The sequence below is a fragment of the Massilia sp. UYP34 genome (assembly GCF_056279385.1).
In genome coordinates this window covers 1-52,869 of the sequence record NZ_JBWBRF010000024.1, presented here as the reverse complement: position 1 = coordinate 52,869, position 52,869 = coordinate 1, and the positions used below count along the sequence as shown (strand labels likewise).

Annotated in this window: 53 protein-coding genes and 2 tRNA genes; 27 read left to right on the top strand and 28 right to left on the bottom strand. The window is 65.1% G+C overall.

The genetic code is table 11. From position 1 onward, the window contains the following. Nucleotides 1-628, top strand: a 628-nt coding sequence (locus ACZ9AQ_RS22165) for a hypothetical protein (RefSeq protein WP_429206787.1), incomplete at its 5' end; no start/stop codon positions are given. Then, on the top strand, nt 625-1,353 hold the full coding sequence (locus ACZ9AQ_RS22160) for an AcrVA2 family anti-CRISPR protein (RefSeq protein WP_476108396.1): 729 nt from the start codon (nt 625-627) through the stop codon (nt 1,351-1,353). The genes ACZ9AQ_RS22165 and ACZ9AQ_RS22160, both read left to right, overlap by 4 nt. Here ACZ9AQ_RS22160 and tssG read toward each other — a convergent pair. Genes tssG through tssE form a run of 3 tightly spaced genes read right to left on the bottom strand, consistent with a single transcriptional unit; the run spans nt 1,317 to nt 4,762 of the window. Then, nucleotides 1,317-2,453 carry a type VI secretion system baseplate subunit TssG gene (gene tssG / locus ACZ9AQ_RS22155; RefSeq protein ID WP_429206789.1) on the bottom strand — a complete coding sequence of 379 codons (1,137 nt, stop codon included), beginning with the start codon at nt 2,451-2,453 and terminating at the stop codon, nt 1,317-1,319. The two genes, ACZ9AQ_RS22160 and tssG, sit on opposite strands and share 37 nt — an antisense overlap. Further along, nucleotides 2,417-4,267, bottom strand: coding sequence for a type VI secretion system baseplate subunit TssF (gene tssF, locus ACZ9AQ_RS22150; RefSeq protein WP_429206790.1), 1,851 nt, complete (start codon nt 4,265-4,267; stop codon nt 2,417-2,419). The genes tssG and tssF overlap by 37 nt, the downstream gene beginning before the upstream one ends. Before the next feature lie 21 nt (nt 4,268-4,288). Further along, nucleotides 4,289-4,762, bottom strand: coding sequence for a type VI secretion system baseplate subunit TssE (tssE, locus tag ACZ9AQ_RS22145; RefSeq protein ID WP_429206791.1), 474 nt, complete (start codon nt 4,760-4,762; stop codon nt 4,289-4,291). Between the two features lie 115 nt (nt 4,763-4,877). Here tssE and tssK point away from each other — a divergent pair, with 115 nt between their 5' ends. Beyond that, nucleotides 4,878-6,293 carry a type VI secretion system baseplate subunit TssK gene (tssK, locus tag ACZ9AQ_RS22140; RefSeq protein WP_429206792.1) on the top strand — a complete coding sequence of 472 codons (1,416 nt, stop codon included), beginning with the start codon at nt 4,878-4,880 and terminating at the stop codon, nt 6,291-6,293. A gap of 393 nt (nt 6,294-6,686) precedes the next feature. Here tssK and ACZ9AQ_RS22135 read toward each other — a convergent pair. The 4 genes from ACZ9AQ_RS22135 to ACZ9AQ_RS22120 all read right to left on the bottom strand — a co-directional run bounded on the left by ACZ9AQ_RS22135 (nt 6,687) and on the right by ACZ9AQ_RS22120 (nt 10,104). After that, a tRNA-Lys gene (locus ACZ9AQ_RS22135) sits at nt 6,687-6,762 on the bottom strand. Nucleotides 6,763-6,835: 73 nt separating this feature from the next. Beyond that, a complete protein-coding gene (gene tfpB, locus ACZ9AQ_RS22130) occupies nt 6,836-8,632 on the bottom strand; it encodes a type IV pilus assembly ATPase TfpB (RefSeq protein ID WP_429206793.1) in 1,797 nt (598 codons plus the stop codon). Between the two features lie 19 nt (nt 8,633-8,651). Then, nucleotides 8,652-9,434, bottom strand: a complete 783-nt coding sequence (locus ACZ9AQ_RS22125; protein WP_429206794.1) for a spermine/spermidine synthase domain-containing protein — start codon at nt 9,432-9,434, stop codon at nt 8,652-8,654. A gap of 127 nt (nt 9,435-9,561) precedes the next feature. Then, entirely contained in the window at nt 9,562-10,104 is a 543-nt protein-coding gene (locus ACZ9AQ_RS22120) for a glycine zipper 2TM domain-containing protein (RefSeq protein WP_429206795.1), read from the bottom strand. A gap of 263 nt (nt 10,105-10,367) precedes the next feature. On the opposite strand from ACZ9AQ_RS22120, the gene ACZ9AQ_RS22115 reads away from it, so the two are divergent. The 5 genes from ACZ9AQ_RS22115 to ACZ9AQ_RS22095 all read left to right on the top strand — a co-directional run bounded on the left by ACZ9AQ_RS22115 (nt 10,368) and on the right by ACZ9AQ_RS22095 (nt 15,622). Continuing rightward, nucleotides 10,368-10,895, top strand: coding sequence for a barstar family protein (locus tag ACZ9AQ_RS22115; protein WP_429206835.1), 528 nt, complete (start codon nt 10,368-10,370; stop codon nt 10,893-10,895). Nucleotides 10,896-10,968: 73 nt separating this feature from the next. Next, nucleotides 10,969-11,610, top strand: coding sequence for a phosphoribosylglycinamide formyltransferase (purN, locus tag ACZ9AQ_RS22110; RefSeq protein ID WP_429206796.1), 642 nt, complete (start codon nt 10,969-10,971; stop codon nt 11,608-11,610). 12 nt (nt 11,611-11,622) lie between these two features. Continuing rightward, the gene (locus ACZ9AQ_RS22105; protein WP_429206797.1) at nt 11,623-12,954 is read left to right on the top strand and encodes an RsmB/NOP family class I SAM-dependent RNA methyltransferase; all 1,332 of its coding nucleotides are present in this window, start codon (nt 11,623-11,625) and stop codon (nt 12,952-12,954) included. A 9-nt stretch (nt 12,955-12,963) separates the two neighbouring features. Further along, nucleotides 12,964-14,277, top strand: coding sequence for a mechanosensitive ion channel family protein (locus ACZ9AQ_RS22100; protein WP_429206798.1), 1,314 nt, complete (start codon nt 12,964-12,966; stop codon nt 14,275-14,277). A 133-nt stretch (nt 14,278-14,410) separates the two neighbouring features. Continuing rightward, nucleotides 14,411-15,622: a DesA family fatty acid desaturase gene (locus ACZ9AQ_RS22095; RefSeq protein ID WP_429206799.1), complete on the top strand. Its 1,212-nt coding sequence runs from the start codon at nt 14,411-14,413 to the stop codon at nt 15,620-15,622. Between the two features lie 61 nt (nt 15,623-15,683). Here ACZ9AQ_RS22095 and ACZ9AQ_RS22090 read toward each other — a convergent pair whose 3' ends face one another. From ACZ9AQ_RS22090 to radC, 4 genes are all read right to left on the bottom strand, one after another. Continuing rightward, nucleotides 15,684-17,261 (bottom strand): DUF418 domain-containing protein, encoded by a 1,578-nt coding sequence (locus ACZ9AQ_RS22090; RefSeq protein WP_429206800.1) that lies wholly within the window; start codon nt 17,259-17,261, stop codon nt 15,684-15,686. 84 nt (nt 17,262-17,345) lie between these two features. Continuing rightward, on the bottom strand, nt 17,346-17,513 hold the full coding sequence (rpmG, locus tag ACZ9AQ_RS22085; RefSeq protein WP_005665735.1) for a 50S ribosomal protein L33: 168 nt from the start codon (nt 17,511-17,513) through the stop codon (nt 17,346-17,348). A 13-nt stretch (nt 17,514-17,526) separates the two neighbouring features. Continuing rightward, nucleotides 17,527-17,763, bottom strand: coding sequence for a 50S ribosomal protein L28 (rpmB, locus tag ACZ9AQ_RS22080; RefSeq protein WP_123069134.1), 237 nt, complete (start codon nt 17,761-17,763; stop codon nt 17,527-17,529). Nucleotides 17,764-17,982: 219 nt separating this feature from the next. Beyond that, nucleotides 17,983-18,654 carry a RadC family protein gene (radC, locus tag ACZ9AQ_RS22075; RefSeq protein ID WP_429206801.1) on the bottom strand — a complete coding sequence of 224 codons (672 nt, stop codon included), beginning with the start codon at nt 18,652-18,654 and terminating at the stop codon, nt 17,983-17,985. Between the two features lie 102 nt (nt 18,655-18,756). On the opposite strand from radC, the gene ACZ9AQ_RS22070 reads away from it, so the two are divergent. From ACZ9AQ_RS22070 to ACZ9AQ_RS22045, 6 genes are all read left to right on the top strand, one after another. Continuing rightward, nucleotides 18,757-19,209, top strand: coding sequence for an FKBP-type peptidyl-prolyl cis-trans isomerase (locus tag ACZ9AQ_RS22070; protein WP_429206836.1), 453 nt, complete (start codon nt 18,757-18,759; stop codon nt 19,207-19,209). 17 nt (nt 19,210-19,226) lie between these two features. Then, the gene (gene ispH, locus ACZ9AQ_RS22065) at nt 19,227-20,186 is read left to right on the top strand and encodes a 4-hydroxy-3-methylbut-2-enyl diphosphate reductase (protein ID WP_429206802.1); all 960 of its coding nucleotides are present in this window, start codon (nt 19,227-19,229) and stop codon (nt 20,184-20,186) included. Between the two features lie 204 nt (nt 20,187-20,390). Then, nucleotides 20,391-21,320 carry a branched-chain amino acid ABC transporter permease gene (locus ACZ9AQ_RS22060; RefSeq protein ID WP_429206803.1) on the top strand — a complete coding sequence of 310 codons (930 nt, stop codon included), beginning with the start codon at nt 20,391-20,393 and terminating at the stop codon, nt 21,318-21,320. A gap of 16 nt (nt 21,321-21,336) precedes the next feature. Beyond that, nucleotides 21,337-22,551 carry an ABC transporter permease subunit gene (locus tag ACZ9AQ_RS22055; protein WP_429206804.1) on the top strand — a complete coding sequence of 405 codons (1,215 nt, stop codon included), beginning with the start codon at nt 21,337-21,339 and terminating at the stop codon, nt 22,549-22,551. Between the two features lie 11 nt (nt 22,552-22,562). Beyond that, complete coding sequence (locus ACZ9AQ_RS22050; protein WP_429206805.1) at nt 22,563-23,333, top strand: ABC transporter ATP-binding protein; 771 nt, start codon at nt 22,563-22,565, stop codon at nt 23,331-23,333. Then, nucleotides 23,333-24,055 carry an ABC transporter ATP-binding protein gene (locus ACZ9AQ_RS22045; protein ID WP_429206806.1) on the top strand — a complete coding sequence of 241 codons (723 nt, stop codon included), beginning with the start codon at nt 23,333-23,335 and terminating at the stop codon, nt 24,053-24,055. Before ACZ9AQ_RS22050 ends, ACZ9AQ_RS22045 begins: the two co-directional genes overlap by 1 nt. A gap of 190 nt (nt 24,056-24,245) precedes the next feature. On the opposite strand, the gene ACZ9AQ_RS22040 is transcribed toward ACZ9AQ_RS22045, so the two are convergent. Further along, complete coding sequence (locus tag ACZ9AQ_RS22040) at nt 24,246-24,830, bottom strand: phasin family protein (RefSeq protein WP_429206807.1); 585 nt, start codon at nt 24,828-24,830, stop codon at nt 24,246-24,248. Between the two features lie 312 nt (nt 24,831-25,142). Between ACZ9AQ_RS22040 and ACZ9AQ_RS22035 the strand changes: the two genes are divergently transcribed. The 3 genes from ACZ9AQ_RS22035 (at nt 25,143) to pbpG (ending at nt 28,089) form a co-directional block, all read left to right on the top strand. Next, nucleotides 25,143-26,051, top strand: a complete 909-nt coding sequence (locus ACZ9AQ_RS22035; RefSeq protein WP_429206808.1) for a DMT family transporter — start codon at nt 25,143-25,145, stop codon at nt 26,049-26,051. Continuing rightward, on the top strand, nt 26,048-26,746 hold the full coding sequence (locus tag ACZ9AQ_RS22030; RefSeq protein ID WP_429206809.1) for a nitroreductase: 699 nt from the start codon (nt 26,048-26,050) through the stop codon (nt 26,744-26,746). Before ACZ9AQ_RS22035 ends, ACZ9AQ_RS22030 begins: the two co-directional genes overlap by 4 nt. Nucleotides 26,747-26,937: 191 nt before the next feature. Next, nucleotides 26,938-28,089, top strand: coding sequence for a D-alanyl-D-alanine endopeptidase (gene pbpG / locus ACZ9AQ_RS22025; protein WP_429206810.1), 1,152 nt, complete (start codon nt 26,938-26,940; stop codon nt 28,087-28,089). A gap of 153 nt (nt 28,090-28,242) precedes the next feature. Here the strand turns inward: pbpG and ACZ9AQ_RS22020 are convergent, their stop codons facing one another. Beyond that, entirely contained in the window at nt 28,243-29,025 is a 783-nt protein-coding gene (locus ACZ9AQ_RS22020) for an IclR family transcriptional regulator (protein WP_429206811.1), read from the bottom strand. A 149-nt stretch (nt 29,026-29,174) separates the two neighbouring features. On the opposite strand from ACZ9AQ_RS22020, the gene ACZ9AQ_RS22015 reads away from it, so the two are divergent. The 7 genes from ACZ9AQ_RS22015 (at nt 29,175) to ACZ9AQ_RS21985 (ending at nt 35,196) form a co-directional block, all read left to right on the top strand. Next, nucleotides 29,175-29,561: a diacylglycerol kinase gene (locus tag ACZ9AQ_RS22015; RefSeq protein ID WP_429206812.1), complete on the top strand. Its 387-nt coding sequence runs from the start codon at nt 29,175-29,177 to the stop codon at nt 29,559-29,561. Between the two features lie 104 nt (nt 29,562-29,665). Further along, entirely contained in the window at nt 29,666-30,304 is a 639-nt protein-coding gene (locus ACZ9AQ_RS22010; RefSeq protein WP_429206813.1) for a peroxiredoxin, read from the top strand. Between the two features lie 210 nt (nt 30,305-30,514). Continuing rightward, nucleotides 30,515-31,288: a sulfite exporter TauE/SafE family protein gene (locus ACZ9AQ_RS22005; RefSeq protein WP_429206814.1), complete on the top strand. Its 774-nt coding sequence runs from the start codon at nt 30,515-30,517 to the stop codon at nt 31,286-31,288. A gap of 117 nt (nt 31,289-31,405) precedes the next feature. Next, nucleotides 31,406-32,275: a sulfate ABC transporter permease subunit CysT gene (gene cysT / locus ACZ9AQ_RS22000; protein WP_429206815.1), complete on the top strand. Its 870-nt coding sequence runs from the start codon at nt 31,406-31,408 to the stop codon at nt 32,273-32,275. Beyond that, complete coding sequence (gene cysW / locus ACZ9AQ_RS21995; RefSeq protein ID WP_429206816.1) at nt 32,272-33,177, top strand: sulfate ABC transporter permease subunit CysW; 906 nt, start codon at nt 32,272-32,274, stop codon at nt 33,175-33,177. The genes cysT and cysW overlap by 4 nt, the downstream gene beginning before the upstream one ends. Nucleotides 33,178-33,196: 19 nt before the next feature. Further along, nucleotides 33,197-34,270: a sulfate/molybdate ABC transporter ATP-binding protein gene (locus ACZ9AQ_RS21990; protein WP_429206817.1), complete on the top strand. Its 1,074-nt coding sequence runs from the start codon at nt 33,197-33,199 to the stop codon at nt 34,268-34,270. Continuing rightward, complete coding sequence (locus tag ACZ9AQ_RS21985) at nt 34,267-35,196, top strand: CysB family HTH-type transcriptional regulator (protein WP_429206818.1); 930 nt, start codon at nt 34,267-34,269, stop codon at nt 35,194-35,196. The genes ACZ9AQ_RS21990 and ACZ9AQ_RS21985 overlap by 4 nt, the downstream gene beginning before the upstream one ends. A 183-nt stretch (nt 35,197-35,379) precedes the next feature. On the opposite strand, the gene ACZ9AQ_RS21980 is transcribed toward ACZ9AQ_RS21985, so the two are convergent. From ACZ9AQ_RS21980 to ACZ9AQ_RS21960, 5 genes are all read right to left on the bottom strand, one after another. Beyond that, nucleotides 35,380-36,426 carry an aldo/keto reductase gene (locus tag ACZ9AQ_RS21980; protein ID WP_429206819.1) on the bottom strand — a complete coding sequence of 349 codons (1,047 nt, stop codon included), beginning with the start codon at nt 36,424-36,426 and terminating at the stop codon, nt 35,380-35,382. Nucleotides 36,427-36,428: 2 nt separating this feature from the next. Continuing rightward, nucleotides 36,429-37,487 (bottom strand): quinone-dependent dihydroorotate dehydrogenase, encoded by a 1,059-nt coding sequence (locus tag ACZ9AQ_RS21975; protein ID WP_429206820.1) that lies wholly within the window; start codon nt 37,485-37,487, stop codon nt 36,429-36,431. Between the two features lie 121 nt (nt 37,488-37,608). Further along, complete coding sequence (locus ACZ9AQ_RS21970; protein ID WP_429206821.1) at nt 37,609-38,337, bottom strand: arginyltransferase; 729 nt, start codon at nt 38,335-38,337, stop codon at nt 37,609-37,611. A gap of 63 nt (nt 38,338-38,400) precedes the next feature. Beyond that, entirely contained in the window at nt 38,401-39,228 is an 828-nt protein-coding gene (gene aat / locus ACZ9AQ_RS21965; RefSeq protein ID WP_429206822.1) for a leucyl/phenylalanyl-tRNA--protein transferase, read from the bottom strand. 1 nt (nt 39,229) lies between these two features. Further along, on the bottom strand, nt 39,230-39,811 hold the full coding sequence (locus ACZ9AQ_RS21960) for an NUDIX hydrolase (RefSeq protein ID WP_429206823.1): 582 nt from the start codon (nt 39,809-39,811) through the stop codon (nt 39,230-39,232). A 184-nt stretch (nt 39,812-39,995) separates the two neighbouring features. Between ACZ9AQ_RS21960 and ACZ9AQ_RS21955 the strand changes: the two genes are divergently transcribed. Together ACZ9AQ_RS21955 and ACZ9AQ_RS21950 are read left to right on the top strand one after the other, a co-directional pair. After that, a tRNA-Met gene (locus ACZ9AQ_RS21955) sits at nt 39,996-40,072 on the top strand. Nucleotides 40,073-40,278: 206 nt separating this feature from the next. Further along, nucleotides 40,279-40,692 carry a T6SS immunity protein Tdi1 domain-containing protein gene (locus tag ACZ9AQ_RS21950; protein WP_005665771.1) on the top strand — a complete coding sequence of 138 codons (414 nt, stop codon included), beginning with the start codon at nt 40,279-40,281 and terminating at the stop codon, nt 40,690-40,692. A gap of 77 nt (nt 40,693-40,769) precedes the next feature. Here ACZ9AQ_RS21950 and ACZ9AQ_RS21945 read toward each other — a convergent pair whose 3' ends face one another. From ACZ9AQ_RS21945 to ACZ9AQ_RS21900, 10 genes are all read right to left on the bottom strand, one after another. Continuing rightward, the gene (locus tag ACZ9AQ_RS21945; protein ID WP_429206824.1) at nt 40,770-41,822 is read right to left on the bottom strand and encodes a glycosyltransferase family 2 protein; all 1,053 of its coding nucleotides are present in this window, start codon (nt 41,820-41,822) and stop codon (nt 40,770-40,772) included. A gap of 82 nt (nt 41,823-41,904) precedes the next feature. Next, nucleotides 41,905-42,825, bottom strand: a complete 921-nt coding sequence (locus ACZ9AQ_RS21940; RefSeq protein ID WP_429206825.1) for a DNA-3-methyladenine glycosylase 2 — start codon at nt 42,823-42,825, stop codon at nt 41,905-41,907. Continuing rightward, entirely contained in the window at nt 42,822-43,730 is a 909-nt protein-coding gene (locus ACZ9AQ_RS21935; RefSeq protein ID WP_429206826.1) for a DMT family transporter, read from the bottom strand. The genes ACZ9AQ_RS21940 and ACZ9AQ_RS21935 overlap by 4 nt, the downstream gene beginning before the upstream one ends. A gap of 98 nt (nt 43,731-43,828) precedes the next feature. Continuing rightward, nucleotides 43,829-44,824, bottom strand: coding sequence for an XdhC family protein (locus ACZ9AQ_RS21930; RefSeq protein WP_429206827.1), 996 nt, complete (start codon nt 44,822-44,824; stop codon nt 43,829-43,831). A gap of 115 nt (nt 44,825-44,939) precedes the next feature. After that, the gene (locus ACZ9AQ_RS21925; RefSeq protein ID WP_429206828.1) at nt 44,940-46,034 is read right to left on the bottom strand and encodes a M48 family metalloprotease; all 1,095 of its coding nucleotides are present in this window, start codon (nt 46,032-46,034) and stop codon (nt 44,940-44,942) included. Nucleotides 46,035-46,046: 12 nt separating this feature from the next. After that, the gene (gene dut, locus ACZ9AQ_RS21920) at nt 46,047-46,496 is read right to left on the bottom strand and encodes a dUTP diphosphatase (RefSeq protein ID WP_429206829.1); all 450 of its coding nucleotides are present in this window, start codon (nt 46,494-46,496) and stop codon (nt 46,047-46,049) included. A gap of 21 nt (nt 46,497-46,517) precedes the next feature. Then, entirely contained in the window at nt 46,518-47,738 is a 1,221-nt protein-coding gene (gene coaBC, locus ACZ9AQ_RS21915; RefSeq protein ID WP_429206830.1) for a bifunctional phosphopantothenoylcysteine decarboxylase/phosphopantothenate--cysteine ligase CoaBC, read from the bottom strand. A 17-nt stretch (nt 47,739-47,755) separates the two neighbouring features. After that, entirely contained in the window at nt 47,756-48,298 is a 543-nt protein-coding gene (gene lspA / locus ACZ9AQ_RS21910) for a signal peptidase II (RefSeq protein WP_429206831.1), read from the bottom strand. 81 nt (nt 48,299-48,379) lie between these two features. After that, nucleotides 48,380-51,277, bottom strand: coding sequence for an isoleucine--tRNA ligase (gene ileS, locus ACZ9AQ_RS21905; protein WP_429206832.1), 2,898 nt, complete (start codon nt 51,275-51,277; stop codon nt 48,380-48,382). Between the two features lie 99 nt (nt 51,278-51,376). Further along, entirely contained in the window at nt 51,377-52,348 is a 972-nt protein-coding gene (locus ACZ9AQ_RS21900; protein ID WP_429206833.1) for a bifunctional riboflavin kinase/FAD synthetase, read from the bottom strand. A gap of 204 nt (nt 52,349-52,552) precedes the next feature. On the opposite strand from ACZ9AQ_RS21900, the gene ACZ9AQ_RS21895 reads away from it, so the two are divergent. Beyond that, on the top strand, nt 52,553-52,869 hold a 317-nt coding region (locus tag ACZ9AQ_RS21895; protein WP_429206834.1), incomplete at its 3' end, for a transposase.

Below are 52,869 nucleotides of genomic sequence, written 5' to 3'. Positions count from 1 at the left end.
GGGGTTTCATCATGACGGCACTCGCTGGCTTGGTTCGATGTCAGGATTTTACCCAGCCGCAGGCGTCTCGGCCGAGGTTTTTAGAGGTGGCCTTAGGCCATGTCTACAGTTTCCAGAGAATCTTTTTCGAATCGATCCCCCAATCGGACCCGATATGCGGAAGAACTTGAGACAACCTGGGCCGGGACTGGCCCAAAACGATGCTGTCCTCGCGGCTGGAAACCAACGGCTGCGGGAGCACAAGCTGATCGACATCGGTCCGGCGGTGGAGTGCAGTCGGGTGACGACTCTTCTCGGGCGGCCTTACCCGGTCCAGTTTCGACATCAAGGCGCAATCGATGCCTGGACGCGGGCGCTCGGGACGACCGAGGTCTGGCGTCGCTGGCAAGATCCAGGCACGCTGTGTTGGCAGATCAGGAAGGAGATCCTGCGGCAGTTCGAACTCGCACGTCCCGAGCGCCCGCTATCGGGGGTGATGGCCGAGATGCTCGCCGAGGATATGCAAAGGCTCGCGGTCGAGATCAGCGTGAACCTGAAATACCATTTGCAAAAAGGGACGGTGATCGAGGCTACGCCGGCACTGGAAACGCTGTTGACGCACTCGGACGTGGCCTCAGTCTGCCGATGAGCATGGTGGCGCCCCCTTATCGCGCCCAGTACCTGCGCTTCGGAGAAACGGCGATGCGTTACCTGAAGGTGCCGGTTGCACAGGCTGCCGACCATTTCTTCGACGGGGTGTTCTGTTTCCTGACGCCGCCCGCCGAGCCTTGCGCCGCCGGGGAGGCGCGCTGGACTCTGGAACTCGTCTTCGCCAGCAAGCGCCGGGATCTCTACAGGGGCCATGTCTCGCTGCTCGGCGAGACCGACAGGGGAAGCACCACGGTAGGCGAATGGTTGACCAGGGTGCTTGGCGCCGTCAAGGAGCAGCGGGACGGGGAGTTCCATCGGCCGATGTACGCTGCGGTCAGCTACGTGGTGAGGGTGTTCCTGTACATGGCGTTGAAACAGGCGCGCGTGACCGAGCACCGGGACCACGGCGAGGCACTGCGCCGCGCCGCCGGCCTGGGTGAGCGCAAGCGCGCCAAACTCTTGCAGAGATCGGCTTCCCTGTACGACGGCATTACCGTCGGTCCCGAGTCTCTGCCGTCAAGCGCTTCGGCTTGCGCGTCTGGAGGTGGCGTGACCCCGCACTGGCGCCGTGGGCACTTCCGGATGCAGCCCTGCGGTGCCGGCAACCAGCAGCGTAAGCTCATCTTTGTCGCGCCGGTGCTGGTGCATGCGGAGCATCTGCAGGGCGAGGTGCCCACGCCAAAATCCTACCGGGCCGGCGCGGGCGCAGTCACTGCGGCTTGATCCATGCCTAGCCCCTGTGATTGGCAGGACGCGGGTACCGGCAGGTGCAGCATGGCCTTGATTTCGGGGCGGCGGGCGACGCCATTCGTCCCGGTCAGGAACGTGCTCCAGCCAAGCCGGCGTGGCGTCGCCCTCGTGCTCAGCGTGAAGCGTTCGATGCAGGGAGGCGCCAGCAGCAGCCGTAGTTCGTAACGCACCGTTGGCGTCGCAAACAGGCTGGCCATCTCCGCCAGGGCCGCCAGCGTACTTCCCCCAGGAAGAAAACCCTGGACCTGAGCCTCATCCAGAGGGCCAATGTGCAGTCGGGCGCGCAGGTCGTGGCGCCACTGGCGCACGCCGAGCGCCGCACTGCTGCCCAGCGTCGGCGCCGTGACGCCGAGCGTACTGCGCCGGTTCAAGGGGACCGGCGCCCAACAGCCCACGAACTGCTCCAGTTGGACCGGAAGCCCGAAGTAGGCGCTCAACACCTGTTCGACCGTGCCTGCCGAAACCGGCCGGGTCCTGAGCAGGCCCGAGAAGTAGGCTGCCGTCTCCTGCCTTACCTGAGTGGCCGGATACGTGCGTCCGATGGCGGAGGTGGATTTCACGCCCGCCATGGCGGTCAGCATGGGAAGCAGGCGGTCCTGGCCCTGGACGTCGAGGCTATGCTCGACCCGGTACTTGGCCCAGGCTTCGTAGAACAGCCCAATCAGGCGGTTCGACAGCACGTCGAGCAGTTCGCGCTGGTTCGCGTCGCCGTCATGCGCCTTGCGGGCGGCGATCCGCTCGGTATCGTGGAGGGGAAGGGTGCCGCCGGCACCCAGCAGTCCAATGAATGCCGGCGTGATCCGGATGCGTTTCAGTCCGCCCTTGCGCAGGGAGGCAAGAGAATCCGGCACGTCCGGCTCGACCTCGAGCGAATGCACTTCGCTGGCCGGGAACGAGAGGGACAGGTTGTTCTGGAACCTGAGCACCTCGCGCATGGCACGCTCGTAGGGAATGCCCTGGCGCCGCAGTTCGCGCAGCAGGAGGTTGAGTAGCTGCGTGAATTCGAACTGGTGCGGTTCGGCCAGCAGCACGCCGATCACACTAGATTCATGCGTCCGCTTCGTGGCTTGCATCGGAACAGTTCCTTTCCGCTTTGCTGAGACAGGATGACGAGTTCGACAAAGCTGTTGATATGCACGTATAGCGCGAAGAACTGGTCGAGGACCTGCACGAACAAATGCAGGCCGGCGCCGGCGTAGGCTTCTTCGTCGAGCGTGAGGCGGATCTCGGTGCCATGCACCAGGGAGGAGCCGCGTTTGTGCCGCATCCAGGCCGTGGTCTCGCTCTGATCGAGGGCGACAATGCCGCCGATCTGCCGGCGCGAGACCGGCGACGGTGCGAAGTCGTACAGTGCCAGCATCTCCCGCAGGCCGTGCGCCCCTTCCAGCACCAGCGAATGATGGTTGAGCGCGAGGTGCGAGATCAGGCGCCAGTGCATGCCGGGTGTGTGCGCCAGCCGAACCGGACGCGTCGGCCTGCGCAACAGGCGGATCACGTTGCCACCCGTTGCACCGGGAACGGCCAAGTCTCCGTCCGGCGCGCCGATCTTGAGCGAGCATGGCAGGTCGCGGTTGGTGCAATTCAGATCGATGGACAGGACGTTGCGTTCTATTTCGAGCGGCTCGCAGTCGGCGTTGACGAGTGTGATCGATTTCTCATGGCCGGGACTGCAAATGGCAAGGGTTTCGTCATGGCGCATCAGCCAGTAGCGTCCACGTCCGGTGAGGCTTTCGTCGCCGTGCTGAAGCGAATAAAAGGGGCGAAATTCGGTGACGGTCGTGCCCGAGCCTTGCTGGCGCACCAAGTGCACCTGGTCGACCGAGTACACCTCGTACGCTTGCGGATGATTGCCGTGGGCCAGCAGGGTGTAGTCGGCCGACAGCTGGTCATAGGTGATCGGCACGCCCGGTTGCCTGAACAGGTTCACGACCGGCGTGCAGCCGGGCAGAAGATGCTGTTTGGACAGGCTCGCCAGCATTCGCGCCTTGTCGCCCTCGGGACGAATGTCGGCGATCGCCAGGCGCAGCGTGAAATGCGTGCGGCCGGCGGGTACACGTGCAAGCAACGCCCGGATGTCAACGTCGAGGAAATTGAATTTCTCGGGAAAAGCAAAGTACTCGGCGAGAATGCGGTAGGCCGTGTGGGAACGTGCATCAAACGGAACGAGCGCATCATCGTCAGCGAATCCTGCGGGCGTGACGGGAATGACCGGCAACCGTTCCCAGGGCCCGTCGTCTTCCAGTTGAAGATACGCGCACCGGGTGTACATGAATAAGGCATCGCGTAGTGCCGCGCAGAACGACGCATCGCCATCGGCGTACAGGCGTATGGCGGCAGCCGTGGAAGCGCAGAGCGGCTCACCTGGCCGCGCCGATGCGAACTTCATCGTCAGCGTGGCGCCGACGCCCGCGGGCAGGCGGGTAGCGACAGGTGCGCAGACGGCGGTGTCGAAGCTCGCGTCAAGCAGCACGACGGCCGAAGGCTTGACGTCGTAGACGGTCTTGAAGGTGCAAGCGACGCCGGCTACTGGCGTGGATGCGAGCAGGGCGCCACGAGGCATGTCGGGAATCGTTCCTGATTCTTCTTTTCCGCCTGGCTCTCCCAGCACGCGCGCGATCGCGCACGAGGGAAAAGGTCGCAGGTAATGAGGAAACAGCAGATTGAGCAGCGCCTCGGTGAACTGCGGATACGAATCGTCCACGCGCTTCGCGACGCGTGCGCTGAGCAAGGCGACGCCCTGGATCAAGCGTTCCACGTGCGGGTCGTCGCACGTGTCTCCGCCCAGCTGCAGTTTCGCCGCGACCTTGGGGTAGCGCTGCGCATACTCCCGGCACAGCGACCTGAGGGTGACGAGCTCGCGCTCGTACTTCGTGAACAGTTCATCCATGGGATCGGTGCTTTTCGCGTTCTAGTCCGTGCCTTCGATCGAATACTGCTGGAGGGAAGGCCGGAACACGGCGTTGAAGGACATCGGTTCGCCCAAGTGCGCGCCTTTGAGGCGGGCGGTGATGACGAAGTCGACGCGGTTGATCGCCCCCTGTCTCGGTCGCAGTGTCACCGCCACCTGATGCAGTCGCGGCTCGTGGCGGACGATTGCCATCTGGACGGCTTTGCAGATTTCCTGCTGATCGTCGTCGCTGCCCATACACATGCTGGCGAAGTCGATGAGGCCATAGTTCACGATCGATCCGGATACTGCCGAATAGGATTCCAGCGACGCCAGCGACAGCGCCGACCGGGTATTGAGGAGCGCCTGCAGGTCGCGCGTGACGCTGCGCATGGCTTCTTCCATTGCCCGCGCGCGCGTTTCGCGCTTGTTGCCCGATGGCGGGGCGTCATCCTCGTCGAGGCGATCGAACAAGCCGCGGGTAAAACCTTGCATGGTGTTCTCCTCCAAGGGGCCGGAAGCGACCACGGCAGCCATTATCGAGCCTTGCATGTGAAAAACGTTGCGCATCCACAATGGAGTGACGTGCGCAGGCCATTGGCACAACAGGATGAGCAAGATCAACGACTTCGACGAGTTGCGAAGTCATGCTTCCAAGAATCTGTCTGGTAAAAAACACTTCGAGGAGGAGCTCATGAGCGCGGCATCCAAGATCATGTGGTTGGAAGGCCTGACGTTAGGTCCGCAACATTTCCAGCGCCAGGATCTGTACCACGAAGCGCGGCTCAAGCGGATAGCCTCGGCCCTGAACCCGTACTTCTGGGGCGTGTGCGCGGTGCAATGGAATCTGGCCGGGCTGGGCAATAGCCGTCTTGGTGCGAGCGCGATGTCGATCATTTTCCCGGATGGGGAAATCTACGAGGCGCCCGAAGCCGACCTGTTGCCTGAGGCGGTCGACCTCTCGCGCCTGCCGGCTGACATCAGTACGTTCACGTTTTACGCCGCGCTTGCCCTCGTCAAGCCGCACGGCGGCAATGCGGACGAGAATGGGCGCTACGTGTGCCGCGAAATCGAAACAGTCGATCTGTTCAGCGAGGCCCTGGCGATCGAAGTGCCGTTCCTCAAAAAGCAGCCGAGGTTAATTACACACGCCGAGACGAGTGGCCTGCATGACAGCGTTCCCGTGGTTCGGATCCGGCGCGCGCCGGAAGGCGGTTTCGAGATAGACCCTTCATTCATTCCACCGAGCGTGACGATCGGCGCCGCCCCGGCCCTTCGCGGCTTGCTGGATGAACTGGTCAGCGTGATGACAGCGAAGATCGAATCGCTTCAGCGTACGCACCGCAAGGCGAGCAGCGAAGTGTACGAAGTCGGCGCGGGCGACATTTCGTCGTGGTGGATGCTCAATATCCTGAGCACGGCCAACGCCCAGCTGATGCACTGCGCCCGGTCCCCGGGATTGCATCCGGAAGCCATGTTTCGGCAAATGCTATCTGCCGTGGGCGGCCTGATGACGTTTTCCGACCGCTTCAAGACAGCCGATCTGCCGGCCTACCGTCACGAAGCGCTGGGTGAGGCGTTTACGGAGCTCGATGGATTGTTGCGCGATCTGGTCGATACGGTGATCGGGACAAAATATTTCATCATTCCGCTGGTCGCCGAGCAGGGCCGGCGTGCGTATTCGCATGCGGTGCTGGACCCGGCAAAAGTCACGCAACAGACACAGCTATGCCTGGCAGTCACCGCCGATATGCCGGGACTCGAACTGGTGGCGACGGTCCCCATCCGGCTCAAGGTTGCCGCACCCGATGCCATCGAAAGTATTGTCAAGTCGGCGTTGCCGGGTGTGCCGCTGGCGCATATGCCTCAGGTACCGCCGGCGATCCCGGTGCGGCCCAATACCTATTACTTTTCGTTGTCGACGAAGAGCGTGCTGTATGAAAAGACCTTGGAAGCCGGGGCGCTGGCGGTGTACGTCCCGGATGGCATCCCGGGACTGAAGATCGAGCTGATCGCCATTGCCTGATCCGGGCCAAGGCTGACGTCGGCCGGCGTATTACGCATCAATGCTCTCGGATTGCGAATATTTATGATCGTGCTTGCGTCGCATCGGCTGCGACCGGGAAGAATTCCGCAATGTTACCCAGGGTTCCATGGGTTCCCTGCGGCGTTGATGACCCGGTAGGGAATCTCGACGACGTCAGGGTACGACCTGCAGGAGATGGGCGGCTGGAAGTCAGCCGCGATAGTGCGGCGGTATGCGCACCTGGCGCCGGCGCAGATGGCGCGTCACGCAGCGGTAGTAGATGGGCTGCTGCGCGTCACAAGCACGGCACAGTAGGTAGAAGAGGGGACTGCCGCAGATACAAAAAAAGCGTCACGATCACTCGTAACGCCTTGATTTGATACTGCAAATTCGTGGTAGGCCGTGCGTGGCTCGAACACGCGACCAACGGATTAAAAGTCCGCTGCTCTACCAACTGAGCTAACGACCCGAAAGAGGCAGCATTATAGCCGACGCTTCCGGTTCGCGCCAGGGCTATCTGATATTTTCGACATGAACACAGGTCACGACAGCGCGGACGTCACCTTCAGCACCTCATCCGCCGTCGTCACACCCTCGACCACTTTCATCGCCCCCGCAATGCGCAGCGGCTTCATCCCATCCTTCACGCTCTGCTCGCGCAAGGTCCGCATCTCGCCAGATTCGCGGATCAGGCGTCCGAACCCTTCGCTCACCGTCAGCAGCTCATAAATGCCGGTCCGCCCACGATACCCGGTCTGCCGGCATTCCGGACATCCCACCGGCCGGTACACGGTCGACGGCTTCGCGATCTTCCACGCCCCGCCGATGCCGTCCCACACCTCGTCGCTCAATTCCCCGCCCGGCGCCTTGCAGACCGGGCAGAGCGTGCGCACCAGCCGCTGCGCCATCACGCCGATCAAGGTGGCTTCCAGCAGATAATCCGGCACCCCCAGTTCCAGCAGGCGCACCACCGCCGACGGCGCATCGTTGGTATGCAGGGTCGACAACACCAGGTGTCCCGTCAGCGCCGCCTGGATTGCCATCTCGGCCGTTTCCAGGTCGCGGATCTCGCCCACCATGATGATGTCGGGGTCCTGCCGCATCAGCGAGCGCACGCCATCGGCAAACGACAGGTCGATCCCCGGCTGCACCTGCATCTGGTTGAACGCGGGTTCCACCATCTCGATCGGATCCTCGACCGTGCACACGTTCACTTCGCTCGTGGCCAGCGCTTTCAGGGTGGTGTACAAGGTCGTGGTCTTGCCCGATCCCGTCGGCCCCGTCACCAGAATGATCCCGTGCGGGCGCTGCGTCAGCGCATCCCAGCGCTCTGCATCATCAGGCGGGAAACCCAGTTCCGGCAGGGTCTTGACCACAACTTCCGGATCGAAGATGCGCATCACCAGTTTTTCGCCAAAGGCGGTCGGCATCGTCGACAGCCGCAATTCCACTTCCTGGCCGCCGGCGGTGCGCGTCTTGATGCGGCCATCCTGGGGCCGGCGTTTTTCGATCACGTCCATCCGCCCCAAGAGCTTGATGCGCGCGGTCATCGCGATCATCACTGCCGCCGGCACCTGATAGACCTGGTGCAGCACCCCATCGATGCGAAAACGCACGGTCGCGAATTCGCGCTTGGGTTCGAGGTGGATGTCCGAGGCGCGCTGCTCGAAGGCGTAACCCCAGAGCCAGTCGACGATATTGACGATGTGCTGGTCGTTGGCGTCGAACTGCTTGTTCGATTTTCCCAGTTCGACCAGCTGCTCGAAGTTGTTGCGCATCGCGACGTCCTGCCCGCTGCTGCGGGCGGCGTCACGGATCGACTTGGCCAGCGCGAAGAACTGCGCGATGTACTGGGCGATGTCGAGCGGATTGGCCAGCACGAGCTCGATGCGGCGGCGCGCGACCTTGGCGATCTCGGGTTCCCATTCGGTCAGCGACGGATCGGCGGTCGCCACCACCAGCGTGGTCGCCGTCATTTCCACCGGCAGGATATTGAAGCGCGCCGCGTAGCTGGCCGACATCACGTCCGCCACCTTGGTGAAATCGATCCTGAGCGGGTCGATGCGGATGAAAGGCAGGCCCACCTTGGCCGCGCACCATTCGGTCAGCACATCCAGCGTCAGCAGCCGGTGCGGCGGCAGGTTCGACACCAGTTTGCACTGCGCCACCGCCGTCAGCGGATGCATGATGCCCGGCGCATTTTTCAGGATGCCCTGGGCCCGGGCGAAATCGGCTTTGACGGTGTCCTTGGTGACGATCCCGTCGGTCAGCAGCCACGAGAAAATCGATTGCAGGTCGAGCTTGCGCAGGCTGGCGGGTTTTTGCGGGATGGCGTTCACGGTGGCCCTGGCTGAATGGTCAATCGGTGGCGAGCAATCCCTTGACCCAGGATTTGGCAGGCAGCTTGGTTTGCGCCACGATCTGCGCGGCGCGCGCCTCGAGCGCGTCCTTGTCGAGCGTGGGGCGGGTCTTGAAGCACAGCGCCACCACGTTCCCGTCGTGCACCTCGGGCAGGCAGATCACGTGGCCGAAGGCGAACTTCATCGCCTTCAGGTTCTTGGCGAAGCTTGGATGGTCGCCGAACAGGTTGACGGTCATGATGCCGTCCTGCGTCAGGCAGGCGGCGCAGGCCTGGTAGAACTCGGGCGTGTCGAGCACCGGGCCGCGCGCGGTGGCGTCGTACAGGTCGCACTGCAGCACGTCATAGGCCTCATGGTTGGCCGGATCCCCGACGAAGTCGAGCGCATCCATCTCCAGCACGCGCAGGCGCGCGTCCTCGGGCGGCAGCTTGAACATCGCGTTGCAGATCGTGATCACCGACGCGTTGAGCTCGACGGCGGTCACGCTCGCTTGCGGGAACTGGCGATAGCAGAACTTGGTCAGGGCGGCCGTCCCCAGGCCGAGCTGGGCAATGGCCTGCGGCGCCTCGATGAACAGCATCCACGCCATCATCTGCTGCGCGTATTCGAGCTCGAGCCAGTCGGGCTTGCGCAGGCGCATGGCGCCCTGGACCCATTCGGTGCCGAAGTGGAGGTAACGGACACCGTTCTGTTCGGACAGCGTGACGGGTGCGAATGTCGGCTTGCGCGCGGGACGGCGCGAGGATTCGACTTGTTCGATGGATTTGCGTTTGATGAGCATAGAGAAGCCTGATGGAATCGCCCTATTATCGGGGGACGGGTTCCCCCAGCGCAAGCTCGGGGCCGAATACGACAACGCGGCCTCATGGGCCGCGTTGCTCGATTCTCAACGGTTCGCCGATGCGCGATCAGTACTGGCTGTATGCCTGCTGCCCGTTGTAGCTGTCCAGCGGCTCGACCGAGACGCGCAGGCGCACGCGGTTGCCCGGATCGCGGTTCATCAGCGACGTGTAGGTCTGGCCGCGGTATTCATACGTCACGTTGTAGCCGGCGGTGCGCGACTCGATCGCTTCCACGGTGCGGCATTGCTGCACCGCTTGTTCTTGCACGGTGCTGCCGACCGGGCGGCCATTGTTCTGCACGCGGTCGCCCACCATGGCGCCAGCGATCGCGCCGGCCGCCGATGCGGCGACTTTACCGTTGCCACCGCCGACCTGGCTGCCCAGCAGGGCGCCGGCGATACCGCCGATGATCGTGCCGCCGGCGCCGCGTTCCTGCTGCACCGGCACTTGCACGTAGTCGGTGCGGCATTCCTGGCGTGGGGTACGCACCTGCTCGAGGCGCGGCTCGACGCGCACCACGCGGCCGAAGTCCTCGAAGTCGGCGGCCTGGGCCAGCGGCAGGGTGGCGACGCCGAGGGCCGAGATGATCAATTTGGCTTGCAAGTTCATGGGAGTACCTCGTTGAGTGGTGCGACTTGATTCGTCGATTGGTTGCAGACTTCATGGTACGCCTATCGCAAAAAACCATCGAATCCACGTGGCAACAAAATGTAACAGCGAATAAAGCCTGGTCCAACACGCGCCAGAATGAAACCGGCCCCCGGAAGGGCGTTTCTGTGTCACATATGTACGTACCGATTCTTACAAATGGGCATCGGAAACTCACATTTGGGTTGCTTCCAATACCACAAAACGTTACCCTTACACAAATCATGGACTTATTGGCGTATAGCAACGACAGCGAGGTAAGAAGCAGCAGCGCTCCCCAGCGCCGCGAGGGGTGGCGCGATGGCGCGTTATTGACAGGTCGATTTGAGGAAAAAATGAGTTTGTTGATGAGAGTGGCGCCAAATCTTGTTCAAGCCATTCGCGCGTTTCGCGTTGCCGATTTGCAACAGGAGGCTGGGCGACTCGGACATCATTTCCTGTACGCCCACTGCGCCAATACGCTCACCAAGCAGCAGGTGTGCGCCCGCATCGGCGAGAATTTTTATTTCCCCAAACCGTGCAGCAAGAATTTCGATGCGCTGCGCACCTGCCTGACCGAGACCATCCACGAGGCCGGCCCCCAGCCGGGCTTCATCGTCGTGCTCGAGCAACTGCCGAGCGCGCAGAAGTTCGACAAGGAAGCGCGCGAAAACCTGCTCGACGTGTTCCGCGACGCGGCCGAATTCTGGGCCGAGAAAAAGGTGCCGTTCCGCGTGTTCTACTCGTTCGCGACGGTCCCGCCGACCGCCTGAGTCCCTCGAAACCCTCCCCGTAAGGGACCCGAGGGCTGCGGCCGGCAGCCGTCCTTACGGTACAATGCCGGCTATGAAAAACATCGTGATTCTCATCTCCGGCCGCGGAAGCAATATGGAAGCGGTCGTGCGCGCGCTCGATGCCGAAGGTTGGCCGGCCCGCATTGCAGCGGTGATCAGCAACAAGCCCGACGCCGGCGGCCTGGCGTTTGCCCAGTCGCGCGGCATCCCGACCGCCGTGGTGTCGAACACCGATTTCGCCACCCGCGCCGAATTCGACGCCAGACTGCAGGAAGTGATCGACACCTTCCAGCCCGACCTGGTCGTGCTGGCCGGCTTCATGCGCATCCTGACCGCGCCATTCGTGGAACACTATGCGGGCCGGATGCTGAACATCCACCCGTCGCTGCTGCCCCTGTTCCCGGGGCTGCACACGCACCAGCAGGCGCTCGACGCCGGCATGCTTGAGCACGGCGCGACCGTGCATTTCGTCACCGCCGAACTCGATCATGGCCCGTCGGTGCTGCAGGCCAGGATCCCGGTCCTGCCGGGCGACACGCCGGACCTGCTGGCCGAGCGCCTGCTGGCCGAGGAACACAAGCTCTACCCACGCGCCGTACGCCTGTTCGTCGAAGACCGCCTGGTCATCGAAGACGGCGCGGTGCGCATCGTCGCGCCCACGGACCACCCCCAGGCCGACGCCATCAGTATTTAATCAAGGATTTACATGAGATTGCCTCCAGCGATCGTCGCCAAGACCGAAGAAGTCTTGCGCGAGATTCTCCGTTTTACCTCGCCTGCCGATGTCACCCTGTCGCGCTTCTTCAAGGACAATCCACGCTTCGGCGGCCGCGAGCGCGGCGTCATCGCCGAAGCCGTGTACGCCGTGCTGCGCAATAAATCGTTCTTCACCGACTTCGCCGGCCATGGCAACACGCCATCGATGCGCAAGCTGGCCCTGCTGGGCCTGGCCGAGACCGTCGGCATCGACAGCATCGGCGGCCTGAGCGACGACGAGACCGATTTCCTCACCCGCATCAAGGAAGTCGACCGCAACCTGCTGCCGGGCCCGATCCGCGCCAATCTGCCGCAATGGCTGTTCGACAAGCTGGTGGCCCAGTTCGGCGAGCAGGAAGCGTTCGAGCTGGCGGCGGTGCTGAACACCCCGGCGCCGCTGGACCTGCGCGTCAATTCCATCAAGGCCGAGCGCGACGACGTGATCGCCCAGCTGGCGCAAGCGCCGATCGTGGCCGAGCCGATGCCGTTCGCGCCGCTGGGCCTGCGCGTGCAAAAGAAGCCGGCGCTGCAAAACCTGCCGCTGTTCAAGGAAGGCGCGATCGAAGTGCAGGACGAGGGCAGTCAGGTGCTGGCCCAGATCGTCGGCGCGCGCCGCGGCGAGATGGTGGTCGACTTCTGCGCCGGCGCCGGCGGCAAGACGCTGGCCCTGGGAGCGCTGATGCGCAATACCGGCCGCCTGTATGCGTTCGACGTGTCCGAGAAGCGCCTGACCAAACTGAAGCCGCGCATGGCGCGCAGCGGCCTGTCGAACGTGCATCCGGTGGTGATCGCGCACGAGCGCGATGCCAAGGTCAAGCGCCTGGCCGGCAAGATCGACCGCGTGCTGGTCGATGCGCCGTGCTCGGGCCTGGGCACCCTGCGCCGCAACCCGGACGTCAAGTGGCGCCAGCAGCCGGGCGCCATCGCCGAGATGCAGGAGAAGCAAGCTTCGATCCTGGACGCGGCCTCGCGCCTGGTCAAGAACGGCGGCCGCCTGGTGTACGCCACCTGCAGCCTGCTGAACGAAGAGAATGACTTCATCGTCGACGGCTTCCTGGCCAAGCATGACGACTTCGAGCTGGTGCCCATGCGCCAGGTGCTGGCCGAGCAGAAGATCGCGCTCGAAATGGACGACTACCTGAAACTGCTGCCGCACAAGCACCAGACCGACGGCTTCTTCGCCGCCGTCCTGCAGCGCAAGGCGCTGGTCAAGCCGGCCAAGGTCGTCGCCGCTGACGACGCCGACGCGGACGCCGCCGCCGCTGACGTCAGGGCCGAGTAAGGAGTCGCGATGCCGCTGTCCGACCTGGTGAGCGTTCTGCTGGACGATGCGCGCCGTCCCGCCATCGCCTGGCAGATCGTCGCCCTCGTCCTGTGCGTGGCGCTGGGCTGGGGCCTGGCGCGGCTGATCCACCGTTCGCTGCTGAAAGACCGGGCCCAGACGGCCGGCCTGATCAGTGTCGGCCTGGGCAGCTTCAGCCGCGTGCTGTGGCCGCTCCTGACCGTCGGACTGCTGGCGCTGGCCAAGACCGTGCTGGCGCAGTACCAGGGCGTGTCGCTGCTGCGCGTGGCCCTGCCGCTGTTCATGTCGCTGGCGGTGATCCGCACCTTCTTCTACCTGCTGCGGCGCGCTTTCGCGCGCCACGGCCAGCTGGGGGCGGCATTGCAGACCTTCGAGAAGGTGTTCGCCTTCGTGGTCTGGATCGTCGTCGCCATGCACCTGACCGGCATCCTGCCGGACGTGATGCGGGCACTCGAAAATACCGTGCTACCGGTCGGCAAGAACAAGATTTCGATCGCCGACCTGCTGCAGGGCGCGATCTCGATCGTCGTGCTCATGATACTGGCGCTGTGGGCCGGCGCCTCGCTCGAAGAACGCCTGATGGGTTTCGAGCGCATGCACAGCTCGCTGCGGGTGGCGATGGCGCGCGTGGGCCGCGCGGCCCTGATCCTGGTCGCCGTGCTGTTCAGCCTGTCGCTGGCCGGACTCGACCTGACCGTGCTGTCGGTATTCGGCGGCGCGCTGGGCGTCGGCCTGGGGCTGGGCATGCAGCGCATCGCCAGCAACTACGTGTCCGGTTTCATCATCCTGTTCGAGCGCAGCCTGTCGATCGGCGATCCGATTACGCTGGACAAGTATTCCGGCAAGGTGGCGCGCATCAATACCCGGTACACCGTGCTGCGCGGCGCCGACGGCACCCAGACCCTGCTGCCGAACGAGATGCTGATCACGGGCGTGGTGCAGAACCAGTCGGGCGCCAACCGCAACGTGCGCGCGGTCACCAAGCTGGTCGTGTCCTATGACAGCGACTTGTCGGTGGTGATGCCGCTGCTGGAAGCGCAGCCGCAGGGTGTGGCGCGCGTGCTCGAGACGCCGGCGCCGAACGTGCTGCTCAATGGTTTCGTGGCCGACGGCTACGAGCTCGAACTGGGCTTCTGGCTGGGCGACCCCGAGAACGGGCAGGGCGGTCCGATCTCCGACGTGAATCGCAAGATCTACGCACTTGTGCATTCCGGCGCGATCAAACTCGGACATCCGTCGATGGACACGCGGCTGCTCGACGCCCATATTACGAAGGTGGTGGGGCGGACTCCTCAGGAATAAGGCCGGGACAAGACCGGGACTGGCGCAAATTTGGGCGAGTAAAACTGCCGTGCGGCAGTAGAACCACGTAAAATGCCCGGTTGAGATGTGCGATCACGGTGGTTGCACATCGGATAAGCCCTTTGGAGACTGAATGAATTTCTTTGACGACGCCCTGCACGCCGTGCTGTCGTTCCTGTCGACCGGCCTGCTCGATTTCTCGGCATGGCAAGTCGTGATTTATACGCTGGTGGTGACCCATATCACGATCGCCGCCGTGACGATCTACCTGCATCGTCACCAGGCGCACCGTGCGCTCGACCTGCATCCGATCCCGAGCCACTTCTTCCGCTTCTGGCTGTGGCTGACCACCGGCCAGGTCACCAAGGAGTGGGCGGCGATCCACCGCAAGCACCACGCCAAGTGCGACACCGAAGAAGACCCGCACAGCCCGCAGACGCGCGGCATCCGCAAGGTGCTGTTCGAAGGCGCCGAACTGTACCGCGCCGAAAGCAAGGTCAAGGAAACCATGGACAAGTATGGCCATGGCACGCCGGACGACTGGATCGAACGCCATGTGTACACCGGCCGCAGCACGCTCGGCGTGGTTTCGCTGCTGGTGATCAACGTCGCCCTGTTCGGCGTGCTCGGCCTGACCGTGTGGGCGATCCAGATGATGTGGATCCCGATCACGGCGGCCGGCATCATCAATGGCCTGGGCCACTGGTGGGGTTATCGCAACTACGATTGCAACGATGCCGCGACCAATATCTTCCCGTGGGGCATCCTGATCGGTGGCGAAGAGTTGCACAACAACCACCACACCTATGCCACCTCGGCCAAGCTGTCGAGCAAATGGTATGAGTTCGACCTGGGTTGGGCGTATATCCGCATGCTGGAAACGGTCGGCCTGGCCAAGGTGAAGAAGGTGGCGCCGAAGCCGAAGCTGGCCAAGGACAAGGCGCAAGCCGACTTCGACACCCTGCAGTCGGTGATCGCCAACCGCTACGACGTGATGGCCAAGTACGCCAAGTCGGTACGCCACGCTTTCCACGAAGAATTCGAGCACCTCAAGCACAAGGCGCAACTGGAATCGCGCTTCCTGAAAAGCTCGCGCAAGCTGATGCAGCGCGAGCCGGCCAAGCTGGAATCGTCGCAGAAGCAGCAGCTGGTCGAGCTGTTCCGGCACAGCAAGGCGCTGGAAACCATGCACAACATGCGCGTCGAACTGGGCGCGATCTGGGAGCGTTCGCATTCGACCCGCGACCAGCTGCTGCACCAGCTGCAGGACTGGTGCAACCGCGCCGAAGCCTCGGGCATCAAGGCGCTGCAGGAGTTCTCGATGCGCCTGCGCACCTATGCCTGACCGACTGCGTCGCTAGGGGTATACAACAACGGCTTCTTCGGAAGCCGTTGTCGTTGGTGGCTTACGCGCTGCGCCGCAGCGGCGGCCAGGTCAGGTAAGTCAGCGCCCGCCACACCCATTCGAGCGGCCCGTACTGGAAGCGCGCCAGCCACCAGTGGCTGAACACGATCTGCAGCGCGCACAACAGCAGCGCGATGCCGACCTGTTCGCTCCTGCAGATGCCCCACCAGCCGAGCCCATGGGCGTAGAACAGCAGGGAAAACACCAGCGACTGCATCAGGTAATTGCTCAGCGCCATGCGGCCAAACGGCGCCAGCATGCGCACCCGGGCCAGGACGCCGCTGCCGTGCAGCGCCAGCAGCACCGCCGCGACGTAGCCGAGCGAGGCGGGCAGGCTGCCCAGGGTCATCAAGGCGTTCGCCAGGTCGTAGCCGCCGTCGTCGACGCCGGGAGGACGGCCGGTGCTGATCAGGCTGCTGAGCAGGCCAAGCCCGACCCCGAAGCCGATCCCGCCCACGGCCAGGCGCTGGAACAGACGCACATGGCGTCCGGCGTTGGCGATCACGCCGGAGCGCACGAACCAGACCCCGACCAGGAACACGCTCACGCCGACCACCACGAAGCCGGTTTCATCGCGCATGCGCGCCTCCAGGTGGCCCAGGCGCATCGCCACCGCGTCCGCGTAGCCGCCATTGGTGAGCACCTGCTTTTCTTCGATGCTGCGCGCCGTGCGCTCGCGGTATTGCAAGAGGGTGGCGGACGCGGCGTCGGTCTGTTCGCCGGTGGCGCTGGTGACGCTGGAGACGGGCCCTGACTGGGGCGCGAAGTGACGCACCGCGCCGTCGAGCGAAGTGAGGCCATAGGTGAGCACGAAGATCGCGACGCCGGCGCGCAGCGGCCGCGCCCGTTCTGGCTGGTCAAAGCCCCAGGCCAGCAGTCCGAGCAGCACGAGGGCCGCCCCGATCGCCAGCAGCGCCCCCATATCGCCCTTGCCGCCGGCGAAGTCGAGCATGGCCGCCAGCAGCATCAGGCTGCCCGGGACGATCGCCACCAGCGGGAACAGCGCGCGCTGCTCGCTGCGCAGGTACACGCCCACCAGGCCGGTGAACACGAGTGGCGTGACCAGCCAGCCGGCAAAGCCGAAGCCCGGCAGCTGGGCCAGCAGGAAGCAAGCGGCCAGCGCGCCGATCAGCCAGCGCGCGCGGGCGAACAGCATCAGCATCAGGGCCAGCGCGCCGATCGCATAGCTGATCAGGATGTCGCCGCTCCACAGCAGCAGGTAGTGCAGCAGGCCGAACAGGCCGAGGACGGCGATCCGGCGGCCATAGGCAGGCAGGAAGGGACGCTCGGCCGTGCGCGAGCGTTCCAGCATCAGGGCGAAGCCCATGCCGAACAGCAGCGAGAAAATGGTCCAGAACTTGCCGCTGACAACATAAGCGACGAGGAAGGCGGTCAGCCAGTCCAGGCCGTGCAGCCCGGCCGGGATGCCGTTGCCGGATTCGGCCACCGGGCGGTTGAAGAATTCGACGTTGGCGATGCAGATGCCGATCAGCGCGAAGCCGCGCAAGACATCGAGGGCATCGAGACGGTCGTGGGTGGGGATGGGAACGAAGGTGGAGGAGGAAGGCGAACTGGTCATTCCCCGATGGTAGCGCGGATTGACGGGACAACAAAAAACCGCCGGGCTTGCGCGCCGGCGGCTTCGTCAAGAAGACAAGATCGATTATTTGATCTTGGTTTCCTTGTAGATCACGTGCTTGCGTGCCTTCGGGTCGAATTTGGTGATTTCCATCTTCGCCGGCATCGTGCGCTTGTTCTTGGTGGTGGTGTAGAAGTGACCGGTACCTGCGGTCGATTCCAGCTTGATTTTGTCGCGGCCAGTTTTTGCCATGATAGCTCCCTAATTAAACTTTTTCGCCGCGGGCGCGCATGTCGGCCAGCACGACGTCGATGCCGAGCTTGTCGATCACGCGCAGGCCGGCGTTCGACAGACGCAGCGAAACCCAACGGTTTTCGGATTCGACGTAGATACGACGGTTCTGCAGGTTAGGCAGGAAACGACGCTTCGTTTTGTTGTTAGCGTGGGAGACGTTGTTACCAACCATCACACCCTTGCCGGTTACTTGGCAAACACGTGCCATAGTGCACTCCTTAAATATGTTCCAGAATTGGAAAAACGAGAGTATAGCGTGAAAAGCAAAGCGGAATCAATCACTTACGAAAAACAAAGGTGTCTTAACGCAGTGGAAAAATTTAACAATTCCCGATGAGTGTCGTAACTCGCTGTTTACGCTGTGTAATTTCAAGCAAATATGAGGGGCTGCGCCCGGACGCGGGCGCGGCCCGTTGAGGTTTATCGGTCACAGCTGTCCATTCTCGGCAAACGAGTGCACCTGGTTGCCCGCCACCACGAAGTGGTCCAGCACCCGGATGTCGACCAGCGCCAGCGCCTGCACCAGCGCGCCGGTCAGGCGCAGATCGGCCTCGCTCGGCTCGGCCACGCCGGACGGGTGGTTGTGCGCCAGGATCACCGCCGCGGCATTCCTGCGCAGCGCTGCCTTGACCACCTCTCTTGGATAGACGCTCGTCTGCGTGAGCGTGCCCCTGAACATCTCTTCGCAATTGATCAGGCGATTTTTCACGTCCAGGAACAGGACCATGAACGATTCATGCGTCTGCAGCGCGAACTGGCTGCGCAGGAAGTGGCGCACCGCTTCGGGCGAGCACAGCGCTTCGCGCCGGAACTGCTCGGCCACCGCGCGCCGCGCCAGCTCGAGCGCGGCCTGCAGTTGCGCGTACTTGGCCGGTCCCAGGCCGTGCAGCCGGCCGAACTCGCCCGATTCGGCATGCAGCAGCCGGTGCAGCGAGCCGAAGTGCGCCAGCGTGTCGCCCGCCAGCGTCACCGCGCTCTTGCCGGCCACGCCCACGCGCAGGAAGATGGCCAGCAATTCGGTGTCCGACAGCGCATGCGCTCCATCGCGCAGCAGGCGCTCGCGCGGACGGTCTTGTTCGGGCCAATCGCAAATTCCCATGTTTGATTCCTCGCCAAAAAAAGAGGCAGCCAAGGCGCAAGCCGCGCGCGTGGCTTACAATAGCGGTTTGCCTGATCAGGTATGCCCGTCACCACAAAGAACATGTCCAACGCTGCTCCCGTCGTCAACGAATCCTCTTACCTGACTCTGCATTACCGTCTGGCAGTTGCCGGTGGTTCTGATGTGATCACGACCTTCAATGGCACGCCCGCCACCTTGCTGCTGGGCCAGGGCCAGTTGGCGCCCTTCCTCGAGGCGCTCCTGATCGGCCTGCCGGAAGGCACGCACCAGACCTTCGAGCTCAGCGCTGCCCAAGCGTTCGGCGAGCGTAACCCGGAGCTGATCCAGTCGGTGTCGAAGGCGACCCTGGAAGACAATTCGGTGCCCGGCACCGAATACAACGTGGGCGAAGTGGTCGAGTTCAATGCGCCGAAGGGCGGCCGCTTCGCCGGCGTGCTGCTCGAATTGCGCGACGATGCGGCGCTGTTCGATTTCAACCACCCGATGGCTGGCCGCGCCCTGCAATTCGAGGTGAAACTGATTTCGGTTCTGTAAGAATGACAGGAACAATCATGGAAAACGAAATTCTGCTGGCCCAGCCGCGCGGCTTCTGCGCCGGCGTCGATCGCGCGATCGAGATCGTCGAGCGCGCCTTGAAACAATTCGGCGCGCCGATCTACGTGCGCCACGAGATCGTGCACAACGCCTACGTGGTCGAAGACCTGCGCACCAAGGGCGCGATCTTCATCGAGGAACTCGAAGACGTCCCGCCTGGCAACACCCTGGTGTTCTCGGCCCACGGCGTCTCGAAGGCCGTGCGCGCCGACGCCGAGGCGCGCGGGCTCTCCATCTTCGACGCCACCTGTCCGCTGGTGACCAAGGTCCACGTCGAAGTCGCCAAGATGCGCAAGCAAGGCGCCGAGATCATCATGATCGGCCACGACGGCCATCCCGAGGTCGAAGGCACCATGGGCCAGGCCGAAGAGGGCATGCACCTGGTCGAGACGGTCGACGACGTGCAAAAATTGCAGGTGCGTAATCCCGACCTGCTGGCCTATGTGTCGCAGACGACCCTGTCGGTCGACGACACCCTGGACATCATCGCCGCGCTCAAGGTGCGCTTCCCGAACATCATCGAGCCGAAGAAGGGCGACATCTGCTACGCCACCACCAACCGCCAGGAAGCCGTGAAGTTCATGGCGCCGCAGGTCGAGGTCGTGGTCGTCGTGGGCAGCCCGAACAGCTCGAACTCGAACCGCCTGCGCGAAGTGGCCGAAAAAATGGGCACGCCGGCCTATATGGTGGACAACGCCGGCAACATCGACCCCAGCTGGATCGCCGGCAAGAAGCGGATCGGCGTGACCGCCGGCGCCTCGGCGCCCGAGGTGCTGGTGCAGGCCGTGATCGACCGCCTGAAGGAACTGGGCGCGGCCAGCGTGCGCGCGCTCGAAGGCGTCGAGGAGCACGTGACCTTCCCGCTGCCGAAAGGCCTGGACGGCGCACGGACCGAGCCGGCAGCGCCTGCTACCTGAACTTTATTTCTCGTTTTCTCAGAAAACAAAATTTGCTACCGTAGCGATTTACCGTGATTAGTTTTCCAAGAGCCAAGTTATGATGGCGGGCTCGGAAAATTTGTCATGGTGAGCAGACCATGAGCGGCACTTCGGGAGTCATCCCGCAGTGCCGTTTTTACTGGTCGCTTCACTCGATACAGGCAGCTCAATACAGGCGGAACGATGGAAACCTTTATTCAACAGCTACTGAACGGCCTGGTGCTGGGCAGTATGTATGCGCTGGTCGCGCTCGGCTACACGATGGTGTACGGCGTGCTCAACCTGATCAACTTCGCCCATGGCGACGTGCTGATGATCGGCGCCATGATCGGCCTGACGATCCTGCAATTGCTCGAGGCTTATATTCCCGGCTTGCCGGGCTATGTCCAGCTGGCGGCCGCCATCCTCGGCGCGATTCCCCTCACCATGCTGGTCAGCATCCTGATCGAGCGCGTCGCCTACCGCCGCCTGCGCGATGCGCCGCGCCTGGCGCCCCTGATCACGGCGATCGGCGTCTCGATCCTGTTGCAGACCTTCGCCATGATGATCTGGGGCCGCAGCCCGCTCCCGTTCCCGCAACTGCTGTCGTCCGAACCGATCATGATTGGCGGGGCCATGATCTCGCAGACGCAAGTGCTGCTGCTGGTGCTGGCAGCCGTCGCCATGGGCGCCCTGGTGCTGCTGGTCGAGCGCACCAAGATGGGCCGCGCGATGCGCGCGGTGGCCGAGAACCCGCGCGTGGCCGGCCTGATGGGCGTGGACGCGAACCGCGTGATCGTCGCCACCTTCGCCATCGGCGCCGCGCTGGCGGCCGTCGCCGGCGTGATGTGGGGCGCCAACTATGCGTCGATCACCTTCACCATGGGCGTGCTGCCGGGCCTGAAGGCCTTCTGCGCCGCGGTGCTGGGCGGGATCGGCAACATCTATGGCGCCATGCTCGGCGGCCTGCTGCTCGGGATCATCGAAGCGCTCGGCGCCGGCTACATCGGCGACCTGACCGGCGGCTTCCTCGGCAGCCACTACCAGGACATCTTCGCCTTCGTGGTGCTGATCCTGGTCCTGACCCTGCGTCCGTCCGGCATCATGGGCGAGCGCGTGGCCGACCGCGCCTGACCACGAGGAGAACACCATGGCACTCCTGACCTTCGACACCCAGCACAAGCCGCGCCAGGCGTACGTCAGCATGGCGATCGTGCTGGCCATCATGCTCGCGTTCCCCTTCGTCGCCTCGCAGTATGGCAACTCGTGGGTGCGCATCATCGACATCGCGCTGCTGTACATCATGCTGGCGCTCGGCCTGAACATCGTGGTCGGCTTCGCGGGCCTGCTCGACCTGGGCTATATCGCCTTCTTCGCCGTCGGCGCCTACCTGGTGGGCCTGTTCTCGTCGCCGCAGTTCGCGGCGCTGCTGGAGTCGCTCATCTATTATTCGCCGGCGCTCGGCGAAGCGCTGGTGGCCTTCTTCGGTCCCGAGATCGCCCAGAACGGCATCCACCTGTCGCTGTGGGCCATCGTGCCGCTGGCGGCGTTGTTCGCCGCGCTGTGCGGCGCGCTGCTGGGCGCCCCGACTCTCAAGCTGCGCGGCGACTACCTCGCCATCGTGACGCTCGGCTTCGGCGAGATCATCCGCATCTTCATGAACAACCTGAACGACCCGATCAACTTCACCAACGGGCCGCAGGGGATCAACATGATCGACCCGATCCGCGTGTTCGGGGTGTCGCTGGCGGGCGAGCCGGGGTCTGGCGCCAACGTCATGATCGGCGACTACGCGATGCCGTCGGTGAACGCCTATTACTTCCTGTTCCTGGCCATGGTGATCGCGACGATCTTCATCACCGGGCGCCTCCAGCATTCGCGCCTGGGCCGGGCCTGGGTGGCGATCCGCGAAGACGAGATCGCGGCCAAGGCGATGGGCATCAATACCCGCAACGTCAAGCTGCTGGCGTTCGCCATGGGCGCGTCCTTCGGCGGCGTGGCCGGCGCGATGTTCGGCGCCTTCCAGGGCTTCGTGTCGCCCGAATCGTTCTCGCTGACCGAATCGATCGCGGTGCTGGCGATGGTGGTGCTGGGCGGCATCGGCCACATTCCGGGCGTGGTGCTGGGCGGCGTGCTGCTCGCGGCCTTGCCCGAGGTGCTGCGCCACGTGGTCGATCCGGCGCAGCAGGCGCTGTTCGGTAAAGTGGTCATCGAGGCCGAGGTGCTGCGCCAGTTGCTGTACGGCCTGGCCCTGGTGCTGATCATGCTGATCCGCCCGGCCGGCCTGTGGCCGTCGCCGAACAGGGAAGAGCGTCCCAACGCCGCCCTGGCGCGCGAGGAAGAAGAAGCGGCGGCCGCGCGATGAGTGGATATACCATGAGCGAACAAATCCTCCTGAACGTGCAGGGCGTGAACAAGCGCTTCGGCGGCCTGCAGGCGCTGACCGACGTCGGCATCCGGATCATGCAGGGCCAGATCTATGGCCTGATCGGCCCCAACGGCGCCGGCAAGACCACCTTCTTCAACGTGATCACGGGCCTGTATCAGCCGGACAGCGGCACCTTCGAGCTGGCCGGCAAGCCGTATTCGCCCTCGGCGCCGCACGACGTGGCCAGGGCCGGCATCGCCCGCACCTTCCAGAACATCCGCCTGTTCGGCGAGATGAGCGCGCTCGAGAACGTGATGGTCGGCCGCCACGTGCGCACGAAGCAGGGCGTGCTGGGCGCGATCCTACGCCACAGGGCGGCGCGCGAAGAAGAAGCGGCGATCCGGGCGCGCGCGCAGGAGCTGCTCGAGTTCGTCGGCATCGGAAAGTATGCCAACCGCACTGCGAAATTCCTGTCCTACGGCGACCAGCGCCGCCTGGAAATCGCGCGCGCGCTCGCCACCGATCCGCAACTGCTGGCGCTGGACGAACCGGCGGCCGGCATGAACGCCACCGAAAAGCTGGCGCTGCGCGAACTGCTGGTGAAAATCAAGGCCGAGGGCCGAACCGTGCTGCTGATCGAGCACGACGTCAAGCTCATGATGGGCCTGTGCGACCGCATCACGGTGCTCGAATACGGCAAGCAGATCGCCGAAGGCTTGCCGGCCGAGATCCAGAAGAACCAGGCGGTGATCGACGCCTACCTTGGAGGTGCCCACTGATGGCTGACATCGTTCTGAACATCGCCGGCCTGAAGGTTGCCTACGGCGGCATCAAGGCGGTCAAGGGCGTCGACCTCACCGTTGCGAAAGGCGAGCTGGTGACGCTGATCGGCGCCAACGGCGCCGGCAAGACCACCACCCTGAAGGCCATCACCGGCACCCTGCCGCCGTGCAAGGTCGAGGGGACGATCACCTATCTCGGCCAGCCCCTGCGCGGCACGCAGTCGTTCCGCATGGTGCGCCAGAAGCTGGCCATGGTGCCGGAAGGGCGGGGCGTGTTTACCCGCATGTCGATCCACGAAAACCTGTTGATGGGCGCTTACACGCGCGACGACCAGGCCGGAATCGATGCCGACATCGAGAAGTGGTACACCGTCTTCCCGCGGTTGAAAGAGCGGTCCAGCCAGCTGGCGGGCACGCTGTCGGGCGGCGAGCAGCAGATGCTGGCGATGGCGCGCGCATTGATGAGCCATCCGACCCTGCTGCTGCTGGACGAGCCGTCGATGGGCCTGGCCCCGATCATGGTCGAGAAGATCTTCGAGGTGATCCGAGACGTGTCGCGGCAAGGCATCACGATCCTGCTGGTGGAGCAGAACGCCAGGCTGGCGCTGCAGGCCGCGCACCGCGGCTACGTAATGGATTCGGGCGCGATCACCATGAGCGGCAATGCGCGCGATATGCTCGACGATCCGCGGGTGCAGGCGGCTTACCTCGGCGAATGAACCAGTCGTAGGGTCGGCGGCTCCGCCGCCGACGCGGTGATCGTTACCGGCTCCGATGCCGCGCCGGATGATTTGGCCGCCAACCATCACCGCGTCGGCGGCTCAGCCGCCGACCCTACGGCAAGGTCAGATGCAAGAAGGCCGGAGACGCGATTGCGTCTCCGGCCTTCGTTATTTGACCAGCCGCAGCTTAGGCCGCAGCGGCAGCCGTGGCAGCGCTGGCAGCATTGCCAGCCTTCGCAGCAGTTGCAGAAAATTGCGACACGGCGGCGTTCATATTGCTTTCCATCGCTTCGACCGCCTGCTTGGAGGTCTTGCTGAATTGCTCGTAGCCGGCGTTGGCGTTGCTGATCGCGGTCTTGACGGCGGCGACGAAGCTTTCCGAACCGGCCGGGGCGTTCTTGCTCACTTCGTCGACCAGCGAGATGACCTTGCGGTTGGCTTCGACGATCTGGCTTTCGGCGGCTTTCGAGAACTCGGCGCCGGTGCCGGTGGCGATCGAGGCCAGCTGGCGGCTGTACGACAGGGCTTTCTCCGCGTTCGGCTGGGCCTGCGCGGCGGTCAGCGAGAAGAACTCTTGCGGGTCCTTGGCGCTCAGCAGCTGGCGGGCAGCGGCCGACGAATCTTCCAGAGTCGAGCGCGCGGTGCTGATGTTCAGCTCAACCAGCTTTTCCATGCCTTCGAAGGTTTTCGAGGTCAGTGCCGAAAACAGGGCGAATTGCGATTCGAGGCTGGCCTTGGTGGCGTTCGAAAATTGTTCAGGGATTGCAAACATGTGGCTCTCCAAATATGTCGTTTCAAGAATGGACTATTGCCTGTGAAACAGGTTCTTCATCAAACCGCAACGAAACTCTTTTTGTGCACCGCAACAGGACAGATTCTCTGTCAGTTCGGTTGAAGCGTCAAGTGTTTTTGATGCGTTGCACCATCCAAGATACATAATTCCGTTGAATGCATTTAATGCAAGAAAAGTCAATTGATCTCGCGCAAACCTTGTGCATCTTTCGGCCAGTCAAAACTCCATTGTAGAGAGCATGCTAGACTCGGTGCTTGCGATTCATTCAATGTCGTGCGCTGCGCCAGGACCATGTCTACCCACGTCACCTCCATGCCCGGCAGCTCCTGGCTGTCGCCCGTGCCGCTGTTCTTCGTCTTCCTCTGGAGCACGGGTTTCATCGTCGCCAAGCTCGGCCTGCCATACGCGCCGCCGCTGACCTTCCTCATCGTGCGCTGCCTGGGCGTGCTGGCGGTGCTGCTGCCGTTGATGCTGCTGTGGCATGCGCCATGGCCGCGTGGGCAAGTCCTGCCCATCGCGGTCTCCGGCCTGCTGCTGCAGGCGGGCTATCTGGGCGGCGTATGGGCCGCCATCAAGCTCGGCATGCCGGCTGGATTGACCGCCCTGATCGTCGGCATGCAGCCGATCCTCACCGCCGCTGCTGCGCCGCTGATCGGCGAGCGGGTGCGGCCGATACAATGGCTGGGCCTGCTGCTCGGCCTGTCCGGCGTGGGGCTGGTGGTCTACGCCAAGCTGGGGCTGGCCGGGCTGTCGCCCGCCGCCCTCGGCCTGTGCGTGTTCGCACTGCTGAGCATTACGGCCGGCACCATGGTGCAGCGCCGGTTCTGCCCGCGCTTCGACCTGCGCAGCGGCACCGCGATCCAGTTCGGGGCCACGGTGCTGGTGCTGGCGCCGATCGCGGTGTGGCTGGAAGACCTCGATCCGGCGTTCTCGAGCATCACCTGGAGCGCCGACTTCATCATCGCCTGGCTGTGGTCGGTGTTCGCGCTGTCGATCGGCGCCATCTTCCTGCTGTTTAAACTCATCGGCCGCAGCCAGGCCACCGAGGTGACCAGCCTGATGTACCTGACCCCGCCGACCACGGCCATCATGGCCTGGCTGCTGTTCGGCGAAACCTTCAACGTGCTCGGCCTGGCCGGAATGGCGGTGGCCGTCGCCGGCGTCGCTTTCGTCGTGCGCAAACCACAGGAGACCCCATGACCATCGACAATCCCAGCCAGGCGGCCGTCGACGCCGCCATCACCTCGCGCCGTTCGATCCGCGCCTTCCTCGACAAGCCGGTCGCGCGTGAAGACATCGTCCGCATCCTGGACGTGGCGGCGCGCGCGCCGTCCGGCACCAACACCCAGCCGTGGAAAGTCCACGTGCTGACCGGCGAAGCACGCGCGCGCCTGTCGCGCGCGATCCTGGCGGCGTATGCCGACCCCGAACAGGCCGTCCAGCATCAGGAGGAATATCCCTACTATCCGCGCGAATGGGTGTCGCCGTACATCGACCGGCGCCGCAAGGTCGGCTGGGATCTATACGGCCTGCTGGGACTGAAGCGCGACGACAAGGCCGGCATGGCGGCCCAGCATGGGCGCAATTTCACCTTCTTCGATGCGCCGGTCGGGATGATTTTCACCATCGACCGCATCATGGAGCAGGGCTCGTGGCTCGATTATGGAATGTTCTTGCAGAACATCATGGTGGCGGCGCGGGCGAGGGGGCTGGATACCTGCCCACAAGCCGCTTTTACGCAGTATCATCGGATCATCGCGGCCGAACTTGGGCTGGCGCCGAGCGAGATGGTCGTGTGCGGCATGGCGCTGGGCTGGGCCGATCCGGCGCGGATCGAAAACACGCTGCAAACCGAGCGCGAACCCAGCCAGGGATTCGCCCGCTTCCTGGATTGAAGCGTCCATCAAGTTAGACACTAAACTAACAACCAACAATATCTCATTGATATCAAAAGGAAGTTTGCGAGCGGGGAAGGTGTTGGTTTTCGCGGATTATTGCCGCATGGAATGTTCTTTTCGCTTGCGATCGAGCGTCGTTCCGCTACACTTTCATCTGTATCTCATCAGTTTGGTTCAGGGGCGTTTCGATGTTTAAACTTGTTTTGGCTGCGGTTGTCGCCACGTTGTTCGCTATTGCACCAATGCAGGCATCCGGTGCGGGGGCGGGCGCAGGTGCGGGCGCAACCGAACAGGCGCAGAAGTCCAAGCCTGCCAAGGTTGCCAAGAAAAAGCCCAAGCGCAAAGCCAAGGCCCGCGCCACCAAGAAGCGCAAGGAAGTCGCCAGCGTCGGCGCCAATGGCCAGCGCATGGTGCGCCGGGTGCGGACCGTCAACGGCAAGCGCGTCGTCACCTATCACCCCGCGCGTACCGCGGCGGCCGCGGTCGCGGCGGTCGCGACGGCGGGCGACAGGGCGGGCCTGGACAAGACGGACGATCCGCTGTCCCTGCGCTCCAGCGTCGCCTATGTGGTGGACCAGAACAGCGCCGAAGTGTTGTTCGAGAAGAACGCCAACGTCGCGCTGCCGATCGCCTCGATCACCAAGCTGATGACCGGCATGGTCGTGATGGAGGCCAAGCAGGATCTCGACGAAGTGCTGCGCGTCACCGACGCCGACGTCGACCGCCTGAAATACAGCAGCTCGCGGCTGCCGGTCGGCGCGCGCATGACGCGGCGCGAACTGCTGCACATCACCCTCATGAGTTCCGAGAACCGCGCCGCCTCGGCGCTGGGCCGCAACTACCCGGGCGGCATCGAAGCCTTCGTCGCCGCGATGAACGCCAAGGCGCGCGCACTCGGCATGAAGGACACCCGTTACGTCGATACCAGCGGCCTGTCGAGCCGCAACGTCTCGAGCGCGCGCGACCTCGTCAAGCTGGTGATGGCGGCCCACGAAGACCCGCTGCTGCGCGAATTCTCCACCACGCCGAAATCGACCGTGCAGGCCAGCGGTCGCACCATGCATTACGCGAACACCAACTACCTGGTGTCGCTGCCGGACTGGAACATCGGCCTGCAAAAGACCGGCTTCATCAATGAAGCGGGGCGTTGCCTGGTGATGCAGGCCATGATCCATGGCCGCAATGTGGTGATGGTGTTCCTGGATTCGAAAGGCAAGATGTCGCGCACGGCCGACGCCGGCCGCATCCGCCGCTGGATCGAGTCGCTGCCGGACCGCATGGACGTCGACGCGGTGCGCACGCCGACGATCACGGCCAGCGCCCCGGCGCTGCCGCATTAGTCACGACGGGGCGGCTTAAGGGCGCCTCGAAAAACCGTTGCGAGCGGCAGCAGTTTCGGTCGGGCCGCGCAGGTTGAGAAGCGCAGCTGTACTGGAGTACAGCGAGCATCGCAGACCGAAAATGCAACGCGCAGCAGGTTTTTCGACGTGCCCTTATACCGGCGTCGACCGGTAACCGAGCGTCGACGAAATCCGCGACGCCGTCTGCACCAGATCTTCGAGCCAGTCTTCCTGCAAGCGGTCGGCCGGCGCCGAGATCGACAATCCCGCCACCAGCTTGCCGCTGTCGTCATGGATGCCGGCCGCCATGCAGCGCACGCCCAGTTCCAGTTCCTCGTTGTCGCGCGCATAGCCGCGCGCCCGCACCAGGCTCAGCTCGCGCTCCAGCCGCGCCAGTTCGGTGATCGAATTGCGCGTGTGGCCCGCCAGCCCCGTGCGGGTGGCATAGGCGCGGATCGCCTTGACGTCGTCCACCGACAGGAACAGCTTGCCGGTCGAGGTGAGGTGCAGCGGGCCGCGCCCGCCGATGGCGCGCACCACCTGCATGCCCGAGCGCTCCGAGAAGGCGCGGTCGATGTAGACGATCTCGTCGCCCTGGCGCACCGACAGGTTCACCGTCTGCTGGGTCTTGCGGTGCAGGGCGCGCATGGCGTCGAGCGCCGCTTCGCGCACCGACAGCCGGCTCTTGACCACGTTGCCCAGTTCCAGCAGGCGCATGCCGAGGCGGTAGGTGCCCGGCTCGACCCGGTCGACGAAGCGCGTGACCACCATGTCGTTGAGGATGCGGTGCGCGGTCGAGGGATGCAGGCCCGATACCCGCGACAATTCCTTGAGGCTGACCGGATCGGTATAGCTTGCCAATGCATCGAGCAGCGCCATCATGCGCTCGATGACCTGGATCGATGTCTTGGCTGGGGTGGGCGTTTCCATTTTCATGATGTGGTTGGTGCAGTGCAGTATCGTTCCCTTTATACCATGATGTGAAAAGATGATGCAAACCGGCGGGTTGCGTCGCGGGCCGACTTGCCACATGCTTGTACGGGACCGGGCATAATGTCGTTCCCGCATGTTGGATGCCAGGCACGATGGAAAACCCGATCAGCGAGTTCAAGACCTTGCGCGGCCTGGAGCGGCTCGGCGCCGCCTGCCGCAACACCTGGGACGGCCTGCGCTGGGCCTGGCGCAGCGAAGCGGCGTTCCGGCAAGAGGTCGTGGTGATCGCCATCGCCAGCGTGGCGGCGCTGCTGCTGCCGGTGTCCGGTTTCCAGAAGCTGGCCCTGATCGGCGTGCTGGTCGTGGTGATGGTGGTCGAGCTGATCAATTCGGCGATCGAGGCGGTGGTCGACCGCATCTCGCTGGAGCGCCATCCATTGTCCAAGGCGGCCAAGGACCTGGGCAGCGCCGCGGTGGCCCTGACCCTGCTGCTGGCGGCCGCCACCTGGGCCGTCGTGCTGTACAACCGTTTTGTTTGACGCCATCCGCGTGGGTGGCGGGTTCATTCAGGACCGCCCCTGCCGGCGGCGCGCTGCCGGCGTTTGCGGGCGGCAATATGTATGACTTAACCATGGAGAAGACTATGACCTTACGCCTCGGCGACACCGCTCCCGATTTCGAGCAGGATTCCAGCATCGGCAAGATCCGCTTCCACGAGTGGGCAGGCGAATCCTGGGTGGTGCTGTTCTCGCACCCGGCCGACTTCACGCCGGTATGCACGACCGAGCTGGGCCTGACCGCCAAGCTCAAGCCGGAGTTCGACAAGCGCAACGTCAAGGCGATCGCGCTGTCGGTCGACCCGGCCGACAAGCACCTCGACTGGATCCGCGACATCGAGGAAACCCAGCAGACCGTGGTCGGTTTCCCGATCGTGGCCGATGCCGACAAGACCGTGTCCGAGCTGTACGACATGATCCACCCGAACGCCTCGGCCACCGCCACCGTGCGCTCGCTATTCGTGATCGACCCGGCCAAGAAAGTGCGCCTGACTATCACCTACCCGATGAGCACCGGCCGCAACTTCGACGAAGTGCTGCGCGTGATCGATGCCCTGCAACTGACCGACGGCTACACCGTCGCCACGCCGGGCAACTGGAAGGACGGCGACCCGGTCATCATCCCGCTGACCGTCACCGATCCCGAAGTGATCAAGCAGAAGTATCCGAAAGGCTTCGAGGCGCCGCGTCCTTACCTGCGCCTGACGCCACAGCCAAACAAGTAATCCGCATCGAATGGCTGGCTGCACGGGCGCGATTGCCCGTGCGCACCGCAAGACGGCGAACCCAGGTTCGCCGTTTTTCGTGGTGTTCAGCCAACGAACCCGCGATGGTCAGCGTCATGGGACGAATATCTTTGCATAAGCAAATGAGAAAGCTGTCCTTTGGAAACCGGCAGCCTGCGCCTTACCCTGTACGCTACAGGAGAGCTCGGCATGTCGATGACGTATGTAATAGCAGGATTCGCGGTAGGTTTGTTGGTCGGCATGACCGGCGTCGGCGGCGGCTCGCTGATGACGCCCCTGTTGACCCTGATGTTCGGGGTCTCGCCCTCGGTCGCGGTCGGCACCGACCTCGCCTTCGCCGCGATCACCAAGAGCGCCGGCACCATCACCCACCGCTTCACCCGCACCGTGCACTGGCCGATCGTCGGCCGACTGTGCCTGGGCGCGCTGCCGGCGGCCGTGGTGGCCGCCATCGCGCTCAACTACTTCGGCGCGCTCAGTGAACAGCTCGGGCAGGTGATCCGCTACACGATCGCCGGCTCGGTGATGCTGACCGTGCTGGCGCTGCTGCTGCGCAGCCGCCTGATGGCCTGGATCCATGCCCACCCGGAACGCCAGCTGCAGGGCCGCACCCTGGCGGTGGTCACCATCATCTCCGGCGCCGTGCTGGGCGTGCTGGTGACGGTCTCCTCGATCGGCGCCGGCGCCATCGGCGCGACGCTGCTGGTGTTCCTGTATCCCAAGCTGACCCCGGCCGAAGTGGCCGGCACCGACATCGCCTACGCGGTGCCGCTGACCGCCATCGCCGCGCTCGGCCACTGGTGGCTCGGCTCGATCGACTGGATGTTGCTGCTGACCCTGCTCGTCGGTTCGGTGCCCGGCATTACCCTTGGCGCCATGGCGGCGCGCGCCGTCCCGGAGCGGTTCTTGCGCGCGCTGCTGGCCACCACGCTGACCGCGGTGGCCGCCAAACTGGTGCTGTAAACTGCGCTCTATCAAATAGCGTTTACCGTCTATGCAAATAAGTATTCTTTCGTTTGCTTTATGAATATAGCGTGAGAATATTCGAGTCCAATAGAAGAATTTGTAATAAGGATTCGCATGACTTCGCTTGCATTGCCGGGCAGCACGGCAACACCCAAGCCCAAGCGACCGGGCCGGGTAATTCCCGGCTTCGGCATTTCGCTGGGCTTCACGCTGTTCTACCTGGCGCTGATCGTCCTCATTCCGCTGTCGGCAGTGTTCCTGAAAACCTCCACCATGAGCTGGGCGGATTTCTGGGCCACCGTCACGTCCGAACGCGTGATGGCGTCCTACCGCCTGAGCTTTGGCGCATCCCTGATCGCGGCCGCCATCAACGTCGTCTTCGGCGGCATCGTGGCCTGGGTGCTGGTGCGTTACCAGTTCCCCGGCAAGCGCTTCGTCGACGCCCTGGTCGACCTGCCGTTCGCGCTGCCGACCGCGGTGGCCGGCATCACGCTCACCGCGCTGTACGCCCACAACGGCTGGATCGGCCAGTACCTGGCGACGCTGGGCATCAAGGTGGCGTTCTCGCCGCTGGGCGTGGTGGTGGCGCTGACCTTCATCGGCCTGCCGTTCGTCGTGCGCACGGTGCAGCCGGTGCTCGAAGAAGCCGAGCGCGAACTCGAGGAAGCCGCCGCCAGCCTGGGCGCGCCGCCGCTGCAGACCTTCGTGCGCGTGGTGCTGCCGACCATCGTGCCGGCGCTCCTGACCGGCTTTGCGCTGGCCTTCGCCCGCGCCACCGGCGAATACGGCTCCGTCATCTTCATCGCCGGCAACCTGCCGATGGTGTCCGAGATCACGCCGCTCTTGATCATCTCCAAGCTGGAGCAGTACGACTACACCGGCGCGACCGCGATCGCGGTGGTGATGCTGGTGTTCTCCTTCATCCTGCTGCTGACGATTAACCTTCTTCAGGCGTGGACGCGCAAACGGGCGGGCAAGGCATGAGCGCGGTCCTCGACAACGTGGCGCAGCCGGCGAAACGCCCCGCCAACAACAAGCGCCTCGACACCAGCGTGCTCGAGCCGCGCTGGGTGCGCGTGGCCCTCATCGCCGTCGCGCTCGTCTTCCTGACGCTGTTCCTGTTCATTCCGCTGGCGGCGGTGTTCACCGAAGCGCTGAAAAAAGGATGGCAGGTCTACGTCGAAGCGATCGTCGATGCGGACGCCTTATCCGCGATCAAGCTGACCCTGATCGCAGCCGCGATCTCGGTGCCGCTGAACCTGGTGTTCGGCGTGGCGGCGGCATGGGCCATCACCAAGTTCGAATTCCGCGGCAAGAGCCTCCTGCTGACGCTGATCGACCTGCCGTTCTCGATCTCGCCGGTGATCGCGGGCCTGATGTACGTGCTGCTGTTCGGCGCCTCGGGCTGGTTCGGTCCCTGGCTGGCGGAACACGACATCAAGATCCTGTTCGCGGTGCCGGGCATCGTGCTCGCCACGGTGTTCATCACTTTCCCGTTCGTGGCGCGCGAGCTGATTCCGCTGATGCAGCAGCAGGGCACCGAAGAAGAGGAAGCCGCGCTGGTGCTGGGCGCCTCGGGCTGGTCGACCTTCTGGCGCGTGACGATGCCGAACATCAAATGGGGCCTGCTGTATGGCGTGATCCTGTGTAATGCCCGTGCGATGGGCGAGTTCGGCGCGGTGTCGGTGGTGTCGGGCCACATCCGCGGCGAGACCAACACGATGCCGCTGCACGTCGAGATCCTCTACAACGAATACAACTTCACGGCCGCCTTCGCCGTCGCATCGCTGCTGGCGCTGCTCGCCCTGGTGACCCTGGCCGTCAAGTCCATAATCGAATGGCGTCTGCACGAAGCCCGCAGGGCTTCGACCGACGCCCCTCACTGAAACAACGCCGGAGCCACGCATGACGATCGAAGTACAACATATCCGCAAGCAGTTCGGCCAGTTCACGGCGCTCGACGACGTTTCGCTGCAGTTCCCCGACGGCGAACTGACCGCCTTGCTGGGCCCGTCGGGCTGCGGCAAGACCACGCTGCTGCGCATCATCGCCGGCCTCGAATACCCGGATTCCGGCGCCGTGCTGCTCGACGGCCAGGATTCCTCGCACCGCCATGTGCGCGAGCGCCAGGTCGGCTTCGTGTTCCAGCACTATGCGCTGTTCAAGCACATGACCGTGTTTGAGAACGTCGCCTTCGGCCTGCGCGTCAAGCCGCGCAAGGACCGCCCGAGCGAAGCCCAGATCCGCGAGAAGGTCAAGCAGCTGCTCGAGCTGGTGCAGCTCGACTGGATCGCCGACCGCTATCCGCCGCAGCTCTCGGGCGGCCAGCGCCAGCGCATCGCCCTGGCGCGCGCGCTGGCGGTGGAGCCGCGCGTGCTGCTGCTCGATGAACCGTTCGGCGCGCTCGACGCCAAGGTGCGCAAGGAACTGCGGCGCTGGCTGCGCCGCCTGCACGACGACCTGCACGTGACCTCGATCTTCGTCACCCACGACCAGGAAGAAGCGCTCGAAGTGGCCGACCAGGTGGTCCTGATGAACAAGGGTCGCGTGGAGCAGCTGGGCAGCCCCGACCAGGTGTACAACAACCCGGCCTCGCCCTTCGTGTACGGCTTCCTGGGCAACGTCAACCTGTTCCATGGCCGCGTCAACGACGGCGTGCTGGCCAGCGGCGATGTGAGTTTCCAGGCGCCGCAGCACGCCGGCGTGCGTGACGGCGCCGGCATCGGCTACGTGCGGCCGCACGACCTGGACGTGGAGCGCTACACGCCCGGCGCCGAAGGCGTGGTGGCCAAGCTGCGCCGCGCGCATGCGATCGGCCCGCTGGCCCAGCTCGACCTGGAGCGCGCCGACAACCAGCAGCTGATCGAGGCGGTGATGCCGAACGAGCGCTTCGCCAGCCTGGGCCTCAAGGAAGGCGAGACGCTGGTGGTGCGTCCGCGCCGCATCGAAGTGTTCGTCGACGAAGGAAACGCGATATGAACTTCCAACAGTTGCGCTCGGTCCGCGAAGCGGCCCGGCGCGACTTCAACCTGACCGAAGTCGCCAACGCACTGTTCACCTCGCAGCCGGGCGTCTCGCGCCAGATCCGCGAGCTGGAGGAAGAGCTGGGCGTGGTCATTTTCGAGCGCAACGGCAAGCGCCTGACCGGCCTGACGCCGCCGGGCAAGGGCATCCTGCGCATCGTCGAAAAGCTGCTGGTCGAAGCCGAGAACCTGCAGCAGGCCAGCCGCGAGTACGCTGCGCAGGACAGCGGCACGCTCACGGTCGCCGTCACCCACACCCAGGCGCGCTACGCGCTGCCGCAGGTGGTGCAGTCGTTCCGCGCCGCCTTCCCCAATGTGCGCATCGCCTTGCAGCAGAGTTCACCGGAACACATCGCCGAATGGGTGGCTTCCGGCAAGGCCGACATCGGGATCGCGACCGAGGGCCTGTCGGCTTTCCCCGACCTGGTGTCCTTCCCGTGCTACCGCTGGAGCCACCTGGTCGTGGCGCCCGAGGGCCATCCGATCTTCGCCAGCGGCTCGCTGCTGCGCCTGGAAGACCTGGCCGAGCACCCGCTCATCACCTATGACGTCGGCTTTACCGGCCGCAGCCACATCGACGCCGCCTTCGTCGAGGCCGGGCTGGCGCCGGACATCGTGCTCACCGCGATGGATTCGGACGTGATCAAGCAGTACGTGTCGCTGGGCCTGGGCGTGGGCATCGTCGCCTCGATGGCGTTCGACCATGGCCGCGACAAGGGGCTGCGCGCGATCGAGGCCTCGCATCTGTTCGCGCAGAACGTGACGCGCCTGGCGGTGCGCCGCGGCACGTACCTGCGCGCGTATGCCTTCCACTTCATCGAACGTTTCGCCCAGGGCTATACGCGGGCCGATATCGAGAAGGCGATCGCGACGGCGGAATGAGGAAACGGGGCGTGTGTCCCAATGACGTCAAGTGAAGGCGAAAGTCTTCTTGAGTTAGCGAAAAAACGTCGTCCCCACGCAGGCGGGGACCCAATCTTGCAAGCGTTTCGACGACGCTTGCAGAACTTGGGTCCCCGCCTGCGCGGGGACGACGTAGTTGACGGTTCGGCTTGTCGCCCTGGCCTACTGGCCCGGGTTCGTGATCCGGCCATGAATCTCATCGATGCGCCGCACCACTTCGTCACTGAGGGTGATCTGCGCCGCATCGATGTTCTCTTCCAGCTGCGCCAGCGTGGTCGCCCCGACGATGGTCGAGCCCATGAACCACCTCGAATAGCACCAGGCCAGCGCCATCTGCGCCGGCGTCAAGCCGTGCGCGCGCGCCAGCGCCGCATACTCGCGGGTGGCCTCCAGGACCGCCGGGCGCAGGTAGCGCGGGCTCCAGGTCGGCGGATAGATGCTCAAGCGGCCGCGCGCCTGCGGGTCGTCGACGTACTTGGCGCTCAGCTGGCCGAAGGCGAGCGGGCTGTAGCCCAGCAGGCTCACGTCCTCGCGGTAGCAGACTTCGTCCAGCAGGGTGGTCTCGAATGCGCGCGCGGTGAGGTTGTACAGGTTCTGGATGGTGGCGATGCGCGGCAGGCCGTGGATCTCGGCCTGCTTGACGAATTCGCACACGCCCCACGGGCTTTCGTTGGACACGCCGATGTGGCGGATCTTGCCTGCCTTGACCAGGTCGGCCAGGGCGCGCAGGGTGTCCTCGATCGCCACGCCGCCGCGTTCCTTGCGCGGATCGAACGCGTTGGCGCCGAAGATCGGCACGTTGCGGCTCGGCCAGTGCAGCTGGTAGAGGTCGATGTAGTCGGTCTGCAGGCGGCGCAGGCTGGCGTCGACGGCCGCGCGCAGGTTGGCGGCGTCGAGGTTGTGTCTTGAACCGCGGATCCAGGCCTGGTTGCCGTTCGGGCCGGCGATCTTGGTCGCCAGCACCAGCTTGTCACGGCCGCCGCGCGCCTTGAGCCAGGAGCCGATGAAGCGCTCGGTCGCACCCTGGGTCGCCGCGCTCGGCGGCACCGGATACAGCTCGGCGGTATCGATGAAGTTGATGCCGCGCTCGAGGGCGTAGTCCAGCTGGGCGTGCGCTTCCTGCTCGGTATTCTGCTCGCCGAAGGTCATCGTGCCGAGGCAGACGGCGCTCACCGCGAGGTCGGTGCGGCCCAGCGTCTTGCGCTGCATGCTCATCTCTTCTTTTTCGTGCCGCTCTCGCGCAGCGCGTCGGCGCACTCGCGCACCAGCCTCGGGCCCGCGTAGATCAGGCCGCTGTACAGCTGCACCAGCTGGGCGCCGGCCGCGATCTTGGCCTTCGCGTCCTGGCCGCGCATGATGCCGCCCACGCCGATGATCGGGATGTCGTCGCGCAGCTCGGTCTTGAGCGCGCGGATCACGATGTTGGACTGCTCGAACACCGGGGCGCCGGACAGGCCGCCGGCCTGCTGCGCATGCTTCATGCCCTCGACGTCGCGCCGGTTGAGCGTGGTGTTGGTGGCGATCACGCCGTCGATCTTGTGGCGTAGCAGGGCGCCGGCGATGTCGCGGATCTGGTCGCCGTCGACGTCGGGCGCGATCTTGAGCGTGATCGGCACGTAGTGGCCGTGGTGCTCGGCCAGCCTGGTCTGCTCCGCCTTCAGCTGCGCCAGCAGGCCGTCCAGTTCCGAGGCGCCCTGCAGCTGGCGCAGGTTCTTGGTGTTGGGCGACGAGATGTTCACCGTCACGTAGCTCGCATATGGATAGACCTTGCGCAGGCAGTGCAGGTAATCCTCGGCCGCGCGTTCGATCGGCGTGTCGGCGTTCTTGCCGATGTTCAGGCCCAGCACGCCCTGGCGCTCCTGGTAGAAGCGCGATGCCTGGACGTTGGCCACGAAGGCGTCGACGCCGCCGTTGTTGAAGCCCATGCGGTTGATGATGCCGCGCGCGCGCGGCAGGCGGAACATGCGCGGCTTGGGGTTGCCGGCCTGGCCGCGCGGGGTGACGGTGCCGATCTCGATCGAGCCGAAGCCGAGCGCGGCCAGGCCGTCGATGTAGGCGCCATCCTTGTCCAGGCCGGCGGCCAGGCCGACCGGGTTGGGGAAGGTGATGCCCATGACGGTGCGCGGGTCGGGCAGGGGTTTCCGGAATCCGCCCGTCAGGCCGAGCGCGGCTGCCCGACGCAGCATGGGCAGGGTGAAGTTGTGGGCCGTCTCCGGATCGAGCGAGAACAGTGCGGGGCGAACGAGGGTGTACAGGAATTTGTCGGGCATGGGGAACTCTAAAAGGATCTCCCCATCATTCTAACGTGATGCGCTGCGGCATACGTAGTCAAGTAGCGACGACTTTGTTAGCACTTGTATCACACGCCATGGCAGCGCCGGGAGCGGACTGCTAACGCTGCAGCACGCCCCATTCGCCGTCGATGCGGGCTTCGAGCGGCCGGAAGTTGATCTTGTAGGCCATCTTGGGGCTCTGTTCGATCCAGTACCCGAGATAGACGTAGGACAATCCCAGCTCGTGGGCCTGGTTCACCTGCCACAGGATATTGTAGGTGCCGTAGGAGGCATTCTCGACGTCGGGGTCGAAGAAGGTATATACCGACGACAGGCCGTCGGACAGCACGTCGATGATCGACACCATGCGCAGCAGGCCGTCCGGTTCGCGGAATTCGACCAGGCGCGTGTTGACGCGGCTTTGCAGCAGGAACTGGGCGTACTGGTCGCGGCTGTCCTGGTCCATGCCGCCGCCCACGTGGCGCGTGGTCTGGTAGCGCAGGTAGAGCGCGTAGTGCTCGTCGGAGAAGGCCAGGTTGGCCACCATCGCGACCAGGTCGCCATGGCGTTTCCAGGCGCGGCGCTGGGTGCGGTTGGGCGTGAAGTCCGCGCACTTGACGCGCACCGGGATGCAGGCCTGGCAGCCGTCGCAGTAGGGGCGGTAGGTAAAGATGCCGCTGCGCCGGAAGCCATTCTTGACCAGTTCGGAATACACGTCGGCATTGATCAGGTGCGACGGTGTGGCGACCTGCGAACGCGCCTGGCGCGCGTCGAGATAGCTGCAGGGGTAGGGCGCCGTCGTGTAGAACTGCAGCGTCGCGAATGGCAGGTCGTGTAGGTGCGTCATGCAAAAAACTCTCGAGACGACGTGTGATGGGCCTATTCTAGCGAAAACCGGTCGGGCCCACCGTTAGCCATCCAACGGTATCGCGGGCGAATTGCCGGTCTGGTCGGGCTGCACGGTGGACGCCGCGGCTGGCATGGACGGCGTGGACGGCGCGGATGGTGCCGCGCCTGGCGCTGCGAGCGGCGCACCGACCGTCCAGTGGCGGATGGGCGGCTCGGCGATGGCGGCGCGCAGGTGCTCCAGGAAGCGGCTGCGCGGGATCGGCGCCGCGCCGAGCGAGGCCAGGTGGCCGGTCTCCTGCTGGCAGTCGATCATCTGCACGCCGTGCCGGCGCAGGAAGGCCACCAGGTAGGCCAGCGCGACCTTGGAAGCGTCGGACACCCGCGCGAACATCGATTCGCCATAGAACATGCGGCCGATGCAGACGCCATAGGCGCCGCCCACCAGTTCGCCGTCGAGCCAGACTTCGGACGAGTGGGCATAGCCCAGCGCGTGCAGGCCGCTGTAGCCGCCGATGATCTCGTTCGAGATCCAGGTGCCGGGGCCGTCGCGGCGCGGCGCGGCGCAGGCGCGCATGACGTCGGCGAACGCGGAGTCGAAGCGCACGTCCCAACGCCCCCCTTCGAGGCGGCTGCGCTCGACCTTGCGTAGCGTCTTGGCCAGGCTGTCGCTCACCTTGAAGTCGGCCGTGTACAGCACCATGCGCGGGTCGGTGCTCCACCACAGGATGGGCTGGCCTTCGGAAAACCAGGGGAAAATACCGTTGCGGTAAGCCTGCAGCAGGCGCGGCGGCGACAGGTCGGCGCCGGCCGCGAGCAGGCCCGGCGCCTCGACCGTCAATGCCTTGGATACGTCGGGAAACGGCGTATCGGTCTCGAGCCAGGGAATCATCTCAATCCGGTTCGCGTGGGGCGATCATCGGGCGATCGATGTCGCGGCTGTGAAAGCCGTAGTCGCCCCCCTCGCGCACTTTGATCCAGTCGGCGAAGAACAGTTCCAGCGTGCTGCGGATGGTGGGGAAGGCCAGGTCGTCCCAGGGGATGTCGGCTTCGGTAAACAACTGCACGTCCAGGCTTTCGATGCCGGCCGCGAAGTCCAGGTCGAGCAGGCGCGCCCGGTAGAACAGGTGGACCTGGTGTACGTGGGCTACGTTGAGCAGGGTGAACAAGGGGCCGAGCTCGACGTTGGCGCCGGCTTCTTCCTCGGTCTCGCGCAGCGCCGCCTGCCCGGTGGTCTCCTCGTTTTCCATGAAGCCGGCCGGCAGGGTCCAGTAGCCGTAGCGCGGCTCGATCGCACGCTTGCACAGCAGGACCTGGAGCCGGCCGTCGGCCTCCCAGACCGGGATCGAGCCGACCACGAGTTTCGGATTCTGGTAGTGGATCGTGTGGCAATGGGTGCAGACGTAGCGCGGCCGGTTATCGCCTTCGGGAATGGTGAGCAGGACGGGGTGGGCGCACTCGGAGCAGAATTTCATGGTTGTGTGACGAATTGGTATTGCCCTTACTTTACACCGAATGCGGGGGCGATAGGGCTGCGCCCGGGTGGTGAGCAGGCCCTGTCGTCGGCCGGACCATGCGCTATATCGTGTTGCAATCGCATATCGCCGCAGTATTGCATTTGCCTAATAACGGGAATGCGCGTATAATTCATTTCACAGACGCGGGGTGGAGCAGTCTGGCAGCTCGTCGGGCTCATAACCCGAAGGTCACAGGTTCAAATCCTGTCCCCGCAACCAGTTTCAAAGCCGCTGACTCGCAAGAGTCAGCGGCTTTTCCGTTTTCCGGGCCGATGTTTTTCGAGTCGGGCAACGTCTTTCCCCATCTTAACGGCCTCGACGCAGGTCAAACCCGCTCGCCTTTGCTGCAATGCACACGAGCCCGGCCTGTCCAACCCTGCGAACCGCCGCGCGACGCGCGATGGCGACAGTCAGGGGCGATGACCATGATCGATGTAGACGACATCAACGAGGCCTGGGGCTGGGTCGGCATGAGCGCCGTCGAAGTTCTCGGGGCCAATGCCTTCGGCAACCTCATCATCCGCGACGAGGACGACCATTTCTGGTGCCTGCGTCCGCAAGAGCTGGTCTGCGAGCCGCTGGCGCGCAGTCGCGCCGCGCTCGACGCGCTGGCCTACAACCAGGATTTTCTCAACGACTGGTACATGCCCGAGGCGGTGCGCCTGGCTGAAGCCGCGCTGGGGCCGCTGACCGAGGGGCGCAAATACTGCCTCAAGATTCCCAGCGCGCTGGGCGGGCACTACGGCTGCGACAACCTGGCCACGGTGCCGCTGGCAGAGCTCATCCGATTTTCGGGCGAGGGTGCGCAGCAGTTCGACGGCTTGCCGCGCTGGAACTGACGCCCTGGCGACGACCATGCCGGGCGCCGGTTTCCGGTAAGGAGCAAGCGCTACCTGTCCCGGCAAGGGGCAGGCGCTTATTCCTTGCGCGCGGCGGCCTGGGGCCGCAGGCGTCCGGCGACCATCTGCCACGCGACCGACGGCACGTACAATGGCAGCAGCGGGTCCATTGCCAGGTGGCGGCGCAGCAGCGGGGCGTTGATGGTCTTGCGATGCGCCAGCCGGTGGACGATGTCCTTGAGCATGGTCTGGCGCAGAAACCGGAGCTTGGCGCGGTTGCGCCCCCGTTGCTCGGCGTTGAGCCTGAACAGGCGCGGCAGCGCGAGCTCGAGTTTGGTTTCGTAATGCAGGCGGTCCATCGACTTTTCGGTGCCCCAGCCCGAGCCGGCGTAGATGTTCACGCCGCGGCCATAGGTCACTTCCGCTGTGGTGCCAAATACATAGCTCTTCGTCAGGGTGCTCAGCGTCAGCCAGAACAGGAAGTCCTCGCCGGCATAGACGAATTCTTCGCGAAAACGCTGGTTGGCGAACTTGCGGAAGCGGTACACGACGGTCGACGTGCCGATGACGTTGGCGCCGAGGATCTGTTCCGTCATGTCGCCCTGGTACTGCGCAACCGGGAAGCCGCCCGGCAACACCGGGTGCGCGTCTTTCCTGAACGCCGTGCTCTGCTCGAACACGGTGTTCGACTGGCCGAGACGGAAAAAATCCGAAAAATAGAAGTCGTTACCCGGCGCCAGGGCGGCGTTCGCATGCAGCAGGTGCGTATCGTGCCACTCGTCGTCCGAATCCAGGAAAGCCACGTAGTCGCACTGCGGCGACACGCTGTCGAGCCCCTTGTTGCGCGCCGCGGCGGGTCCGCCGTTCGGCTGTTCGATCACGCGTATGTTCAGGTGCGGCCAGCGCCGCTGCACGGCCTCCACCTCCCCCCGCGCCGGCACCGGCGAGCTGTCGTCGACCACGATGACTTCGGCAGGGTATAGCTGCTGGCCGCCGATCGAGGCCAGCGCCTTTTGCAACACGCCTTCCTGGCGCTGAAAGTAAGGAATCACGACGGCGATCGCCGCGCTCGCAGGCGCGGCGGCAGTGCTGCCTGCGCTGCTGGAAGAGGTGGAAAGCGGGGTGTTCATGTTGCTGAATATATCATACGTCCTTGCCGGAACGCCGTCTGTCTTTCCAATTGAAAACATCGCCGGGCGACGTTCGCGCCTGCTATTCGGCCAGGCTGGCCCACAGGTAGGCGGCCGCCATGGTGCGGTGCGGCGCATAGCGCGCCAGCAGGCGCTGGGCTTCGGCCAGGGTCGGCCGCTCGGCGCTGCCGGTCAGATTGTGCAGCGCGGTACGCACGGCCACGTCGCCTTCGAGCGAGCAATCTGGGTAGCCATAGCCGCGTAATAGCACATAATTGACGGTCCAGGGGCCGACGCCTTTGATCGCCAGCAGTTCCTGGCTCACCTGGGCGGCGTCGCGGCTGCGCTCGAGCGCCAGGCTGCCGTCGACCACCATGCGCGTCACGCGCAGCACGGTCTCGGCCTTGGCGGTCGAGAACTTGCGACTGGTGAGCTCTTCCAGCGCCAGGCGGGCGACGTCGGGTGCTTCCGGGTAACACCACAAGCCAGTCGAATGCCGGCGGCCGGCCAGCTGGATCAATGTGCGGCGCAGGGCGATTGCGAAGCCGAGGTTGATCTGCTGGCCGATGATGGCCCAGGTCAGGGCCTCGAACACGGTGGCCGATTGCACGATGCGCAGGCCCGGCGCGCGCGCGAGCACGGGACCGAGCACGGGATCGGCGTGCGCGAAGGCGGCAAAGGCGGCCGGGTCGATGCGCAGGCCCAGCACGTTCAGCAGCGCGTCCCGGGCCAGCGCGTCGAGCGCGGGCATGCCGGGCATGTCGGACATGTCTATCGGCACGTCGAAGGCGATGCGGCAGCGCGCCATGCCGTCGTCGAAACGGATGTCGAGCAGGGTCGGCACGCCGTCCAGCAGCACGCCCTTGCGCAGGCCTTGCGGCGACACCTGCTCGGCCAGGCCTTCGGCATCGCGGCCGTGGAAGGCAATGACGTCGGCCACCCGGTAGCCCGGCGGCAGGGCGATGGCCTGCGTCGCCTCCACCGTCTTCACCGTCTCCATCATTTGCCGCCCGCCGCCGCGGCTGCGCGCCCGACGCGCGGCCGGAAGCCCGTCACCAGCGCAGTCCCGAGCAGCACGATGGCCGCGCCGGCGATCGTGTGCCAGCCGATGGCTTCGTGCAGGAACAGCGCGCCCCACAGGATGCCGAACAGGGGATTGAGGAAGGTGACGGTGAGCGCCGAGGTGGTGCCGACTTCCTCGATCAGCTTGAAATAGAGGATGTAGGCGATGCCGCTGCAGACCACGCCCAGCGCCAGCACGGCGGCCATGATGCCCGGCGTCGGCTCGCCCGGCGCCGGGAAGAAGGCGACCAGCGGCAGCACCAGGATGGCGGCCGCCCACATCGAGCCGTGGGCGTTGGCGAACGGCGCCACCGCCGGAGCAGATTTCGCATACTGGCTGGCGATGCTGTAGCTGAACGCCGCGACCAGGGCCGCGCCGACCGCGATGCCGGCGCCGGGCCGCTCGGCGACGTGGTCGAAGCCGACCAGCAGCGCCACGCCGCCGGTGCCCAGCAGCAGGCCGAGCGCGCTGCGGCTGGCTACCCTCTGCCGCGCCCACACGGCGCCGACCAGCGCGCCCCACATCGGCGCGGTGGCGTTCAGCACCGACAGCACCGAGGCCGACAGGGTGCGCGCGGCGAAGGCGAACAGCAGGAAGGGCAGGGCCGAATTGAACAGGCCGAGGATCAGGTAGTGCTTCCAGTGGCGGCGCACGTCGAGCGGGGCGCCTTTGCCGCGCAGGTGGAACACCCAGGCCACCAGCGCCAGGAACAGGGCGGCCAGGCCGACCCGGTATTCGATCAGCACCGCCGGCCCGAGCACGGGCGCGGCAATGCGCATGAAGAGGAAGGAGCCGCCCCAGATGGCGGCCAGCGCCACCAGGCGCAGCATGTTCGCGGTGTTCATTAATAAAAAGATGGCCCGTCTGATAACGGGCCATTGTGGCAGGACCGGCGCTTTCCTGCCAGCCGCTGCTTGCTGTCGAATGCGCGCCCGATCCGCGTTCAGGCCGCGCTGGCCAGGGTCAGCGCGGCGGCGTGCGGCACCAGCATCGTCTGCGGCACCGCGTTCTTCACGGCCGTCATCTCGGCCATGATCGAGATCGCGATCTCGGCCGGCGTCTTGCTGCCGATGTAGATCCCGATCGGGCCGTGCAGGCGCGCCAGTTCGGCCTCGGTGAGGTCGAACAGCTTGAGGCGCTCGCGCCGCTTGGCGTTGTTGGCGCGCGAGCCGATGGCGCCGACGTAGAAGGCGTCGGACTTGAGCGCTTCCATCAGCGCCAGGTCGTCCAGCTTGGGATCGTGGGTCAGCGCCACCACGGCGCTGCGCGCATCGAGCTTCGCGTCGATCACCAGGTCGTCGGGCATGGCGTGCACCAGGCTCACGCCGGGAATGGAAAAGCCGCTGCGATATTCCTCGCGCGGGTCGCACACCGTGACGCGGTAATCCATGCCGGCCGCGATCGTGGCCAGGAAGCGCGACAGCGGGCCGGCGCCGATGATGTACAGGCGCCAGCGCGGGCCGTGCAGGGTGTGCAGCACGCCATCCTCGATGCGCTGGATGGCGCTGGCCTGGGCTTGCTCGAGGGTGACCGCGCCGCTGGCCAGGTGCACGCGACGCTCGACCAGCTCGCCCCCATCCAGGCGCGCCAGCAGTTCGGGAATGCGGCTCTCGGTCGACAGCGGCTCGATCGCCAGTTCGATGGTGCCGCCGCAGGGCAGGCCGAAGCGGTGCGCCTCGTCGGCGCTGATGCCGTAGCTGATGATTTCGGGGAGGGCGATCTCGATGCCGTTGTCGCGCACGCGGGCGATCAGGTCGTCTTCGATGCAGCCGCCGGAGACCGAGCCGACCACCTGGCCATCCTCGCAGATGGCGAGCGTGGCGCCGACCGGGCGCGGGCTCGAGCCCCAGGTCTTGATCACCGTGACCAGCTGGCAGCGCTGGCCGCCGGCAAGCCAGGCGGCGCAGGTCTTCAGTACGTCGAGGTCGATGCTGTCCATGATGTGGTCGCCGCCGTATGCGGGATAGATACGAGATGGACAATCATACAAAAAAAGCGGGGAGGGCGTCGGACCGGGCGTGCGCGGCATGGCGCCGCCGCGCACGCCGGCCGGGTCAGGGCACCAGCGGTTTCTTGCCGCTCTGCTTGGCCTTCACCTCGGCCACCGCCTTGTCGATCGCCGCGAGCCGCTGCGTGGTCGACGGATGGTTGGCCGTGTAGCCGTTGAGGATGCGCGCCGGGTAGGTGGCCGCCAGGCGCTTCCAGAAGGCGGACGCCCCTTCGATGCGGTAGCCGGCGCGCGCCGCCAGGTAGATCGCCAGCCGATCGGCCGCCACGTCGTCGGCCACCGGCATGGCCTTGATGCCGCCGCTGCCGATCAGCATCGACGTATCGGGCGTGATCGCGGTGAGGTTGTCGATGATGCTGCCGATGGTGGCTGCATTGCGCTGCGTGGCCGCGTGGCCCAGCATATTGTGCGCCATCGTGCGCGCCACCACGTAGGCCAGCTCGTCGTCGTTGCGGGCGAAGCCCAGCATGCCGCGGGTGACCATCACGCGCGAGCCGTCGGCGTAGGCGTTGATGTTGTCGGCGTTGCCCAGCTCGATCGCGAAGGCGCAGGCGCGGGTGACCGGGATGGTCAGGTCGCGCTGGTTGCCGTTGCGCTCGATCGACAGCGGCAGGCTGGCCTGCTTCGACACGATCGGGCCGAACACGGCGCCGGCCTTGGACAGGGCGTTCGGGCCCTCCGGCAGCGGCGTGCCGGCGGCGGCCAGCAGGTGGTCGCCCTGGCGCAGGCCGGCCCGGGCCGCGCCGCTGCCGTTGAGGACGTTGGTGACCTGCAGGCGCTCGCCCATGCCCAGCACCACCCAGGCGGCCTCGTTGTACTGGCCCGGATAGGTGTAGCGGTTCTTGGCCGTGAAGCCGAGCAGGTTGCGCGCGTGCCTGGTGCACAGCTGGGCGTTGTCGATCAGGAGGGGGGCCGCGATCCGGTACAGGCGGTCGTGCTGGGTCGCCATGCGGGTGAGCGTGTCGGCCGCCGCCGCCATCTGCGGCGTGACCTCGGGCTTGCCCGGCGCCTGGCTCGGGATCACCCCCGGCGTGGTCGACGATTGCATCTGGCCCGGCGTGCTGCAGGCGGCCAGCAAGGCCGCGGCGCCAGCGATCAGGGCCGCTGACTTGAAGCGTTCAAGACGGTGCATAGGGATCATGGTCCTCCTCTGTTATTGTTTGCCGGTGCTGCCGAAGCCTCCGGCGCCACGGTCGCTCGATGCGAACTCTTGTACCACGTTGAAGCCGACCTGCAGCACCGGCACCACGATCAGCTGCGCCAGGCGGTCCATCGGCTGCAGCACGAAGGCGGCGGCGCTGCGGTTCCAGGTGGAGACCATCAGCTGGCCCTGGTAATCGGAGTCGATCAAGCCTACCAGATTGCCCAGAACGATGCCGCTCTTATGGCCGAGCCCACTGCGCGGCAGGATCATGGCGGCGTAGCCCGGGTCGCCGATGTGGATGGCGAGACCCGTCGGCACCAGCACCGTCTGGCCGGGCTCGATGGTGAGCGGCGCGTCGAGGCAGGCGCGCAGGTCGAGGCCCGCGCTGCCCGGGGTGCCGTAGGCCGGCAGCAGGTCGTGCATGCGCGGGTCGAGGATTTTCAGATCGATATTCTTCATGTGGTGCTTGTCGTCGATGATTCAGGTGAGCAGCGAGCGTTGTTCGATGCGCTTGGCGATTTCGGACACCAGCTGGCGCGCCAGGGTCAGCTTGTCGGCCCGCTCGAGCACCGTCTGGCCGCTCTCGTCGAACAGGATCACGGTATTGTCATCCTGCCCGAAAGTCTGGTGGCCGATATTGCCCACCAACAGGGGAATGCCCTTCTTTTCGCGCTTGGCGGCGCCGTACCGTTCCAGCTGCTCGGATTCGGCCGCGAAGCCGACGCAGTAGGGCCAGCCGGACAACGACACCGTGCCGGCCACCGCGGCCAGGATGTCGGCGTTCTGCGTGAATTCCAGTTGCGGCGGCGCGCCGTCCGCCGTCTTCTTGATCTTCTGGTCGCTGGCATTTGCCACGCGCCAGTCGGCCACCGCCGCCACGCCGATGAACACGTGCTGGCCTTCCACGCCCGCCATCACGGCGTCGTGCATCTGTTGCGCGGTCAGCACGTCGATGCGGCGCACGCCGTGCGGCGTGGGGAGCGACACCGGGCCCGAGACCAGAGTCACTTCGGCGCCGGCTTCGCGCGCCGCGCGCGCCAGCGCATAGCCCATCTTGCCCGACGACAGATTGGTGATGCCGCGCACCGGATCGATCGGCTCGAACGTGGGGCCGGCCGTGATCAGGACGCGCCGTCCGGCCAGCACCTTGTGCTGGAACGAGGCGATCAGTTCTTCGACCAGTTCGTCGGCTTCGAGCATGCGGCCCAGGCCCGTCTCGCCGCAGGCCTGCGATCCGCAGCCGGGACCGAACAGGCCAATGCCGTCTTCGACCAGCCGGGCGACGTTGCGCTGGGTGGCCGGGTTTTCCCACATCTCGACGTTCATCGCCGGCGCCACGTGCAGCGGCACGTGGCGCGGCCGCGCCAGGCACAGCGTCGACAGCAGGTCGTCGGCCGCGCCGTGCGCGAGCTTGCGCATGAAGTCGGCCGAGCAGGGCGCGATCAGGATCGCATCGACGTTGCGGGTCAGGTCGATGTGGGCCATGTTGTTGGCCATGCGCGCGTCCCACTGGTCCAGGTAGACCGGCTGGCCCGAGAGGGCCTGCATGGTGACCGCGCCGATAAAGTGCGTGGCGGCGTCGGTCATGACCACCTGCACGCTGGCGCCCTGCTTGACCAGGGCGCGGCACAGCTCGGCCGCCTTGTAGCAGGCCACGCCGCCGGTCAGGCCGAGGACGATGCGCTTGCCTTTCAGCTCCATGTTCAAGCTCCTTGCGCTCAAGACTTGTTAACCCGGCGCAGCTCGTCGAGGACGAACAGGACGGCGCCTACCGAGATGCCGATGTCGGCGATGTTAAAGGCCGGGAAGTGACCGATGCCGGCCCAGTAGAAATCGAGGAAGTCGATCACGTGGCCGTGCACCACGCGGTCGATGCCGTTGCCGATCGCGCCGGCCATGATCAGGGCCAGGGCAAAGCAGAACAGGCGCTGGCTCGAATTCTTCGACATCATGTAGATGCAGAACACCACGGCGGCGATCGCGATTCCCAGGAACAGCCAGCGCTGCCAGCCGCCGGCGTCGCCCAGGAAGCTGAACGCCGCGCCCGGGTTGTACACCTTGATCAGGTTGAAGAAGCTCGTGATCGGCAGCGTCTCGGCATAGGCGAAGGTGCGTTCGACGGTGATCTTGGTGACCTGGTCGAGCAGGACGATGATCAGGGACAGGCCGATCCAGGGGAACAGGCTGGCGGTACTGCCGCGGGTGACGAGGGATGGACTCGACTTCGGGCCTGCTGCGAGGGGTTTCTTTTTGGTTGCCATGGTGTGTGGTGTCGGTGCGCGCCATGCCGCCCGGGATGGCGGCATGGCGGAAAACCCGCGGGTCGCTCGACCCGCGGGAGCTTAGGCGTAGCGGCGCTTTTCGCCGGCGCCGAACAGGTTGCTGGTGCAGCGGCCGCACAGCGTCGGATGCGCATGGTCGTGGCCGACGTCGCGGCGGTAATGCCAGCAGCGCTCGCATTTCTCTGCGCTCGATGGCGCCACTTCCACGGCTTCGTCGGCGTCGTTTGTCACTTCGCCGACGCTCGCCTGCGAGGTGATGAAGACGAACTTCAGGTCGTCGTCCAGGCTGGCCAGCACGCGGTACTTCTCGCCCGCGGCCTTGATCGCCAGTTCCGCCTGCAGCGAGGAACCGATGGCGCCCGAGGTGCGCACTTCCTCGAGCTGCTTGGTGACGTCGGTACGGACCTGGCGCAGCAGCGCATACTTGGCCAGCAACGCCTCGGCGTCAGGCAGTTCCGGGAAGGTCCACAGCGTCTGGGTGAAGATGGTCTCGTCGCTGTCGGCATACCCCTGCTGGCCGGCGAACACGGCCCAGGCTTCCTCGGCGGTGAACGACAGGATCGGCGCCATCACGCGCAGCAGCGAATGGGCGATATGCCACAGCGCGGTCTGCGCCGAGCGGCGCGCCGTCGATTCCACGCCCGTGGTGTACAGGCGGTCCTTCAGGATGTCGAGGTAGAAGCCGCCCAGGTCTTCCGAGCAGTAGTTCTGCAGGCGCGAGACGACCGGGTGGAACTCGTAGCGCTCGAAGTGGCCTGCGATGTCGTTCTGCAGTTGCGCCATCGAGGCGATCGCATAGCGGTCGATCTCGAGCAGTTCAGGCATCGGCACCGCGTGCTTGGCCGGGTCGAAGTCCGAGGTGTTGGCCAGCAGGAAGCGCAGCGTGTTGCGGATGCGGCGGTACGATTCGGTCACGCGCTTGAGGATCTCTTCGCCGATCGACAATTCGCCCGTGTAGTCGGTCGAGGCCACCCACAGGCGCAGGATGTCGGCGCCGAGGGTATCCGAGATCTTTTGCGGCGCCATCGTGTTGCCGAGCGACTTGGACATCTTCTTGCCGTTCTCGTCGACGGTGAAGCCGTGGGTCAGCAGCGCCTTGTAGGGCGGGGTCCCGTTGAGCATCGACGAGGTCAGGAGCGACGAGTGGAACCAGCCGCGGTGCTGGTCCGAGCCTTCCAGGTACAGGTCGGCCGGGAAGCGCGACTGCGCCTTGTGCGAGCCGCGCAGCACCGTCTGGTGGGTGCTGCCCGAATCGAACCAGACGTCCAGCGTGTCCTTGTTCTTTTCATAGGTCGCGGCGTCCTCGCCCAGCAGGGTGGCCGGGTCGAGCTCGTGCCAGGCGTCGATGCCGCCCGCTTCGATCAGCTTGGCGACCTGTTCCAGCAGTTCCGGCGTGCGGGGGTGCAGCGCGCCGGTTTCCTTGTGCACGAAGAAGGCCATCGGCACGCCCCACTGGCGCTGGCGCGACAGGGTCCAGTCCGGACGGTTCTCGATCATGCCGTGCAGGCGCGCCTGGCCCCAGTCCGGGAAGAACTGCGTCTTCTCGATGCCGGCCAGCGCGCTCTGGCGCAGGGTCGGGCCGCCGTCCTTCGGCGTGACGTCCATGCCGGCGAACCACTGGTTGGTGGCGCGATAGACGATCGGGGTTTTATGGCGCCAGCAGTGCATGTAGCTGTGATCGAACATCTTCAGTTCGAACAGGGCGCCTGCGCCCGTCAGCGCGGCGCAGATCGGTTTGCTCGCTTCCCAGATGGTCATGCCGCCGAACAGCGGCAGGGTCGCCGCGAAGCGGCCGTCGCCCATCACCGGCTTGAGCATCTCGTCGTCCTTCATGCCGTGCGCCTTGCACGACTGGAAGTCTTCCAGGCCGTAGGCCGGGGCCGAGTGGACCACGCCGGTGCCGCTGTCGACGGTCACGTAGTCGGCCAGGTAGACCGGCGAGGTGCGATCGTAGAACGGATCCTGGGCGTGCAGCGGGTGCTTGAAGCGGATCCCTTCGAGGCTGGCGCCGACCGTGGTGGCGATGACGGTGCCTTCCAGCTTGTAGCGGGCCAGCACCGTCTCGACCAGTTCCGAACCCAGGATCAGCAGTTGCGGCTGACCGTCACGCTCGACCCGCACCAGCGAATAGTTCACTTCCGGGCCCACGTTCAGGGCCTGGTTCGACGGGATGGTCCACGGGGTCGTGGTCCAGATCACGATGAAGCCGTTCTCGACCGGGAGTTTATCCAGGCCGAAGGCGGCGGCGATCTTGTCGTGTTCGTGGAACGGGAAGCCGACGTCGATCGCCGGATCGCGCTTGTCCTGGTATTCGACTTCGGCCTCGGCCAGCGCCGAACCGCAGTCGAAGCACCAGTTGACCGGCTTGAGGCCCCGGTACACATAGCCTTTTTCCAGCAGGATGCCGAGCGCGCGCAGCTCGTCGGCTTCATTGCTGTAGGCCATGGTCATGTATGGGTTGTCCCATTCGCCCAGCACGCCCAGGCGGATGAAGCCTGCGCGCTGGCGGTCGATCTGCTCGAGCGCATAGGCGCGCGCCTTGTGCAGCACTTCGGCGGTCGGCAGGTTCTTGCCGTACAGTTTTTCGATCTGGATCTCGATCGGCATGCCGTGGCAATCCCAGCCCGGCACGTAGGGCGCGTCGAAGCCGGCGATGGTGCGCGACTTGATCACCATGTCCTTCAGGATCTTGTTGACGGCGTGGCCCAGGTGGATGTCGCCGTTGGCGTACGGCGGACCGTCGTGCAGGATGAACGTCGGACGGCCGGCGGCGGCCTTGCGCACGCGCTCGTAGATTTTTTTATCCTGCCATTGCTTGACCCAGCCCGGCTCGCGCTTGGCGAGGTCGCCGCGCATCGGGAATGGGGTGTCGGTCATATTGACCGGGTATTTGCTCTCAGGCTTTTTCTGGCCCTTGGTTGCCTGGGACTGGCCGTTGTTCTGTTTGGTATCGGACATAAGCTTCTTCTGGTAAGTATTCGGTGTGCACGGCGCAAGCTGCCGCGGCAGAGTCTGGTGAGGCGCTTCCAACGAGCCGGCGCGGCTCGGGAAGCGCGCTCAAATTCGGTCGGTCGCCGTCAGCGCGCTGTTGCGGTGGGCGAAGAAGGCGCGCGCCTGGGCCGCGTCGTTGTCGATCGCGGCGGTGAGCGTGGCCAGGTCGTCGTATTTCTCTTCGTCGCGCAGCTTGGCCAGGAATTCCACGCGCACCAGCTTGCCGTAGCATGGCTGGTCATAGTCGAACACATGGACTTCAAGCAGCATACGGCCGGCATCTTCGACAGTCGGACGCACGCCCAGGCTGGCCACGGCCGGCAGCGGCGCGTCGGCCAGGCCGTGCACCTGCACGACGAAGATCCCGGACAGGGCGGGACGGTGCGCCACCCGCAGGTTCATGGTCGGAAAGCCGAGCGTGCGGCCGAGCTTTTGGCCATGGATCACGTGGCCCGACATCGCATACGGATGGCCGAGCAGCTCCCTGGTACGCAGAAAATCGCCTTCCAGCAGGGCGGCGCGCACGGCGGAGGACGAGATGCGCTGGTCGCCGTGCATGACGGCGCCCAGGGTGTGGACGTCGAAACCGAACTCGCGGCCGGCCTCGGCCAGCATCGCGATATCGCCCTGGCGCCTGGCGCCGAAGCGGAAATCGTCGCCGACCATCAGCCACTTGACGTGCAGGCCGTCGACCAGCACGCGTTCGACGAAGTCGCGCGGCGACATGGCGGCGAACTGTTCGTTGAAATGCTCGACGATCACGCGGTCGATGCCGGCCTGGTCGAGATCTTCGAGCTTGTCGCGCAGGTTGGCGATGCGGGCCGGGGCCCGCGACAGGTCGCCGGACTTGCGGGCGAAGTATTCGCGTGGATGGGGTTCGAACGTCATCACGGCCGCTTCCAGGCCGAGCCCGGCGGCGGCGCTGCGCACGTGGGCCAGCAGGGCCTGGTGGCCGCGATGGACGCCGTCGAAATTGCCGATCGTGAGCGCGCAGGGCGCGCGCGCCCTGTCGTTGGGAAGTCCGCGAAATACCTTCATCAAATCTGGGTCCGGTTGCACGCCGCGCGACAATGGAGCGGCGCGAAAACCCTGATTATATACGGTAACTGCGCGGTAACCCGTAGGGTCGGCGGCTCTGCCGCCGACGCGGTGATTGTTAAGGAAGCGCTGATTTAATCGTCGACCGATCCCGGCTGGCGTGCGAGCTGGCACAATGACGTCTTCGATTCCTGCTGAGCCGCCATGAAGCAAACCACGTTCTCCGACGCCGAGTTCACCAACAAAAAGAAGCAGACCCGACGTGATCGGTTCCTGGCCGAGATCGAGGCTGTGACGCCTTGGCCAGCACTGGTCGCTGCGCTGTTGCCGTACTACCCGAAGGGCGACGGACGCGGCCGGCCGCCAGTCGGCCTGGAGCGAATGCTGCGCATGTACATCGCGCAGCAATGCTTCGGCCTGTCGGAGGAAGGCATCGAGGATGCGATCTACGATAGCCAGGCCATTCGCGGCTTTGTCGGCATCGACCTGACGCACGAGTCGGCACCGGACGCGACGACGCT

Coding starts and splice junctions, on each gene's coding strand:
- rpmG (WP_005665735.1), bottom strand. CDS start 17,513: ATGGCAAAAACTGGCCGCGACAAAATCAAGCTGGAATCGACCGCAGGT.
- lspA (WP_429206831.1), bottom strand. CDS start 48,298: ATGGCAACCAAAAAGAAACCCCTCGCAGCAGGCCCGAAGTCGAGTCCA.
- tssK (WP_429206792.1), top strand. CDS start 4,878: ATGAGCAAGATCAACGACTTCGACGAGTTGCGAAGTCATGCTTCCAAG.
- ispH (WP_429206802.1), top strand. CDS start 19,227: ATGGAAAACGAAATTCTGCTGGCCCAGCCGCGCGGCTTCTGCGCCGGC.
- ACZ9AQ_RS22050 (WP_429206805.1), top strand. CDS start 22,563: ATGAGCGAACAAATCCTCCTGAACGTGCAGGGCGTGAACAAGCGCTTC.
- ACZ9AQ_RS21990 (WP_429206817.1), top strand. CDS start 33,197: ATGACGATCGAAGTACAACATATCCGCAAGCAGTTCGGCCAGTTCACG.
- ACZ9AQ_RS21940 (WP_429206825.1), bottom strand. CDS start 42,825: ATGATGGAGACGGTGAAGACGGTGGAGGCGACGCAGGCCATCGCCCTG.
- aat (WP_429206822.1), bottom strand. CDS start 39,228: ATGATTCCCTGGCTCGAGACCGATACGCCGTTTCCCGACGTATCCAAG.
- ACZ9AQ_RS21970 (WP_429206821.1), bottom strand. CDS start 38,337: ATGACGCACCTACACGACCTGCCATTCGCGACGCTGCAGTTCTACACG.
- tssG (WP_429206789.1), bottom strand. CDS start 2,453: ATGCAAGCCACGAAGCGGACGCATGAATCTAGTGTGATCGGCGTGCTG.
- dut (WP_429206829.1), bottom strand. CDS start 46,496: ATGAAGAATATCGATCTGAAAATCCTCGACCCGCGCATGCACGACCTG.
- coaBC (WP_429206830.1), bottom strand. CDS start 47,738: ATGGAGCTGAAAGGCAAGCGCATCGTCCTCGGCCTGACCGGCGGCGTG.
- ACZ9AQ_RS22115 (WP_429206835.1), top strand. CDS start 10,368: ATGGACTTATTGGCGTATAGCAACGACAGCGAGGTAAGAAGCAGCAGC.
- rpmB (WP_123069134.1), bottom strand. CDS start 17,763: ATGGCACGTGTTTGCCAAGTAACCGGCAAGGGTGTGATGGTTGGTAAC.
- ACZ9AQ_RS21960 (WP_429206823.1), bottom strand. CDS start 39,811: ATGAAATTCTGCTCCGAGTGCGCCCACCCCGTCCTGCTCACCATTCCC.
- ACZ9AQ_RS22040 (WP_429206807.1), bottom strand. CDS start 24,830: ATGTTTGCAATCCCTGAACAATTTTCGAACGCCACCAAGGCCAGCCTC.
- ACZ9AQ_RS22005 (WP_429206814.1), top strand. CDS start 30,515: ATGTCGATGACGTATGTAATAGCAGGATTCGCGGTAGGTTTGTTGGTC.
- radC (WP_429206801.1), bottom strand. CDS start 18,654: ATGGGAATTTGCGATTGGCCCGAACAAGACCGTCCGCGCGAGCGCCTG.
- ACZ9AQ_RS22030 (WP_429206809.1), top strand. CDS start 26,048: ATGACCATCGACAATCCCAGCCAGGCGGCCGTCGACGCCGCCATCACC.
- ACZ9AQ_RS22105 (WP_429206797.1), top strand. CDS start 11,623: ATGAGATTGCCTCCAGCGATCGTCGCCAAGACCGAAGAAGTCTTGCGC.
- pbpG (WP_429206810.1), top strand. CDS start 26,938: ATGTTTAAACTTGTTTTGGCTGCGGTTGTCGCCACGTTGTTCGCTATT.
- ACZ9AQ_RS22095 (WP_429206799.1), top strand. CDS start 14,411: ATGAATTTCTTTGACGACGCCCTGCACGCCGTGCTGTCGTTCCTGTCG.
- ACZ9AQ_RS22020 (WP_429206811.1), bottom strand. CDS start 29,025: ATGAAAATGGAAACGCCCACCCCAGCCAAGACATCGATCCAGGTCATC.
- ACZ9AQ_RS22010 (WP_429206813.1), top strand. CDS start 29,666: ATGACCTTACGCCTCGGCGACACCGCTCCCGATTTCGAGCAGGATTCC.
- ACZ9AQ_RS22060 (WP_429206803.1), top strand. CDS start 20,391: ATGGAAACCTTTATTCAACAGCTACTGAACGGCCTGGTGCTGGGCAGT.
- cysT (WP_429206815.1), top strand. CDS start 31,406: ATGACTTCGCTTGCATTGCCGGGCAGCACGGCAACACCCAAGCCCAAG.
- ACZ9AQ_RS22090 (WP_429206800.1), bottom strand. CDS start 17,261: ATGACCAGTTCGCCTTCCTCCTCCACCTTCGTTCCCATCCCCACCCAC.
- cysW (WP_429206816.1), top strand. CDS start 32,272: ATGAGCGCGGTCCTCGACAACGTGGCGCAGCCGGCGAAACGCCCCGCC.
- ACZ9AQ_RS21985 (WP_429206818.1), top strand. CDS start 34,267: ATGAACTTCCAACAGTTGCGCTCGGTCCGCGAAGCGGCCCGGCGCGAC.
- ACZ9AQ_RS21935 (WP_429206826.1), bottom strand. CDS start 43,730: ATGAACACCGCGAACATGCTGCGCCTGGTGGCGCTGGCCGCCATCTGG.
- ACZ9AQ_RS22120 (WP_429206795.1), bottom strand. CDS start 10,104: ATGAACTTGCAAGCCAAATTGATCATCTCGGCCCTCGGCGTCGCCACC.
- tssE (WP_429206791.1), bottom strand. CDS start 4,762: ATGCAAGGTTTTACCCGCGGCTTGTTCGATCGCCTCGACGAGGATGAC.
- ACZ9AQ_RS22100 (WP_429206798.1), top strand. CDS start 12,964: ATGCCGCTGTCCGACCTGGTGAGCGTTCTGCTGGACGATGCGCGCCGT.
- ACZ9AQ_RS22035 (WP_429206808.1), top strand. CDS start 25,143: ATGTCTACCCACGTCACCTCCATGCCCGGCAGCTCCTGGCTGTCGCCC.
- ACZ9AQ_RS21900 (WP_429206833.1), bottom strand. CDS start 52,348: ATGAAGGTATTTCGCGGACTTCCCAACGACAGGGCGCGCGCGCCCTGC.
- ACZ9AQ_RS22070 (WP_429206836.1), top strand. CDS start 18,757: ATGTCCAACGCTGCTCCCGTCGTCAACGAATCCTCTTACCTGACTCTG.
- ileS (WP_429206832.1), bottom strand. CDS start 51,277: ATGTCCGATACCAAACAGAACAACGGCCAGTCCCAGGCAACCAAGGGC.
- ACZ9AQ_RS21930 (WP_429206827.1), bottom strand. CDS start 44,824: ATGGACAGCATCGACCTCGACGTACTGAAGACCTGCGCCGCCTGGCTT.
- ACZ9AQ_RS21925 (WP_429206828.1), bottom strand. CDS start 46,034: ATGATCCCTATGCACCGTCTTGAACGCTTCAAGTCAGCGGCCCTGATC.
- tssF (WP_429206790.1), bottom strand. CDS start 4,267: ATGGATGAACTGTTCACGAAGTACGAGCGCGAGCTCGTCACCCTCAGG.
- ACZ9AQ_RS22015 (WP_429206812.1), top strand. CDS start 29,175: ATGGAAAACCCGATCAGCGAGTTCAAGACCTTGCGCGGCCTGGAGCGG.
- ACZ9AQ_RS22125 (WP_429206794.1), bottom strand. CDS start 9,434: ATGCTCATCAAACGCAAATCCATCGAACAAGTCGAATCCTCGCGCCGT.
- ACZ9AQ_RS22045 (WP_429206806.1), top strand. CDS start 23,333: ATGGCTGACATCGTTCTGAACATCGCCGGCCTGAAGGTTGCCTACGGC.
- ACZ9AQ_RS21950 (WP_005665771.1), top strand. CDS start 40,279: ATGATCGATGTAGACGACATCAACGAGGCCTGGGGCTGGGTCGGCATG.
- ACZ9AQ_RS22055 (WP_429206804.1), top strand. CDS start 21,337: ATGGCACTCCTGACCTTCGACACCCAGCACAAGCCGCGCCAGGCGTAC.
- ACZ9AQ_RS21975 (WP_429206820.1), bottom strand. CDS start 37,487: ATGCCCGACAAATTCCTGTACACCCTCGTTCGCCCCGCACTGTTCTCG.
- ACZ9AQ_RS22160 (WP_476108396.1), top strand. CDS start 625: ATGAGCATGGTGGCGCCCCCTTATCGCGCCCAGTACCTGCGCTTCGGA.
- ACZ9AQ_RS21980 (WP_429206819.1), bottom strand. CDS start 36,426: ATGCAGCGCAAGACGCTGGGCCGCACCGACCTCGCGGTGAGCGCCGTC.
- purN (WP_429206796.1), top strand. CDS start 10,969: ATGAAAAACATCGTGATTCTCATCTCCGGCCGCGGAAGCAATATGGAA.
- ACZ9AQ_RS21945 (WP_429206824.1), bottom strand. CDS start 41,822: ATGAACACCCCGCTTTCCACCTCTTCCAGCAGCGCAGGCAGCACTGCC.